General features: G+C 68.5%; 51 protein-coding genes and 5 pseudogenes (1 of these 56 running past the window's edge). 28 read left to right on the forward strand and 28 right to left on the reverse strand.

The genetic code is table 11. The features are described 5' to 3' along the window. Window positions 1-264: 264 nt before the first annotated feature. Window positions 265-579 (forward strand): transposase, encoded by a 315-nt coding sequence (locus SSPN_RS52420; RefSeq protein ID WP_237710830.1) that lies wholly within the window; start codon window positions 265-267, stop codon window positions 577-579. 173 nt (window positions 580-752) lie between these two features. Beyond that, window positions 753-1,202: pseudogene (locus SSPN_RS46760) on the forward strand (class I SAM-dependent methyltransferase); the annotation flags it as partial. Window positions 1,203-1,429: 227 nt separating this feature from the next. On the opposite strand, the gene SSPN_RS49485 reads toward SSPN_RS46760, so the two are convergent. After that, complete coding sequence (locus SSPN_RS49485; RefSeq protein WP_010312854.1) at window positions 1,430-1,672, reverse strand: hypothetical protein; 243 nt, start codon at window positions 1,670-1,672, stop codon at window positions 1,430-1,432. Window positions 1,673-2,242: 570 nt separating this feature from the next. Between SSPN_RS49485 and SSPN_RS0131455 the strand changes: the two genes are divergently transcribed. Both SSPN_RS0131455 and SSPN_RS0131460 read left to right on the forward strand, forming a co-directional pair. Then, window positions 2,243-2,932: a haloacid dehalogenase type II gene (locus SSPN_RS0131455; protein ID WP_010312856.1), complete on the forward strand. Its 690-nt coding sequence runs from the start codon at window positions 2,243-2,245 to the stop codon at window positions 2,930-2,932. Window positions 2,933-3,245: 313 nt separating this feature from the next. Continuing rightward, entirely contained in the window at window positions 3,246-4,055 is an 810-nt protein-coding gene (locus SSPN_RS0131460; RefSeq protein ID WP_029535914.1) for an alpha/beta hydrolase family protein, read from the forward strand. Window positions 4,056-4,306: 251 nt separating this feature from the next. Here the strand turns inward: SSPN_RS0131460 and SSPN_RS0131465 are convergent, their stop codons facing one another. The 10 genes and pseudogenes from SSPN_RS0131465 to SSPN_RS0131510 all read right to left on the reverse strand — a co-directional run bounded on the left by SSPN_RS0131465 (window position 4,307) and on the right by SSPN_RS0131510 (window position 14,059). Continuing rightward, window positions 4,307-4,843: a GrpB family protein gene (locus SSPN_RS0131465; protein WP_010312859.1), complete on the reverse strand. Its 537-nt coding sequence runs from the start codon at window positions 4,841-4,843 to the stop codon at window positions 4,307-4,309. A gap of 278 nt (window positions 4,844-5,121) precedes the next feature. Next, window positions 5,122-6,225, reverse strand: coding sequence for a mandelate racemase/muconate lactonizing enzyme family protein (locus SSPN_RS0131470; protein ID WP_010312866.1), 1,104 nt, complete (start codon window positions 6,223-6,225; stop codon window positions 5,122-5,124). Beyond that, complete coding sequence (locus SSPN_RS46770; protein WP_337466385.1) at window positions 6,222-6,818, reverse strand: zinc-binding dehydrogenase; 597 nt, start codon at window positions 6,816-6,818, stop codon at window positions 6,222-6,224. Before SSPN_RS46770 ends, SSPN_RS0131470 begins: the two co-directional genes overlap by 4 nt. 135 nt (window positions 6,819-6,953) lie before the next feature. Beyond that, complete coding sequence (locus tag SSPN_RS0131480; RefSeq protein WP_010312870.1) at window positions 6,954-7,358, reverse strand: VOC family protein; 405 nt, start codon at window positions 7,356-7,358, stop codon at window positions 6,954-6,956. 606 nt (window positions 7,359-7,964) lie between these two features. After that, a complete protein-coding gene (dnaB, locus tag SSPN_RS0131485; RefSeq protein WP_394378955.1) occupies window positions 7,965-10,847 on the reverse strand; it encodes a replicative DNA helicase in 2,883 nt (960 codons plus the stop codon). A 422-nt stretch (window positions 10,848-11,269) separates the two neighbouring features. After that, complete coding sequence (gene rplI / locus SSPN_RS0131490; RefSeq protein ID WP_010312873.1) at window positions 11,270-11,722, reverse strand: 50S ribosomal protein L9; 453 nt, start codon at window positions 11,720-11,722, stop codon at window positions 11,270-11,272. Between the two features lie 18 nt (window positions 11,723-11,740). Then, a pseudogene (rpsR, locus tag SSPN_RS46775) lies at window positions 11,741-11,951 on the reverse strand (30S ribosomal protein S18). Window positions 11,952-11,996: 45 nt separating this feature from the next. Continuing rightward, window positions 11,997-12,479: a single-stranded DNA-binding protein gene (locus SSPN_RS0131500; RefSeq protein WP_010312875.1), complete on the reverse strand. Its 483-nt coding sequence runs from the start codon at window positions 12,477-12,479 to the stop codon at window positions 11,997-11,999. Between the two features lie 41 nt (window positions 12,480-12,520). Then, complete coding sequence (rpsF, locus tag SSPN_RS0131505; protein ID WP_010312877.1) at window positions 12,521-12,871, reverse strand: 30S ribosomal protein S6; 351 nt, start codon at window positions 12,869-12,871, stop codon at window positions 12,521-12,523. A gap of 225 nt (window positions 12,872-13,096) precedes the next feature. Further along, the gene (locus SSPN_RS0131510) at window positions 13,097-14,059 is read right to left on the reverse strand and encodes a hypothetical protein (RefSeq protein ID WP_010312880.1); all 963 of its coding nucleotides are present in this window, start codon (window positions 14,057-14,059) and stop codon (window positions 13,097-13,099) included. Between the two features lie 182 nt (window positions 14,060-14,241). On the opposite strand from SSPN_RS0131510, the gene SSPN_RS0131515 reads away from it, so the two are divergent. The 3 genes and pseudogenes from SSPN_RS0131515 to SSPN_RS63065 all read left to right on the forward strand — a co-directional run. After that, window positions 14,242-15,009: a deoxyribonuclease IV gene (locus SSPN_RS0131515; RefSeq protein WP_029535918.1), complete on the forward strand. Its 768-nt coding sequence runs from the start codon at window positions 14,242-14,244 to the stop codon at window positions 15,007-15,009. Window positions 15,010-15,157: 148 nt separating this feature from the next. Then, window positions 15,158-16,519, forward strand: a complete 1,362-nt coding sequence (locus tag SSPN_RS46780; protein ID WP_049887705.1) for a glycosyltransferase family 87 protein — start codon at window positions 15,158-15,160, stop codon at window positions 16,517-16,519. A gap of 101 nt (window positions 16,520-16,620) precedes the next feature. Beyond that, a pseudogene (locus SSPN_RS63065) lies at window positions 16,621-16,698 on the forward strand (DUF3224 domain-containing protein); the annotation flags it as partial. Window positions 16,699-16,799: 101 nt separating this feature from the next. Here SSPN_RS63065 and SSPN_RS46790 read toward each other — a convergent pair. Together SSPN_RS46790 and SSPN_RS0131535 are read right to left on the reverse strand one after the other, a co-directional pair. Next, window positions 16,800-18,631, reverse strand: a pseudogene (locus tag SSPN_RS46790) (acyl-CoA dehydrogenase). Window positions 18,632-18,797: 166 nt separating this feature from the next. Beyond that, window positions 18,798-19,730 carry a nucleoside hydrolase gene (locus SSPN_RS0131535; RefSeq protein ID WP_010312896.1) on the reverse strand — a complete coding sequence of 311 codons (933 nt, stop codon included), beginning with the start codon at window positions 19,728-19,730 and terminating at the stop codon, window positions 18,798-18,800. A 284-nt stretch (window positions 19,731-20,014) separates the two neighbouring features. Between SSPN_RS0131535 and SSPN_RS0131540 the strand changes: the two genes are divergently transcribed. From SSPN_RS0131540 to SSPN_RS0131580, 9 genes are all read left to right on the forward strand, one after another. Then, window positions 20,015-20,770: a MerR family transcriptional regulator gene (locus SSPN_RS0131540; protein WP_010312899.1), complete on the forward strand. Its 756-nt coding sequence runs from the start codon at window positions 20,015-20,017 to the stop codon at window positions 20,768-20,770. 126 nt (window positions 20,771-20,896) lie between these two features. Further along, window positions 20,897-21,334, forward strand: a complete 438-nt coding sequence (locus tag SSPN_RS46795; RefSeq protein WP_010312902.1) for a fluoride efflux transporter FluC — start codon at window positions 20,897-20,899, stop codon at window positions 21,332-21,334. Next, window positions 21,334-21,675 carry a DUF190 domain-containing protein gene (locus SSPN_RS0131550; protein ID WP_010312905.1) on the forward strand — a complete coding sequence of 114 codons (342 nt, stop codon included), beginning with the start codon at window positions 21,334-21,336 and terminating at the stop codon, window positions 21,673-21,675. Before SSPN_RS46795 ends, SSPN_RS0131550 begins: the two co-directional genes overlap by 1 nt. Further along, a complete protein-coding gene (gene crcB, locus SSPN_RS0131555) occupies window positions 21,672-22,046 on the forward strand; it encodes a fluoride efflux transporter CrcB (protein WP_010312907.1) in 375 nt (124 codons plus the stop codon). Before SSPN_RS0131550 ends, crcB begins: the two co-directional genes overlap by 4 nt. A gap of 69 nt (window positions 22,047-22,115) precedes the next feature. After that, window positions 22,116-22,454: a cupin domain-containing protein gene (locus tag SSPN_RS0131560; protein ID WP_010312909.1), complete on the forward strand. Its 339-nt coding sequence runs from the start codon at window positions 22,116-22,118 to the stop codon at window positions 22,452-22,454. A gap of 6 nt (window positions 22,455-22,460) precedes the next feature. Next, window positions 22,461-23,816, forward strand: a complete 1,356-nt coding sequence (locus tag SSPN_RS0131565; RefSeq protein ID WP_010312912.1) for an MBL fold metallo-hydrolase — start codon at window positions 22,461-22,463, stop codon at window positions 23,814-23,816. Between the two features lie 58 nt (window positions 23,817-23,874). Beyond that, window positions 23,875-24,504: a LysE family translocator gene (locus SSPN_RS0131570; RefSeq protein ID WP_010312913.1), complete on the forward strand. Its 630-nt coding sequence runs from the start codon at window positions 23,875-23,877 to the stop codon at window positions 24,502-24,504. A 149-nt stretch (window positions 24,505-24,653) separates the two neighbouring features. Then, window positions 24,654-24,794, forward strand: a complete 141-nt coding sequence (locus SSPN_RS57185; RefSeq protein WP_010312915.1) for a hypothetical protein — start codon at window positions 24,654-24,656, stop codon at window positions 24,792-24,794. A gap of 71 nt (window positions 24,795-24,865) precedes the next feature. Then, a complete protein-coding gene (locus tag SSPN_RS0131580; RefSeq protein ID WP_237710853.1) occupies window positions 24,866-27,166 on the forward strand; it encodes a LuxR C-terminal-related transcriptional regulator in 2,301 nt (766 codons plus the stop codon). A gap of 288 nt (window positions 27,167-27,454) precedes the next feature. On the opposite strand, the gene SSPN_RS0131585 is transcribed toward SSPN_RS0131580, so the two are convergent. Next, complete coding sequence (locus SSPN_RS0131585; RefSeq protein ID WP_010312921.1) at window positions 27,455-27,862, reverse strand: hypothetical protein; 408 nt, start codon at window positions 27,860-27,862, stop codon at window positions 27,455-27,457. Between the two features lie 503 nt (window positions 27,863-28,365). Here SSPN_RS0131585 and SSPN_RS0131590 point away from each other — a divergent pair. The 4 genes from SSPN_RS0131590 to SSPN_RS52430 all read left to right on the forward strand — a co-directional run bounded on the left by SSPN_RS0131590 (window position 28,366) and on the right by SSPN_RS52430 (window position 34,954). Further along, a complete protein-coding gene (locus SSPN_RS0131590) occupies window positions 28,366-30,171 on the forward strand; it encodes a hypothetical protein (protein ID WP_010312924.1) in 1,806 nt (601 codons plus the stop codon). Between the two features lie 361 nt (window positions 30,172-30,532). Continuing rightward, complete coding sequence (locus tag SSPN_RS0131600) at window positions 30,533-31,756, forward strand: MFS transporter (protein WP_010312926.1); 1,224 nt, start codon at window positions 30,533-30,535, stop codon at window positions 31,754-31,756. A 142-nt stretch (window positions 31,757-31,898) separates the two neighbouring features. Continuing rightward, window positions 31,899-33,896, forward strand: coding sequence for a PhoX family protein (locus SSPN_RS0131605; protein ID WP_010312927.1), 1,998 nt, complete (start codon window positions 31,899-31,901; stop codon window positions 33,894-33,896). Between the two features lie 593 nt (window positions 33,897-34,489). Next, window positions 34,490-34,954, forward strand: coding sequence for an NmrA family NAD(P)-binding protein (locus SSPN_RS52430; RefSeq protein WP_158309677.1), 465 nt, complete (start codon window positions 34,490-34,492; stop codon window positions 34,952-34,954). A gap of 991 nt (window positions 34,955-35,945) precedes the next feature. Here SSPN_RS52430 and erm read toward each other — a convergent pair. Continuing rightward, window positions 35,946-36,716, reverse strand: a complete 771-nt coding sequence (gene erm / locus SSPN_RS46805) for a 23S ribosomal RNA methyltransferase Erm (protein WP_010312935.1) — start codon at window positions 36,714-36,716, stop codon at window positions 35,946-35,948. Between the two features lie 296 nt (window positions 36,717-37,012). Between erm and SSPN_RS63070 the strand changes: the two genes are divergently transcribed. Then, window positions 37,013-37,171: a MerR family DNA-binding transcriptional regulator gene (locus tag SSPN_RS63070; protein ID WP_394378956.1), complete on the forward strand. Its 159-nt coding sequence runs from the start codon at window positions 37,013-37,015 to the stop codon at window positions 37,169-37,171. Window positions 37,172-37,208: 37 nt separating this feature from the next. On the opposite strand, the gene SSPN_RS58780 is transcribed toward SSPN_RS63070, so the two are convergent. After that, window positions 37,209-37,835, reverse strand: coding sequence for a hypothetical protein (locus SSPN_RS58780; RefSeq protein WP_202798964.1), 627 nt, complete (start codon window positions 37,833-37,835; stop codon window positions 37,209-37,211). Between the two features lie 188 nt (window positions 37,836-38,023). Here SSPN_RS58780 and SSPN_RS0131645 point away from each other — a divergent pair, with 188 nt between their 5' ends. Continuing rightward, complete coding sequence (locus tag SSPN_RS0131645; RefSeq protein WP_010312943.1) at window positions 38,024-40,093, forward strand: PhoX family protein; 2,070 nt, start codon at window positions 38,024-38,026, stop codon at window positions 40,091-40,093. A 393-nt stretch (window positions 40,094-40,486) separates the two neighbouring features. Here SSPN_RS0131645 and SSPN_RS0131650 read toward each other — a convergent pair whose 3' ends face one another. Next, window positions 40,487-41,833 (reverse strand): MFS transporter, encoded by a 1,347-nt coding sequence (locus SSPN_RS0131650; RefSeq protein WP_010312945.1) that lies wholly within the window; start codon window positions 41,831-41,833, stop codon window positions 40,487-40,489. A 100-nt stretch (window positions 41,834-41,933) separates the two neighbouring features. On the opposite strand from SSPN_RS0131650, the gene SSPN_RS0131655 reads away from it, so the two are divergent. Next, the gene (locus tag SSPN_RS0131655; protein ID WP_010312946.1) at window positions 41,934-42,617 is read left to right on the forward strand and encodes an SDR family oxidoreductase; all 684 of its coding nucleotides are present in this window, start codon (window positions 41,934-41,936) and stop codon (window positions 42,615-42,617) included. A 164-nt stretch (window positions 42,618-42,781) separates the two neighbouring features. Here SSPN_RS0131655 and SSPN_RS0131660 read toward each other — a convergent pair whose 3' ends face one another. The 3 genes from SSPN_RS0131660 to SSPN_RS0131675 form a co-directional block, all read right to left on the reverse strand. Next, entirely contained in the window at window positions 42,782-44,122 is a 1,341-nt protein-coding gene (locus SSPN_RS0131660) for an amidohydrolase family protein (RefSeq protein ID WP_010312947.1), read from the reverse strand. 419 nt (window positions 44,123-44,541) lie between these two features. Continuing rightward, window positions 44,542-45,201, reverse strand: a complete 660-nt coding sequence (locus SSPN_RS0131670; protein ID WP_010312949.1) for a response regulator transcription factor — start codon at window positions 45,199-45,201, stop codon at window positions 44,542-44,544. Further along, window positions 45,198-47,000, reverse strand: a complete 1,803-nt coding sequence (locus SSPN_RS0131675) for a sensor histidine kinase (protein ID WP_010312951.1) — start codon at window positions 46,998-47,000, stop codon at window positions 45,198-45,200. Before SSPN_RS0131675 ends, SSPN_RS0131670 begins: the two co-directional genes overlap by 4 nt. Window positions 47,001-47,278: 278 nt before the next feature. Between SSPN_RS0131675 and SSPN_RS0131680 the strand changes: the two genes are divergently transcribed. Next, entirely contained in the window at window positions 47,279-47,986 is a 708-nt protein-coding gene (locus tag SSPN_RS0131680) for an ABC transporter ATP-binding protein (protein WP_010312952.1), read from the forward strand. Then, window positions 47,983-50,208, forward strand: coding sequence for an FtsX-like permease family protein (locus SSPN_RS0131685; protein WP_029535923.1), 2,226 nt, complete (start codon window positions 47,983-47,985; stop codon window positions 50,206-50,208). The genes SSPN_RS0131680 and SSPN_RS0131685 overlap by 4 nt, the downstream gene beginning before the upstream one ends. Window positions 50,209-50,516: 308 nt before the next feature. Here the strand turns inward: SSPN_RS0131685 and SSPN_RS60665 are convergent, their stop codons facing one another. Both SSPN_RS60665 and SSPN_RS60670 read right to left on the reverse strand, forming a co-directional pair. Next, complete coding sequence (locus SSPN_RS60665; RefSeq protein WP_010312954.1) at window positions 50,517-50,756, reverse strand: hypothetical protein; 240 nt, start codon at window positions 50,754-50,756, stop codon at window positions 50,517-50,519. Between the two features lie 3 nt (window positions 50,757-50,759). Then, window positions 50,760-50,900, reverse strand: a pseudogene (locus SSPN_RS60670) (hypothetical protein); the annotation flags it as partial. A 3-nt stretch (window positions 50,901-50,903) separates the two neighbouring features. Here SSPN_RS60670 and SSPN_RS60675 point away from each other — a divergent pair. After that, window positions 50,904-51,113, forward strand: coding sequence for a hypothetical protein (locus SSPN_RS60675; protein ID WP_010312955.1), 210 nt, complete (start codon window positions 50,904-50,906; stop codon window positions 51,111-51,113). A 23-nt stretch (window positions 51,114-51,136) separates the two neighbouring features. Continuing rightward, the gene (locus SSPN_RS55720) at window positions 51,137-51,367 is read left to right on the forward strand and encodes a nuclear transport factor 2-like protein (RefSeq protein WP_249028287.1); all 231 of its coding nucleotides are present in this window, start codon (window positions 51,137-51,139) and stop codon (window positions 51,365-51,367) included. A 492-nt stretch (window positions 51,368-51,859) separates the two neighbouring features. On the opposite strand, the gene SSPN_RS0131695 is transcribed toward SSPN_RS55720, so the two are convergent. The 3 genes from SSPN_RS0131695 to SSPN_RS0131705 all read right to left on the reverse strand — a co-directional run bounded on the left by SSPN_RS0131695 (window position 51,860) and on the right by SSPN_RS0131705 (window position 53,653). Then, window positions 51,860-52,210, reverse strand: coding sequence for a YybH family protein (locus SSPN_RS0131695; RefSeq protein WP_029535924.1), 351 nt, complete (start codon window positions 52,208-52,210; stop codon window positions 51,860-51,862). Window positions 52,211-52,291: 81 nt separating this feature from the next. Then, a complete protein-coding gene (gene trmB / locus SSPN_RS0131700) occupies window positions 52,292-52,936 on the reverse strand; it encodes a tRNA (guanosine(46)-N7)-methyltransferase TrmB (RefSeq protein WP_237710872.1) in 645 nt (214 codons plus the stop codon). A gap of 144 nt (window positions 52,937-53,080) precedes the next feature. Next, entirely contained in the window at window positions 53,081-53,653 is a 573-nt protein-coding gene (locus SSPN_RS0131705) for a hypothetical protein (RefSeq protein ID WP_010312969.1), read from the reverse strand. Between the two features lie 235 nt (window positions 53,654-53,888). Here SSPN_RS0131705 and SSPN_RS0131710 point away from each other — a divergent pair, with 235 nt between their 5' ends. After that, window positions 53,889-54,356, forward strand: coding sequence for a universal stress protein (locus SSPN_RS0131710; RefSeq protein WP_237710855.1), 468 nt, complete (start codon window positions 53,889-53,891; stop codon window positions 54,354-54,356). A gap of 257 nt (window positions 54,357-54,613) precedes the next feature. Here the strand turns inward: SSPN_RS0131710 and SSPN_RS57190 are convergent, their stop codons facing one another. The 3 genes from SSPN_RS57190 to SSPN_RS0131725 all read right to left on the reverse strand — a co-directional run. After that, window positions 54,614-54,784, reverse strand: coding sequence for a hypothetical protein (locus tag SSPN_RS57190; RefSeq protein WP_158309678.1), 171 nt, complete (start codon window positions 54,782-54,784; stop codon window positions 54,614-54,616). 436 nt (window positions 54,785-55,220) lie between these two features. After that, window positions 55,221-55,946, reverse strand: coding sequence for an ABC transporter permease (locus SSPN_RS0131720; RefSeq protein WP_010312974.1), 726 nt, complete (start codon window positions 55,944-55,946; stop codon window positions 55,221-55,223). Next, on the reverse strand, window positions 55,943-56,885 hold the 3' portion of the coding sequence (locus SSPN_RS0131725) for an ABC transporter ATP-binding protein (RefSeq protein ID WP_010312975.1). Its footprint extends 5 nt past the window's final position; the window shows 943 of its 948 coding nt (coding positions 6-948); its start codon lies beyond the right edge, outside the window; it ends in the stop codon at window positions 55,943-55,945. The genes SSPN_RS0131720 and SSPN_RS0131725 overlap by 4 nt, the downstream gene beginning before the upstream one ends.

The raw sequence follows: 56,885 nt of genomic DNA on the forward strand, positions 1-56,885 counted from the left end.
TAAGGATGAGGATCGGGCGGCGGTGTATGGGGATGCGGCCTACGGTGCGGGCGAGTTGCTGGAACGGCTGGACGAGACCGACATCCACAATGGACTGAAGGTGCAGCCGCCGGCGGCGGTGAAAGGTCATTTCCCGAAGGACCGCTTCGACATCGACCTCGATGCGCAGACCGTGACCTGCCCGCCGGGCACACCGCGCCCATCCGCGCCCGCGAGCGTCACGCCGGAGCGGCCAGCTTCGGCGCCGCCTGCGCGGCCTGCCCACTGGCCGCACAGTGCACCACCGCGAAGACCGGCCGCACGATCACCGTCAGTGCCCACGAGGCCGCGCTGCAAGCCGGGCGGGCGCGTCAAACCGACCCCGCCTGGCGGGCCGACTACCGCGCCACCCGCCCCAAAGTCGAACGCAAAATCGCTCATCTCATCCCCCCCCGCCACGGCGGGCGCCGGGCCCGCGTCCGAGGACTGCTGAAAACAGCCGCCGACTTTTCACTGCTGGCCGCCGCGGTCAACCTCGCACGCCTCGGCATCCTCGGGATCGCCCGCACGGCGACCGGATGCCCCCCCCCCCCCGCCTGACCAGGCCCCAGCGGGCCCGCCAAGACACGCACGAGCCCCCCGGTCAGGGCATACCGGCAACGATCACGCCCGAGTCCCGCCACACCGCCGAACCCGATCGATGAGAACCCGCGACCACACCGACCCGCTCAACAAACACAGAACAGATCAAGCCCCCACAAACCCCCGTTCGACACCAGCCACCTATAGGACTGGACGTCTTCGGTATCGACCTGTCACCGGTGCTGATCGACCTTGCCCGCAAGACATACCCCGATCTGCGATTCGACGTCGGTTCGATGGACGCACTGGACCTCCCCGACGACAAACTGGACGGGATCGTGTCCTGGTACTCCGTCATCCACGCCCCACCACAGGACCTGCCCTCCTACCTCACCGAGTTCCAGCGAGTACTCGCACCTGGCGGACACCTCTTGCTCGCCTTCTTCGAAGCAGAGGACGGACCGGTCACCGCGTTCGACCACAAGGTCACGACCGCCTACCGATGGCCGATCGACGACCTCGCAGGACTAGCAAGCGAAGCCGGATTCATCGAAACCGGCCGGATGCTACGCCAACCACGCGAGAACGAACGACACCGCCGAGGCCACCTCCTCATGCGCCTCGGCGAGCGACTCGGTTGATCGCCTTCCCGGTGAAGGATTGGGCGTACGGCCGCAACGGTCGCAGTGCCGTGGAAGATGCGCGCCCGTTTGTCGAAGCGCGCGGCCAAGCCCTCGACGACATTGACCGTTCGCTCGACTTCGTTGCAGCGCTGGTAAATCGCCCGCTCGAAGCCGGTCCGCCAGCCGCCCGCGCTGCCGCGGCGCTGGCGGTTGGCCTGCCTGAATCTTCAGTCCACACAGGACTGTTATCGCAGGCTCTTCGCCCGGAAGACCGTGTCGTGGGCGTGGTGAGTGCCGGGCAGCGGCGGGACGGTTCGCGGGCGGGTTTCGTCGACCAGGACGGCCCAGTCGTCGTCGAGGAGACCGGCGATCTCGTGCGGGTGGTAGTAGTCGCTCGGGTCGAAACCGTGGACGGTGCCCGGCCGGAGGTCGCCAGGATCGTGGCCGACAAACAGGAACGTGCCGCCCGGGGCGACGGCGGCCAGCAACCCGCGCGCAGCGGTGTGATCGGGCTCGTTCAGGAGTGGGGAAATACTGGGCCGACACCAGGTCGAACGCGGCGGCGGGCGGCGCAGTGACGCTCAGGCCCGCGCGCGTCCAGGCGTTTCCGACCGTCGGCGAGCGCATCGACGAGGCGGGCACGGAACTTTATTCGCTCGCGCTGGAGACCAACGACACCGAGTTGGCTGAGTCGATCGCGGCGTTGGCCAGCGTGCGGGACGAGATCGACCAGGCGTGGCAGATCTGCCGGAAGGTGCGGATGCGTGCGCGGACTATCCCAAAGCATTGGTGCGGCAGAGCTCAGCGCTCAAGCTCCCAGTGGAGGGCGTTCCGGTGGTCAGCCGTGGCATGTGGCAGCGAAGGACGGATCCCAGTACCCGCCGGAGGCCGGGCCTGTGGTCGATGTCCTGCCTCGACGGGTACGACGGGATGAAGAGGAAAGAACTGTCGGTTATGTAGATGGCCACTTTAGCCCTTACATGCACGGGCCGGTGCGATCCGGCTACGCGGGCGAGAAGTGGTTGACTGCCCGCCCACTTCAACCGGGAGACCTCGCCATGCCAGAGCTGGAGATCGATGCCCTCGTGTTCGACGTGCTCGGCACGCTCGTCGACGAACCCGCTGGCATCCGCGCCGGCCTCCGCGAACTCGACCCGTCGCTCGACGATCCCAGGATCGAGCAGCTCCTGTTGCTGTGGCAGCAGCACATCGACCGCGAGCAGCGTCGCATCCTAGGCGGTGCCCGGCCCTACGTCACCAGCGACGACCTCGACCGGGAAGCCGCCCGGATCGTCGCCGACACCGCCGGAGTCGACGACCCGACAGCGGTAGCGGCGCTGGCCACGTCAGCTCGCCAACTCCCGCCGTGGCCCGACACCGTGGCTGGGCTCGCCCGACTCGCGAAACGGTTCCCGCTGATCGGACTCTCCAACGCGAGCCGGACCGCGCTGCTGGGACTCAACGCCCACGCGGGACTGCGCTGGCACCAAGCCCTGTCCGCCGAAGACACCCGGACCTACAAGCCGGACCCGGCGGTCTACCAGCTGGCCGTCACCGTCTCCGGACGACCCCCGGAGCGGCTGCTGATGGTCGCCGCCCACGCCTGGGACCTGCGCGCTGCGCAAGCCCTCGGCCTGCGCACCGCCTACGTCGCCCGCCCCGTCGGCGACCCGCCCAACCGCTCGGACCGGTTCGACCTGCACGCCGACGGCCTGACCGACCTGACCGACCAACTCGACAAGGCCTAGCGAGCAACCGGCAACCCGATTCCCCGCCCACCAGGGCGGGTCGTGGCTGTCCGCGCGGAGCCCAGCTCGCACAAGCGCCGCTTGTCGTTCCGATGATCGTCAGATGCCTTGTCGTGCGCTGGACGCGCGATTGCTACCCGCTACCTGCGCGGAGAGCTCTTCAACCTGCTCGATTGAGCGTGCCCGGTTTCGGGTACCGCTTTGACAACGAGAACGGCACCGACCTGCACGAGAAGCGCGGGCGCCTGCCGTGCCGATTTCCCTCGTGGCGTAACCGATTCCCGGCACGCGGCGGTCGACCTACCGTGGCTGCATGCGCTCACCAATCACCGGCATGGCCGCTGGCGTGCCGTTCACCGCTCTACCACCGGTCGGCAACGGCCCCGCGCCGCTGATCGTCACCTGGCACATGCTGGACGCGCCGAGGTCGGACGCCGCGTTCGCTGCCGCGCTGCCGATGAACGACCTGCCCGCGTGGCGGGTGCACCTCGGCATGCCGATGTGCGGCGCGCGCATGGTCGACGGCAGCATGGCCGCCGGCTTGGAGCTGATCCGCAAGGACGTCCTGATGTCCGCTCTGCACCCGTTCGTCCAGCAGGCGTCGGAGGAGTTCCCGGCCGCACTGGCGTCGATCCGTGCACAGCTGCCGGTCGATGACGGCCCGATCGGCGTGCTCGGCGGCTCGCTGGGCGGGGCCGTCGCGCTGCGGATCCTCGCCGGCACCGAGATACCGGTCTTCGCCGGCGCCATCGTGAACGCCGCCATCCGGATGCGGTCCGTCGTGGACCTGTTCCCAGGCGACTACCCGTATGACGCCGAGTCCGAGAAAACCGTCGACAGCTTGGACTTCGTCGCCGCGGCGGGCACCATCGCCGGTCGGGCGCCGCTGCTGGTCGTCAGCGGCGAGCTGGATCACCCGGCGCTGCGGGCCGACGCGTTGGATCTCGTCGACGCGTTGGGCGAACGGTCCGAACTGCTGTCGATCCCCGGGCTGGCCCACCCGCTCGCCGACGAGCCCGGCATCGAGCCCGCACCACAGCTGCCACTGGCCCGCGAGGTGGACGCCGGCCTGACCACGTGGTTCCGACGCCACCTCGCGGATGCAGGTAGGCGGAGCCGGTGACCTGCTTGGTCGCGACGTCCAACCGTGAGCTGCGCCCGCGCAGCAAGTCGGGCTGAGCCCTCGCGGCGGCGCGGTGCGCATCAGCCGTGAAACCCGCAAAACGCCCTGTAAGGTCTCAAACCTCGCGACATCTTGATCTCGTTTGAACTGCGTGTTTGTTGTTTTCTCACCGGTCGACAGGTCAAGGTCAGTCTCAGTTTCGTGGCATTTCTTCGGAAGCGGGCCAAGCGGTGTCGACCGCTGCGTCGGGCTCACTCCTCCCAAACCGGCACGAGGGGCAGGCCGCGGGCGGCACGCTCGTGGTCGACTGCGCGTTGGATCAGCTCCGTCTTGCGCTTGGTGTAGGCGAGTCCGTTTTCTTCCTCGGCAGCGACGCGCCGCTTCAGCTCTCCGTACTCGGCCGCCACCTCCGGATGCATCCGCAGGTGGTCGCGGAACAGCCGCTCGTTACGAGTGCCCCAGGTGTTGGCGGTAACGATATGCAGGTGGTGGCTGCGCCGCCCGAGGTCAGTGTTCCGGTAGTAGAAAAGCCGCTCGGGCATCGCGGTCTCCTGTGGCCGGTAGCCCAGCCGCTCCAACACGGCTTCCCGGTCGGCAGTAACGTCGGCCAGCCGCGTAACCGACGCCATCAAATCGATCACCGGCTTGGCTGCCAGCCCCGGTACGGAGGTGCCGCCCACGTGCTCGACGTTCAGGAACAGCCCGGGCAGTGCGGCGATCAGCTCCGCACTAGCCCGGGCTCCCTGTTCGGGCCAGGAAGCGTCGTACTCCGCTATATCAATGGCCATCTGCGCATTTTAAGAGCCGCGCCGCAACTGCTGGTCAAGTTGTAGATGATCTTGCCCGGTTCGCCGCTCATGTGGGGGGCCGGGCCTTCTTTTCCGGGGCGGCTCATGCACGTGGTACAACGCCGAGTGCAGGCGCTCATTGTTGCACCACCCGCCCTCCAGACGGCCTCAGCTCGCTCGACCCCGGCGAAGTCACGTCAGGGACCTTGCGTTCGATCAACTCGGCCTTGAACATGCCGTTGAGGCCCCGGTCATAGCTGATACAACCCCCAGTTTCTTCAGAAAGACGCCACTGGGGTGCCGAAAAGGCCTTCATCGGGCGTGATGCCCAGGCCAGGACCTTGCGGTCGCTTGATATGGCCGCCTTCGATGCGGATCCCGTTTTCCTGATCGTAATGACCTTCGATGTGGGGGGCCGCCAACCAGACGCCTTCGAACAGCTCAGGTGCCACCGTCGCGCCGATATGGGTGCAGGCGGCGGCGATGATGTCTCCGCCCCAGGAATCGTCGCAGGTATGCGGCAGGTTCCGTGCCGCACAGATGTCGCGGAACGCGCGCATCGGATGCAGCCCGCCGATCCGGGTGACCTTCATGCTGAAGCCATCGACCAGTCCGGTGCCGGCGGCGGTGATCGCCGTATTCAGGCTGGTGCCGTTTTCGTCCATGTAGATGCCGTGGCTGACCTGCGAGCGGATCTTCTGCAGGTCCTCGATGGTGTTGCAGGGCTGTTCCATGACGAAGGGGACGTCAGGGCATTCCCGGCTGAGCCGCAGCGCATCGCGAGTGGTCAGGCTGCGGTTGCCATCCACCGCCAGACGCACCCCCGACCCGCGGGTGACCTCCCAGACCTTGCGGATGGTCTCGATGTCTTCCTCGACAGGCCGTCCGCCGATCTTGACTTGCAGGCGCGGGTATCCCTCGGCACGTTTTTCCGCTGCGACGCGGGCGGTTTCATCCGGCGGGCCGACAATGGTGGAGTAGTAGGACGGCACGCGATCGGTCATCGCGCCACCAAGTAGGTCGGACACGCTTACGCCGAGATGCTTGCCCAGAAGGTCATGGGCGGCGATGTCGATGGCGGCCTTGGCGTAGTTGTGGCCATTGAGCAGACCGTCCATGCGCCGGTGCAACGGTACCGGCAGCACCTCGGCGCCGCTCAGCCCCGGCGCCATTTCGCTCAGTGCCGCCACGGCCCCGGCGGGGTGGGATTCGGCATAGGTGGGGCCGACCGGGCAGGTCTCGCCCCAGCCGACAAGCCCGTTATCGGCCACCAGCTTGACCAGCGTCGTGGACAGAAACCGGACCTCTGAATGGGACATCTTGTAGGGGCCGTTATGGACCGGCAGACCGTGCCGATAGATGTGGATTTCAGCGATCCTCATTGTCCGACCTCCGGAATGGTGAGCACGAGCTTGCCCGTGAACGTCTTGCTGAGAAATTCTTCCAGTGCCCGGCCGATCGCCTTCGGCGGGAAGACCTTGGCGACGCAAGCCCGGATCTCTCCCGCCTCGACGTGCGAGACCAGGTTCCCGAAGACCTCGTCCTCCTGAAAGGTGCAATCCAGCAGAGTCAGGTCTTTGAGGTAGCGCGTCCGCAGTCGATCTGCGCGATCGGCCCGGCGATTCGCCCCGGCCTCACGTAGCGCCCGCCTCGGCGCAGGATGCCGAGGAAGGCGGGCCATTGCTCGCCCCCCACCCACACAAACGAGGTCAACCACGACGTCGTTCGAGGCTTCGCCGAGCGCCGCGACCAGTTCGGCACTGCGGTCGACAACGTGGTCGGCGCCCCTGAGTGTGCGCCTCTCATCGGCCTTGGCGGAGGAGGAGGAGAGCGTGATGACGGTCGCGCCGCGCCGGTTGGCAAGCTGGACGACGGCCGATCCCACGCCTCCCGAGGCGCCGGTGATTGCGTGTGGGCCAGGACGTGTTGCGTGATGGCAGCGTCCTTGTGGCCGGTCACACCGCAACACTGGCACCAAGGCTGTGGCTCGTGAACAGACAGCGATCGACGTTCACTCGATCTAGCGGTGAAATGTTGATCTTGTGCGACCTGCGGTGTTCTCCGCGGTCAGACCGCGGACGGACGTCACTGGTCTGGAACGTTGCTGTCGTCAGCGGGCGAGCCTTGCGCGGGCCTGTTCGGTAAGTGGTGCGAAGAAGTTGACCAGGTTGCCGTCGGGGTCGCGGAACAGCAGGGAGCGGTTTCCCCACGGCATCGTGGTCGGCTTCTGCACGATCTCGGGGACGACAGCTAGCCTCGTCAGCCGTTCGTACTCCCGGTCGACGTCCTCGACGAGGAACTCGAAGATCGCGGTCCGGTTCGACTCGGGTACGGCCGCCCCGGCGCTGAACAGCGCCATCGTCTCGGCACTGCCGATTGCCAAGGTGCACGACGAGCCCACGAGCTCAGCGAACTGCTCGGCGAGCCACCGCGACTCAAAGCCGGTCGCCTGTTCGTAGAACTTGACAAGGCGGGCGACGTCGCTGCTGATGACGCGGACAGAGACAAACTGCACGGTGGATCCCTTTCTGCACTGGAGGACGGCTCTGACTCGCCCTCCGAGGACACCGGACACGCTAGAGGCAATAGTCGACAGGATCCGCCCGGTATTGGGAGCATCTTGCGTGTGACTCGGCCGATCGCCCGTGTACTGGCCTTGCTGGAGATCCTCCAGAGCATGACCTGCGGGTTTCGAGTTGTCTCACTTCGACGTCACCCAAGCTCAGTCTCAGCTTTACCGCGCTTCTTCATCGGTAGCGCGCTTGGCCGCGACTGCGTTCCCGGCGAGCGTTCAGATCCGTACATCGAGCAAAGCTTGGAATAGCAGTCATTTCAGGAACGTCACTGTCTCGGCGAGGGGAGGTCGAGATTGGTAGCGGTGCGCCGGAGCAGAGTGTGCAATGCACGAATCGACGGTCTGCTCTGTACCGCGTCGTAGACATCCACGTGATCAGCTTCTCCTGAGCCGGTCGGCTTGATCCTCCAGCAGTGAACGCACGAACTCCAGGTGCGCAGGCAGCGCCCGATCCCATACGGTTCGCGCTCCTGAGTCGTGAAACTGGAACGAAAGTCGCCAACAGCACGCCACTTTGCACATCAGATTTGAGACCCTGCGCCCGGACTACTCCTGGGCCATGTCGACGAAGCGGCTGTAGTGCAACTGGTGGGCGACGGTGATCGTGGCCGTCGGACCGGCACGGTGCTTGGCCAGGATCAGGTCCGCCTCGCCCATCCGTGGGTCGTCCCGCTCGAACGCGTCCGGCCGGTGGATCAGGATCACCATGTCGGCGTCCTGTTCCAGCGAACCACTCTCACGCAGGTCCGACAGCTGCGGCCGCTTGTCCGTTCGCTGTTCCGGGCCTCGGTTCAGCTGGGAGATCGCGATCAGCGGGACTTCGAGTTCCTTCGCCAGCAGCTTGAGGTTTCGGGAGAACTCCGAGACCTCCTGCTGGCGGGACTCGACACGCTTGCCGGACGTCATCAGCTGCATGTAGTCCAGGACGATCAGCTGGATGTCGTGGCGCTGCTTCAGCCGCCGCGCCTTCGCGCGGATCTCCATCATCGTCAGGTTCGGCGAGTCGTCGACGAACAGCGGCGCCTCGCTGATCTCGCTCATCCGCCGCGCCAGCCGCGTCCAGTCGTCGTCGGTCATCCGACCGCCGCGCATGTCGCCAAGCCGGATCCGGGCCTCCGCGGAGAGCATGCGCATGACGATCTCCGTGCGCCCCATCTCCAGCGAGAAGATGACGCTCCCAAGCCCATGTTTCACCGACACTGACCTGGCAATATCCAGTCCCAGTGTGGAGTTGTGGGTGGGAATCATCGAGTGCCCGGCCAGGTAGAGGTGATCTGGTGCGTCGACCTCGACGCACCGTACTGGCACGCTCGATACGGGGCGCACGTCGATGATGTAGCGCACGCTGGTGCGCTGGGTATTGCTGGCGGTACGCCGCTGCTGGTGGGCCAGGTTCTTGCGGTCGAGCCGGAATACTTCGTCTTCGGTTGTGAAGTTCAGTCGGTAGAAGGTTGAGGTTTCCTCACTGCGGCCACGTACCCGCTTGGTGGTGAGGGAGCACCTGTAACCGAGGCTGACGATGAGCTCACGGACGTCCAGCGCGAGACGTTCGTTTGTCACGCCGAAGGAAACCGAACCGGCGTGTTCAACGGTTCCGTCAGCGTCGAGCAAACCCGCGAGCAAGGCACGTCGCTGTTGCTCGGAGGCACGCAAGTACTCGGTGGGGATGTGTTTTTTTCCCAACACGCCGAGCGTGCGCAAGCATGCGGCGAAAGTTCCGTGCCGGTCCTGGCAGTCCTGGCAACGTGGGCTGATGCCTCGTGCCGGATTGTCACAGTCAATGCAGGTCAGCGGCGGTGGCTCGGTGCCGCGAGATCGTGCTTTCCGCGCGCAGGTGTAGGAGCACGCCCGGACGCTGAAGTAGCGGGGGGAGAAGATCGTGCCACAAACGAAGCACTCTCGGATGCGGGGCGGTTCGGGCATCCTCATCGAGTAACTAGTTCGTCCACGTTGGTCTGCTTCGAGACCTTCGTTGCCGATGTTGGCCAGGACCTGCGGGTCTGCGGAGGTGACCGGCGTACCGTTCGCATGTCCGTCGCCAAGCCAAGCGCCCAACATGTACGGCGGCACTGGGAGATCGGCGTGAGGTAGATCCAGGGGGGCGGCGTTGGGGACCGCGTAGTTCAGGCGTCCGTCTGAGCAACGGAGGCGCTTGTGGATCTCCTCAGTAGTGGCGATCTCGCTGTGCTGGATCGTCGTCGACGCGTTCGAAGGCCGAGTGATCCACTGGTCCAGCCGGTCGGGGAACCTCTGTTTGGAGAACGCGGCGATGCACCGGGTTCCGCTGCGTTTCGGCCTGGAGAAGGGATGGAAGGCTTTCTCGCCGTCCCACACCTTGGTGACGATGCGGTGCATCGTGTTGGCAAACTCGTCGCCTGGGGCGTGTGCTTCCTGGGAACTGATGAACTGGTCTTGCTCCGTCATCGAGTGCTTGTAGGAGGCTTTTACTCGATCGATTGACTCCTGCGACCAGTACAGCGAAGTTTTCGTTTCCGTGATCTGGCGGCGGTGGGCTCGTGTTGTGACCTTCCACTGATGTTCTGCGTCCGCGACGACCACAGACCCGTCGGAAAACACCACTTCGTAGCAGGGCCGGTTTTGCATGACGTCGGTAGTCGCGACCACCTTCGTCGGGTTGCCGTCTGCGCCGATCAGGTAGTCGCCGACCCCGACCTGGCCCATCGTCGTCCAGCCGCCCGGGGTGGGCAGCGGCGTGTCCAGCCCCAACGCCTTTCCAACACCGGGACGCGCCGCAATGATGATCATCTGGCCGGGGTGGAGGCCGTTGGTCAGGGCGTCGAGGTCGGCGAATCCCGTCGGGATGCCCTGAGACTCCCCGCCGCGGGAGGCGATGGCGTCGATCTCGTCCATCGTCGGCTGGAGGAGCTCTTCGAGGACGTGGTAGTCCTCGCTGGCCCGGCGTTCCGTCACGTCGTAGATCGCGGACTGGGCCCGGTCGACGACCTCTTCGACCGCCGCACCCTCGGAGCCGTGGTAGCCGAGCTGCACGATCCGGGTGCCCGCCTCCACCAGGCGGCGCAGGATCGCCTTCTCCGAGACGATCTCCGCGTAGTAGCCGGCGTTCGCGGCCGTGGGTACCGTGGCGATCAGGGTGTGCAGGTACGGCGCGCCGCCGACCTTGAGCAGCTCCTGGCGGCGCTCCAGCTCGGCCGACACGGTGATGGCGTCCGCCGGTTCGCCGCGGCCGTAGAGATCGAGGACGCAGTCGTAGATCGCCTGGTGCGCCGGCCGGTAGAAGTCGTTGGGGCTGAGCACCTCGACGACGTCCGCGATGGCGTCCTTGCTCAGCATCATGCCGCCGAGCACGGACTGCTCCGCGGCGAGGTCCTGCGGGGGCTGCCGCTCGAAGGTTCCGCCGCTGGACCCGCCGTCGTCGGCGAAGTACGGATCCACCCGCTCGTCGGGCACCGCCACCGGACCCGTCACCTCCTCCGGCGCCAAGACGATCACACGTGGTCGGCGCGACCGCCCGCGCGCGAAGCTAGATCGCCCGCTCGGAGCAAGCAAATCAAGCTGTGGACAAAGCTCGGGACAACCTGTGGATAGATTGAATCGAGCTGGGGATAACTCGCGTCAGCCTTCCGCGCGGCTGGGGACAACTTGGGGACAAGTGGGCATGATCGACAACAAACCCCAGGTCAACCGCTGTGCGCAGGCTGTGGAAGAAATCCGTGGAAAAGTCCCGGTGTGTCGCGCTCGTCGGCGTGTCGGAAATGGCGTGACTCGGCCACCACCATGACCGCCGGGCACGCACCGGACGCAGCATCGTCCACCCGTCACACGAATGTCGGAGTGGACGATGCCGCGTTGTGGAAACCGGTACTACCGGGTCACTGCTCGCTAGCGACCTGGACGCTGACGTTGGCCGTCACGTCCGGGTGCAGCTGCACGTCGACGACGTGCTTGCCCAGCGACTTGATGTGGCCGCGCAGCGAGACCGAACGCTTGTCCAGGCTCGGGCCACCGGCCTTGCGCACCGCGGTGACGACGTCGCCGCTGGTGATCGAGCCGAACAGCTTGCCCTGCGAGGACACCTTCGCGGTCAGTGTGACCGAGCCCAGGTCCTTCAGCTGCTGCTTGAGCTCGTGGGCGTGCTCCAGGTTGCGCACCCGGCGGTTCTCCTGCACGCGGCGGATCGTTTCGATCTGCTTCTGCGCGCCCTTGGTGGCCACGATGGCCAGGCTGCGGGGCAGCAGGTAGTTGCGCGCGTAACCGTCCTTGACCTCGACGATGTCGCCAGACTCGCCGAGACCGGTCACGTCAGCGGTGAGGATGATCTTCACGACGTGTCTCCTTCCGGATCAGCGAGCGGTCGAGGTGTAGGGCAGCAGAGCCATCTCGCGGGCGTTCTTCACCGCAATGGCGACGTCGCGCTGGTGCTGGCTGCAGTTGCCGGTCACGCGACGGGCACGGATCTAGCAGCGTCGTGTCCTTGTAGTCGATCTGCGCCGCCTTGTCCTTGCAGAACACGCAGACCTTCTTCTTCGGCTTGCGCACGGGCGCCTTGGCCATCGGTCTTCCTCCTGAACGAAAACTTCGTAAGCGTTGCTGCGCCGTTTAGAACGGCGGCTCGTCGCTGAACCCACCACCGGAACCGGCGGGCGGCGCGGAACCCCACGGGTCGTCGGCCGGGGGACCGGACGGGCCCCCGCCACCGCTGAAGCCACTGCCGCCGCGGCTGACCTTGTTCACCTTGGCGGTCGCGTAGCGCAGGGACGGCCCGATCTCGTCGACCTCGAGTTCGACGACGGTGCGCTTCTCGCCTTCCTTCGTCTCGAAGGAACGCTGCCGCAGCCTGCCCTGCACGACGACCCGCATGCCGCGGGTCAGCGACTCGGCCACGTTCTCCGCGGCCTGCCGCCAGATGTTGCAGCGCAGGAACAGGGCCTCGCCGTCCTTCCACTCGCCGGTCTGGCGGTCGAAGGTCCGGGGCGTGGAGGCCACCGTGAAGTTCGCGACTGCGGCACCGGACGGGGTGAAGCGCAGCTCCGGATCAGCGGTCAGGTTGCCGACCACCGTGATTACCGTTTCACCAGCCATGACCTGGGACTCCAGTCTGGTCGTTAGCGGAATCTAGCCGGTCAGGCGGACGCCTGAGCGGCGCGGGCCTTGGCGGCGCGCGCGGCCTTGCGGGGCTCGACGATCTTGCGGATGACCTTCGTCCGCAGGATCGACTCGTTGAGGTTCAGCTGCCGGTCCAGTTCCTTGATGGTGGCCGGCTCGCTGTTGAGGTCCAGGACGACGTAGATGCCCTCGGCGTTCTTCTCGATCTCGAACGAGAGACGCCGGCGGCCCCAGACGTCGACCTTCTCGACGGTGCCACCGTCGTTGCGGACAACGTTGAGGAAGTTCTCCAAGGACGGAGCGACGGTGCGCTCGTCCAGGCTCGGGTCCAGGATGACCATGAGCTCGTAGTGACGCATGAAGACCATTCACCTCCTGTGGACTCACGGCCACGGGCTCTCCGTGGCAGGAGGGTCGTTCGCGTCGACGAACTGGACAAGGCTAGCAAGCGGCACCGACGGCACCGGCATCACCCCTGCTCCGGCACCCGCCGCTCGTGGTTCCGTATTTCCGCTGAAATCGAAGGTCCGATTTACATTCAAGTTGCGGGACCGGGACCGGGACCGGGTGGGATGGTCGCCGCAGCCAGGGGGTCAGTTGCGGCGGAGGACCCAGCTTCGGGCGAGGGCCGCCGTGACCACCGCCAGCGAGATCGCCGCGAGCAGCACCGGGGCCGCGACCCGCTCGGTCACCTCGGTCGGCAGCGCCTCCGCCTTGCCCGCGGCGCGGATCTCCTCCTGCTGCTCGCGGGTCTTCTGCTGATCCTGGGCCCGCTGCTTCGCCAGGTCGCCGACTTTCGGGGTCAGGCCGGGGACCTGACCGTAGCTGGTCTCGGCCCACGGCAGCGATCCTCCCTGGAGGTCCCACAGGCTGGGCGGCAGGACACTGATCGCGCCCGGCACCCCGCTGCTGGGGGTCAGGGTCGGTGCCGGCGTCGTGACGACCGGTGGCGTCGTGACGACCGGTGGCGGCGTGGTCGGGCTCGGCAGCTGCGTCGCGCTGGGTTTGGGCGTCGGTGTCGGCTTCGCCTTCTCGGGGGTCGGCTGCTCGGACGACAGTGGCGGCTGTTCCTCCGGGCGCTTCGCCTTGACCGTGAGGGCGTTGCCGAGGCTGACCAGGTTGGTGAAGTGCCAGGTCACCGCGTCGACCTGGTCGGCGGGCAGGCCGATCTCGGCGAGCCGCGGCGCGGCAGCCTTGGCGATGTCCTTGCCGGAATAGAAGGTGTGGCCCTCGGGCGCGGCGCCGAGCGAGATCGGCGCGAGCTCCTTGAAACGTTCCGCAGCGTCGGCGGCCTGGCCTAAGGCCAGCGGCATGGCGAGCAGCACGGCTTCGCGGACCTTGAAGTCCAGCGTCGATGGCGCGATGGTGATCTGCTGCCCTGGTTCCGCCTCGACCGTCGCCAGGGGCTGGTCGACGAGCAGCGGATCGGCGGCGTTCGCGATTCCCGCGCCGAGGAAGGTGCTGGCGGTGATGACGAGGCCCACGAGTCCGGCGGACACGGTCCGGCCGAGCACGTTCGACCGGTACTGCGGATTGGGTTTCCCCCGTGCGCCCATCTCTCGCCTCCCCAAGGCAGTGCGAATCCCGATCACTCTCTCAAGATTAATAACGCGCGCACACCGCCGTTGGTGACGTCCGGCCGGCGAAAGGAACGAGTTCTCGCGCTGCGGGATCGGGGTGGGCGATCCGCTGGTCAAGCCGACGGGAGGCGAACCCGCCCGCCGCCTAGACTTCGGGTATGCGTATCGGCGCCCACGTTCGCGATGATGACCCGTTGGCCGCCGCCGCCGAGCGCGGCGCGGAGGTCGTGCAGTTCTTCCTGTCGGACCCGCAGGGCTGGAAGGCCCCGAAGCCGCACCCGCAGGCCGAGCAGTTGCGAGACAGCGACGTGGCGGTGTTCATCCACGCGCCGTACGTCATCAACGTGGCTTCGCTGAACAACCGGATCCGGATTCCGTCCCGCAAGGCGGTGGGGCAGCAGGCCAAGGCGGCGGCCGCGGTGGGCGCGCAGGGCCTGATCGTGCACGGCGGGCACGTGACGAAGGACGACGAGCCGGCCGAGGGCGTGTCGAACTGGCGCAAACTGTTCGAGCGGCAGGCCACGGAGGGCGGCTTCGAGGTGCCGATCCTGATCGAGAACACCGCCGGCGGGGCGAATGCGATGGCTCGGCGGTTCGACGCGCTGGCGCGGCTGTGGGATGCGGTCGGCGAGTTCGGGGCGGGGTTCTGCCTGGACACCTGCCACGCGCACGCGGCGGGCGAGGAGCTGCTGGACGTCGTGGACCGGGTGAAGGCGATCACCGGGCGGATCGACCTGGTGCACCTCAACGATTCGCGGGACGAGTTCGGATCGTCGCGGGACCGGCACGCGAACATCGGCGCGGGCAACATCGACCCGGACCTGCTGGTCGCGGTGTGCGCGAACGCGGGGGCGCCGGTGGTGGTGGAGACCCCGGACGAGGGCCAGGCCGACGACATCGCGTTCCTCCGCAGCAAGGTCGCCTGAACACATTGACTTCTCCGGGTGAGGGGCACCCTTGGGCGGCTATGGCACTCAAGGGTGCCCCTCACCCCGGTATCGAACGGGTGGAGTGATCGGCATCAGCGCTAGGACGACCCGCGGGTTGACGATCTCCGGTTTGGTCGCGCTGTGCATGTTCACCGCGTTGGCGTTGGCGTTGGGCTACGCGAACAAGGCGCGCTGCACCGGCCCGCTCTACGACGAGTGGGGGCGTTCGGAGCCCGCCTACCAGGAGCGGGCCTACGGCGATGTGTGCTACTCGGACATCCAGAACCTGTGGATCGGCCGGGACATCGATCGGCACGTCTTCCCCTACGTGAACGGGGGGATCGCGGCCGACGGGACGTTGTACGGCGGGGTGGTCGAGTACCCGGTGCTGACCGGGGTGCTGATCTGGTTGGGCGCGATGTTCGCCCACACGGACGCGGGTTTCCTGGCCGCGTCGGCGTTGTTGATGACGCCGTTCGGGTTGGCCGTCGCGTGGTGGTTGGGCAGGTTGAGCGGCTGGCGGGCGTTGTTGTGGGCGCTCAGCCCGCCGCTGGTGCTTTATGCCTTCCACAACTGGGATTTGCCTGTCGTGGCGTGCGCGGCCGGCGCGGTGTTCGTCGTGCATCGGTGGACGTCGGCGTCGTTGCGCCGTCGCGCGACGGCGGCCGCGGTGTTGTTCGGCCTGGGTTTCGCGCTGAAGTTGTATCCGGCGCTTTTCGTGCTGCCGTTGGCGTTGTACGTGCTGACCGAGGGCCGGGGCGAGGCGCGGCGGTTCGACGTGCGCGGCGCGTTGCAGGTCGTGGGGGCGGCGGTCGGGACGGCGGTGCTGGCGAACCTGCCGTTCATGTTGGCCGGGTTCGGCGGTTGGCTGGCGTCGTTCGACTTCCAGTCGCGCCGGCAGGTGGACATCAGCACGAACTCGGTCTGGTACTGGGGCTTTCGGCACTGGACCGACTCCGAGGGCTTCCAGTCGGCGATGGGTGTGGTGTCGCCGCTGCTGATCTTGTTGTCGTTCGCGGTCGCCTGCGCGGTGGGTTGGTTGCGGTACGAGCGTGCCGGGACCTATCCGTGGATCCAGGTGTCGGCGGCGATGCTGTGCGGTTTCCTGCTGCTGCACAAGGTGCATTCGCCGCAGTACACGTTGTGGCTGCTGCCGTTCTTCGTGCTGGTGTCGGTGCGTTGGGGCTGGATCGTGGCGTACCTGGTGGCGGACGTGGCGATGGGCATCAGCATCTTCCGCTGGTTCTACCTGAACATGTCGGGTCTGCCCGGCGGCATCCACGACGGTTTCACCGCGCAGGCGTTGATGATCGGGGTTTGGGGTCGGGCGGCGCTGCTGGTCGGCCTGTTCGTGGCGTTCCTCGCCGCCCGTTCCACTGTGGACGATCTCGGCCCCGGTGGACCGAGCGGCGCAGCACGTGCGCTGCCGGACCTCGCCGACCACGACGTTCCAATCAGTACGCCCGGCAACGGTGATCAGCGAGGTCGAAGCCGGTGGGCTAGGTGACGGGTCGTTCACCGGGATGCAGCTGATCAACGGCGTTCTCGACGGACGCAAGGGCGCTTTCGCGATCGAGGAGCGCGGCTAACTTCGGCGACGACGGGTCGATCCACGCCACGTTCGAGGTGGTGCCGGGTTCGGCCACCGGCGAGCTGGCCGGGCTGCGCGGCAAGGGCCGCTACACGGCCAGCAGCGGCGAGCCGCGGTGCCCTACACCTTCGAGTACGACCTGGGCTGATGCGTGGGTGGCGGCGATTTCGGGCGCAATCGCCGCCACCCACGGACGTCAGAAGACGGACTCGTCGAGGTCCATCAGGGAGTTGTCCGCCGCCTCGACGATCTTGCGGCGACCGGTGAGCTCCGGCAGCACGTTCTTGGCGAAGAACCGGGCCGCCGCCACCTTGCCCCGGTAGAACGGCTGGTCCTTGGCCGACGCGCCCGCGTCCAGCGCAGCGAGGGCGACCTCGGCCTGCCGCAGCAGCAGCCAGCCGACCAGCTCAGCAGGAACGACACGGCGTGCTGGCCGACCTTGTAGATGTTCTCGACGTCCTCCTGCGAAGAGGTCAGGAACTCGATCAGCGTGCCGAGCATGCCCTGGGCGTCCTGCAGCGCGCGGGCCACCAGCGCGCGCTCCTCCTTGAGCCGCTCGTCGGCGCCCTCGGCCTCCAGCGTCGCCTGGATCTCCGCGGCGACGTGGCCGACGGCCGCGCCGTTGTTGCGGACGATCTTGCGGAAGAAGAAGTCCTGGGCCTGGATCGCGGTGGTGCCCTCGTACAGGCTGTCGATCTTGGAGTCCCGGATGTACTGCTCGATCGGGTAGTCCTGCAGGAAGCCGGAGCCGCCCAGGGTCTGCAGCGACAGGGTCAGCATCTCGTAGGCGCGCTCCGAACCGACGCCCTTGACGATGGGCAGCAGCAGGTCGTTGACCTGCTCGGCGGTGCTGAAGTCGGTGCCGTCCTGCTGGCCCTGCGCCACCTGGTCCTGGAAGCTCGCGGTGTACAGGTACACCGCGCGCAGCCCCTCCGCGTAGGCCTTCTGCAGCATCAGGATGCGGCGCACGTCCGGGTGGTGGGTGATGGTCACCCGCGGCGCGGCCTTGTCTGCTGCCTTGGTCAGATCGGCGCCCTGCACGCGCTCCTTGGCGTAGTCGAGCGCGTTGAGGTAGCCGGTGGAGAGGGTGCCGATGGCCTTGGTGCCGACCATCATCCGGGCGTACTCGATGACCTGGAACATCTGCGCGATGCCGTCGTGCACCTCGCCGAGCAGCCAGCCCTGGGCCGGGGTGCCGTGCTGGCCGAAGGTCAGCTCGCAGGTGGCCGAGGCGTTCAGGCCCATCTTGTGCTCGACGTTCGTGACGAAGGCACCGTTGCGCTCGCCGGGCTCACCGGTTTCGGGGTCGAAGTGGAACTTCGGCACCAGGAACAGGCTCAGGCCCTTGGTGCCGGGCTTGGACTCGATGCCGGGCCCCTCGGGGCGGGCCAGCACCAGGTGCATGATGTTCTCGGTCATGTCCTGGTCGGCGGAGGTGATGAACCGCTTCACGCCGTCCAGGTGCCAGGAGCCGTCCTCCTGTTTGATGGCCTTGGTGCGTCCGGCGCCGACGTCGGAGCCCGCGTCCGGCTCGGTGAGCACCATTGTGGAGCCCCAGTAGCGCTCGATCATCAACTGGGCCCAGCGGCGCTGCTCCTCGGTGCCGTTGCGCCAGAGGATCGTCGCGGAGCTAGGGCCCGACATGTACATGTAGATCGCCGGGTTCGCGCCGAGCATGAGTTCGGCGGCCGACCAGATGACGCTGGGCGGGGTGCCGTAGCCACCGAGCTCGTCCGGCAGGCTCAGCCGCCACCACTCGCCGTCCACCACCTGCTGGTACGACTTCTTGAAGGCCTCGGGCAGGGTTACCGAGTGGGTGGCCGGGTCGAACTTGGCGGGGGTGCGGTCGCCTTCGACGAAGGAGTCGGCCAGCGGGCCGGTCGCCAGCTCGTTGAGCTCGGCGAGTACGCCCCGCACGGTGTCCTCGTCGGACTGCTCGAAGGCACCCTTGCCCAGGCGCTCCTGCACCTTGAAGACCTCGAAGAGGTTGAATTCGAGGTCGCGGACGTTGCTCTTGTAGTGGCCCATCGAAAGGCTCCCTCTTGCGCGCTTCTGCGGGGCGGGCCCGACTCGGCTCTTACTCGTCGGTAACAAAAGGATATTACCTGACAGTAACTTCTGCCAAGGTGACATTTCCCGCGCCACCACCTACCCCGCTCGCGACCAGGTCGTTCACCGGGAAAATCCCGGCCCGCTACGCCCCCAGAAGGCCGGCGAGGAATTCGGCGACGAGCCCGTCCCGGTCGATCTCGGTAGCTACGTCGATCAGTGGGACATTGTGCTCCGCGAACTCGCGGCGGTCCACTACGAGCATGCCCCGGGTCTGCTCGCCGCGGAGCTCCACCCGCACCGGCACCTCCTCGCAGCTCGCCAGGTCCGGACGCACCGCCAGCACCGCGGCACTCGGGTCGTGCAGCGGGCAGCCGGGCCGGGCGTGCCTGCCCCGGTAGAACTTCAGGTAGTGCCGGAGGATCGAGTGCGCGAACTCGGCCTTCGGGCCGGGCGCCGCCGCGATCCGGTGCACGTCGGACTCGTCGAGCCAGGTGCGCATCGTGACGTCCAGGCCGACCAGGGTCAGCGGCCAGCCCGCACCGAGCACCAGCGCGGCGGCCTCCGGGTCGTGCCAGATGTTCGCCTCGGCGAACGGGCTGAAGTTGCCGGGCTCCCGCATCGTGCCGCCCATGACGACGACGTTCCGCACGAGCCCCGGCAGCCGGGGTTCGAGCAGCAGCGCCAGCGCCAGGTTCGTCAGCGGCCCGGTCGCGACGACGGTGCATTCGCCGGGCTGCTCCCGGGCGATCCGCACAAGCTGCTCGGCGGCCGACACCGGCTCCGGGTGCAGCCCGGGCACCGGTCGCGCCTGCCCACCGAGGCCGTCCTCGCCGTGCACGAGCGCGGAGATGTCCAACGGCTGGGCCAGCGGGCGTTGCGCGCCGACCGCCACCGGGATGTCACGCCGACCAGCGACGTCGAGCACCTGCAGGGCGTTGGCGGCGGCAGCGTCCGACGGCGCGTTGCCGTGCACCGTGCCGACCGCGACGAGTTCGACGTCCGCCCGGCCCAGGAGGAACAGCGTCGCGAGCGCGTCATCGATCCCGTAGTCGCCGTCGCAAATGATCCTGACCATTCGCCACCTCGTTCCGAACGCCGTACGACAACCGTTATCCGCACAATCAGATCTAGCTCTAACAGCTGTTTCAACAAAAGGCTGGCTGGTCTGCGCGGCGTTCGCCGGGCTCGGCATCGGCTACAACGGCCGGGTCGTGACCACGCTCAGCGGCCTCGGCGTAATGCTCTCGCCGAAGGAGAGCCCAGGGCACTGCCCACCGCTGTTGCCATGCTCACCGAGGAATTCCGGTTGACCCTCACGTGGCGTGAGGCCGCAAGCTCGGTTCCGAGGAGGTGAGGGCCATGAGCTACTCGGTCGGTGAAGCCGCCCGGCTCGCCGGGGTGACGGTGCGGACGCTGCACCACTACGACGAGGTGGGACTGCTGACCCCGAGCGGTCGGACGGCGGCGGGCTACCGCAACTACTCCGACGCGGACCTGGACCGGCTGCGCCGGATCCTGTTATACCGGGAGCTGGACCTCGGCCTCGACGACATCGCGAGCATCCTCGCCGACGGTGACGCCAACGCGCACCTGAAGCGGCAGCACGAACTGCTGCTGACCCGCATCGAGCGGTTGCAGCGGATGGTCGCGGCGGTGGAAAGCGAGCTGGAGGCGAACACGATGGGCATCGACCTGACGCAGGAGGAGAAGTTCGAGCTGTTCGGGGACTTCGACCCGGACGACTACGTCGCGGAGGCCGAGCAGCGTTGGGGCAGCACCGACGCGTACCGGCAGTCCCAGCAGAAGATGTCCTCGTTCACCAAGGAGGACTGGAAGCGATTCATGGCCTCACAGGAGGACATCGGCCGCCGCCTGGCCGAGGCGATGCGGGCCGGATGCGCCCCGGACGGCGAGCAGGCGATGGACCTCGCCGAGGAGCACCGCCAGCACATCACGCGCTGGTGCTACGACTGCACCTACGAGATCCACCGCGGTCTCGGCGAGATGTACGTGGCGGACGAACGCTTCGCGGCGAACTACGAGAAGCTGCTGCCCGGCCTCGCCGAGTACATCCGGACGGCGATCAACGCCAACGCCACCAGGGCTGGGGCGTAACGACTCGTGGGTGCGAACCCGGTGCGCACCGGGTTCGCACCCACGACACCTGGTTCGCACCCACGACACCTGGCTCGCGGCCGCGACCCGGCGGGGTAACGTGCTTCACCCGAGATGGGAGGGGTCATGGCATTCCCGGTGGAGCTGCAACCGCGGCGCAAGCCCCGGGCCGGCGCCGCGTGGGACGTTCTCGCGGTGGTCGCCGTAGGTGGCACGCTGGGGGCGCTGCTGCGCTACGGCGCATCTCTGGCGTGGCCGGGACCGTGGTCGACGCTGCTGGTCAACGTGGTCGGTTGCGTGGCCATCGGGGTGCTGATGCACGTGATCACCGAGCTCGTGGTCGCGCACCGGCTGGTCCGGCCGTTCCTCGGCGTGGGCGTACTGGGCGGGTTCACCACCTTCTCGACCTACGTCGCCGACGCGGTGCACCTGGTGTTCGACCGCCAGCCCGCGCTCGCCCTCGCTTACCTGGTAGCAACCGTCGTGTGCTGCTTACTCGCGGTCCTGGTCGGGGTTCTCGCGGCACGCTCGGCGGCGCGCCTGGCCCGGCGAGGTGATCGGTGATGCGGCTGAACGGCCAGGCGTACCGGCTCACCGCGATCGTCGGCGAGACCGCCACCTACCAGCACAAACCGCTGTACCACGAGATCGTGCTGCGGGCCCGGCGCGCCGGTTTGGCGGGCGCTTCGGTGTTCCGCGGCGTCGAGGGTTTCGGCGCGTCCTCCGCGATCCACACCGCTCGGCTGCTGTCGCTGAGCGAGGACCTGCCGGTGGCGGTGGTGATCGTCGACGACGAGCAGCGGCTGCGGGACTTCCTACCGGAGCTCGACGAACTGGTCACCAAGGGCTTGGTACTGCTCGACGAGGTCGAAGTGATCCGCTACGTCGGGCAGGAGCCGCGGTGACAATCGTCTTGGTCGCGGTCGGCGGGGCGCTGGGTGCGTGCATGCGGTTCCTCACCGACCGCTGGGTGCAGGCGCGGCACGACACCGGGTTTCCGTGGGGCACGGTGGTGGTCAACTCGATCGGCTCGCTGATCCTCGGGTTCATCACCGGCGCCGCGCTGTTCGGCGTACCCATGCCGGTGGTCCAGTCGCTGGTCGGCGTCGGGTTCTGCGGCGCGCTCACCACTTTCAGCACGTTCAGCTACGAAACCGTTCGCCTGCTGCTCGACGGCGCGCGGCTGTTCGCGGTGCTCAACGTCGTCGGCACGGTGCTCGCCGGGATCGGTTCGGGCGTGGTCGGCGTGGTGCTGGCCGCCTCGATCTGGGCCTGAGAAGTCGCGCTGCCCGACCGCCCGGGCGGCGGGAGAATCGAGGCGGAACGGGCACGAGGAGGGGATCCGATGAGTGACACCACGATCATCAAAGTGGACGGCGCGCACTCGCCGCGCGGTTCCCTCGGGCAGTACTACCTCGCCGAAGGAGTCGGCCTGGCGATGCGGCTGTGGCGCGAGGAGCCGCCGGGAATCGACAAGCAGACGGCGGCTCGGGACTACGAGACAGCCGGATACGTGATCAGCGGCCGCGCGGAGCTGCACAGCGAAGGCCAGACGGTGCTGCTCGAACCGGGCGATTCGTGGGTGATCCCCAAGGGCGCCGAGCACCGCTACAAGATCCTGGAAACGTTCACGGCCGTCGAGGCCACGCACCCGCCGGCCCAGGTCCACGGCCGCGACGAATGACCGGTCATGGTCGCGGTCGAAGTCGTCGAGACCTCGTCGCTTGGCGACCGCAGCTACCTGGTCACCGACGGCGCGGTGGCGGCCGTCGTGGATCCGCAGCGCGACGTCGACCGGGTGCTCGCGCTCGCCGGTCACCATGACGTCAGCATCACCCACGTGCTGGAGACGCACATCCACAACGACTACATCTCCGGCGGCGTGGAGCTGTGCCGGCTGACCGGCGCGCAGTACGGGGTGGCCGCGGCGGATGTGGTGTCGTTCGCGCGGCGTCCGCTGGCCGAGGGCGACGTGGTGGCGGTGTCGCCGGGGCTTCGGTTGCGCGTGCTGGCGACGCCCGGCCACACCTTCCACCACCTGTCCTACGTGCTCGAAGATCCCGACGGCGCGGTCGGCGTGTTCACCGGCGGATCGCTGCTGTTCGGTTCGACCGGGCGCACCGACCTGCTCGGCCAGCAGCACAGCGAGGAGCTCGCCCGGCATCAGCACGCGTCGGTCCGCAAGCTCGCCGATGTGCTGCCGGACGGCGCGGCGATCTGGCCGACGCACGGCTTCGGCAGCTACTGCTCGACCGGTGGCGTGTCCGGCAGCTCCGCGACCGTCGGCCAGCAGAAGAAGGTCAACGCCGCGTTCCGGCTCGGCGAGGACGAATTCGTCGAGCACACCCTCTTCGCGTTGGACGCGTTCCCGGCCTACTACGCACAGATGGGTCCGCGAAACTTGGCCGGGCCGGAGCCGGTCGACCTGCGGGGACCGGCCCGGGTCCGGCCGGCGGAGCTGGCCCGGCGGTTGCGCGTCGGGGACTGGGTGGTCGACCTTCGGTCCCGCCAGGCGTTCTCGCAGGCCCACCTCGCGGGCACGATCAGCCTCGGTCTGGACGGCCCGCTGGCCACCTGGCTCGGCTGGCTGATCGAGTGGGGCTCCCCGCTGACGCTGATCGGCGAGGCACCGGAGCAGGTGGCGGCGGCGCAGCGCGAGCTGGCGCGCATCGGGGTCGACCGCCCGACGGCTGCGGTCGGTCGCCCGCAGGAACTCGCCATTGACGTGAACCTGGTGCGCCGCTTGCCGTCCGCGACGTTCGGCGACCTCGCCGAAGTGGGCCCGGGAACCGTCGTGCTGGACGTGCGGATGCGCAGCGAATGGCGGGCCTGCCACCTGAAGAACGCCGTGCACATCCCGCTCTTCGAGCTGCGGTACCGGACCCACGAGCTGCCCGACGGGGTGGTGTGGGTGCACTGCAGCGCCGGGTACCGCGCGGCCGCGGCTGCCTCGCTGCTGGCGCGGGAGGGCCGCGAAGTCGTGTTCGTCGACGAGGAGTTCGCCGCCGCGCACCGGGCCGGGCTGCCGCTGGTTTCCGACCGTTGAGCCGGAAACGGGCCACCATGTGGGAAAACACCTTGCCCGGCGGAAGTATCGTCGAAGCATGTCGTTGACGCTGCTGGGTTTCCTGACCGTGCTGGTCCTCACCTACGTCGTTCCCGGTCCGGATTTCGCGGTGGTGCTCCGCAATGCGACCCGCAGCACGAAAGCCGGGTACCTGGCGTCGGCCGGGGTGTTGAGCGGGCTGTGCGTGCACATCACCGCCGCAGCGCTCGGGTTGTCCGCGCTGCTGGCGCAGTCCGCGGTTGCGTTCATGGTGGTGAAGGTCATCGGCGCGGGCTACCTGGTGTTCCTCGGTGTCCAGGCGCTTTGGGCGTCGCGGCACAAGACCGTCACCGAGGCTCCCGCCGAGCCCGCCCGGACGTCCCGGTTGGCGTTCGTGCAGGGCTTCCTGAGCAACGTCTCGAACCCGAAGGCCGTGCTGTTCTTCGTCAGCCTCATGCCGCAGTTCATCGACCGCACGGCCCCGTTGCTGCCGCAGACCCTGCTGCTCGGTCTGCTCACCCTCGGATTCGGGGTGGTGTGGTGGCCGCTGCTGGTCAGCGTCGCCAACCGGATTCGCGGGGTCTTCGCGAGGCCGCGCGTGCGGCGGGTCCTGGACCGCGTGACCGGTGTGGTCTTCATCGGCCTGGGCGTCCGCCTGCTCCGCACCCCCATCGCCGCGGCCACCTGACGTGATCGGCGAGACCACCAGCCGGGCCCGCAGGGCATGACCCGGCACCACGCGGTGGTCCGCTGGACGGCGCCCACCGGCGAGGTGCTGGAGGCGCCCAGCGGCCGGGGCCGGCTGCTCCGCCGCATCCCGGTGGGCACCGAGATTACGTGCGCCAACACCCCCACGACCCGTACCGGATCCTGCTGGCCGGCGACCGGCCGGAGATGGTCAACTTCGCGCTCCTGCTGTTCGGCGCGCTCTTCAGCACCGTCGAAACGCTCGTGACCTGGGCCGCCCTGAGCAACTGATGCGACGGTTCGGGTGAATCCGGGCATACACTCGGGTGCAACGAGGCGTTCGGAGAGTGCGGGTGGTCGGAATGACAACCCGGCGGGTGGGCAAGCTCCCCGACGACCTGACGAGCTTCGTTGGCCGCCGCGGAGCGATTACGCAGGTCAAACGGCTGCTGTCCACCTCTCGACTGGTGACCCTGACCGGTGTGGCCGGGGTCGGCAAGTCGCGGCTGGCCGTCCGCGTCGCGCGCGATCTCCGACGCGCCTTCCCGGACGGCGTCTGGCTGGTGGAGCTGGCCCGCGTCCCGCCCCGCGACGACGTCGCCCGGGTCCTGCTGACCAACCTCGGCCTCGGCGACCGGGGTGCGCTGCCGGCTGCGCGACAGCTCGCCGAGCAGCTCGCCGACAAGCGGATGCTGATCGTGCTCGACGGCTGCGAGCACCTGCTGGAGGAGTGCGGACCGCTGGTCGGCGACCTGCTCGCCGCCGCCCCCGAGCTGCGCATCCTGGTCACGTCCCGCGCTCCGCTGGCAATCGCCGCCGAGCAGGTGTGGCCGGTGCCGCCGATGGTCATGCCCCGGCTAGACCGGCAGGGCCGCGTGGTGCAGAAGGCCATCGGTTACGAGGCGCTGGAGCTGTTCGCCGACCGGGCCGCCGCGGTGCTACCGGGATTCGCCATCGGACCGGGCAACGAGGCGCTGGTGGTCCGGGTGTGCCAGCAGCTGGACGGCCTGCCGCTGGCGATCGAGCTGGCCGCGGTATGGATGCGGTCGCTTTCGGTGGAGGAGATCCTGGACCGGCTCGCCGACCGGTACCGGCTGCTGACCCTGGGCGATCGCAGCGGCCTGCCGCACCACCGCACGCTGCGGGCGGCGATCGAGCGGAGCTTCGACCTGTGCTCGCCGACCGAGCAGGTGGTTTGGGCGCGGCTGTCGGTGTTCTCCGGCGGTTTCGAGCTCGACGCCGCGGAGGAAGTCTGCGTCGGCGACGGCGTGACCTTGGAGGACGTGTTCGTCGGAGTCGCGGGCCTGGTGGAGCAATCGGTGCTGTTCAAGGAAGATCAGCGCGACACCCGCACCCGCTACCGGCTGCTGAAGACGATCCAGGAGTTCGGGCGGGAGCGGCTCGGCGGCGGCACGCGGCAGTTCGCGCTGCGGCGGCGGCACCGCGATCACTTCCTGCTGCTCGCCGAGCACGTCGACGCGGAATGGCTCGGCCCGGAGCAGGTGGACTGGCTGACCCGGCTCCGGCACGACCGGGCGAACCTGCGCGCCGCGCTGGACTTCTGTCGCACCGAGCCCGGCGAGGGGCCCGAGGGCCTGCGGATGTCGACCGCCCTGCGGTACTACTGGGTGGCCGACGGCGCGCTGCGGGAGGGCCGGTACTGGCTGGACGAAATGCTCCGCGTGGTGTCGGATCCCGACGAGCAGCGCGCCCGGGCGCTGGCTGTCAACGGCCTGATCAGCTGCTTGCTGGGGGACGTCGACGCCGCCCGGTCGCTGCTGGCCGAGGCGCGGGATGTGGCGCGGCGGATCGGGGCCGACACGGCGCTGGCGCTGACCTGGCACATCACCGGGACCCTCGACCTGCTGCGCAACGAACACGAGACGGCGGCGGCCCGGTTCGCCGAAGCGTTAGAGCGCAAGGAGATGCTGCGGCACGACGGGATCGCGCTGATGAGCCTGCCGAGCCTGGCGTTGCTGGCGACCTTCCGGGGCGACTTCGAGCGAGCCGTCGAGCTGTGCGAGCAGTGCCAGGAGATCTGCGAGGAGCACGGCGAGTTGTGGAACCGCTCGTGGTGCGAGCTGACGCTCGGGCTGGTGCGCTGGCGGCAGGGCGACTACCCGGCTGCGCAGGAGCACCTGCACGAAGGCCTGCGGATCAAGCAGCTCTTCAACGACTTCACCGGGATCCTGCTGGCGGTCGAGATGGAGGCATGGGTGTCCGCGGCGCAGGGGCACGTGGACCGGGCAGCCCGGCTGAGCTCGGCGGTGGCGCACCTGTGGCGGCCGCTGGGCCGCTACCTGTTCGGCATCGACCGTTACCTCGGCTGGCACACCGAGACCGATGCGCGGATCCGGAACGCCCTGCCGACGTCGGAACTCCGCGCGGAGCGGCGCCGCGGCTCGGAGTACACGGTGGACGAACTGGTCCAGTTCACGCTCGGGGTGCGCCGCCCGGAGCCGTCGGCCGACGCGCCGGTGCGGCTGACGCCGCGGGAGCGCGAGGTGGCGAAGCTGGTCGCGCAGGGCATGTCGAACCGGCAGATCGCGGAGCAGCTGGTGATCTCGAAACGGACCTCGGACAGCCACATCGAGCACATACTCGCCAAGCTCGGAGCCACCTCGCGCGCACAAATAGCGGTCTGGGTGGCCGAGCAGCGTTGAAGCCCACTTCCAGACCCACCCCGAGTCGCGGTGCGGGTAGCGGAACCTCAGGCGCCGTCTGGACTGCGGGATCTCCGACTCATGAATGCCAATTCACCACGCCGGGGACTGGCCTCGCCAAGAACCCCGACGGGGTGGGCACAGTCTGAGAACCCGCGGCGGTGCTTGCTGCAAACGTGAGCTGAGCAGCTGACGCCGCTTCAAAGGAGACAAACCCGTGAGTACTTTTGGGGGTTGTAGCAGGGGGGTTGTAACTCCCAAAAGTACTCACGGCCCCTGGGGAGCGGGTCAGGCGGTGACGAGCGGTCGTGCTTCGGCTCTGGCGCGGCGGACGGCCGAGAAGATGACCTGGCGGGACGGCACCGGGCGGTCCGCGCGGGGCGGGGTGATCCAGCCCGGGTCGTCCAGCGGCGGCAGGTCCATCCGGCTGCCGGTCGGCACGGCGGTGACCTCGTCGAGGTCTTCCGGGAGGTCGCCGCGGCCGTCGGGCTGGGTGAACAGCACCCAGTCATCGCCGTCGACCAGAGCGGGTCCGGCTTGGAGGTGGATCGCGAGCACCCGGTGCACGCGGGCGGCGATCGGGGCTGGCATTCGCAGCACGCTGATGCGGCCGCCGATGATGAGCGTGGTGTGGTCGGAGTTCGGGTCGTTCTGGACCCACCAACCATAGGATCGGTATTCGGACGTGCTGTTCATGTCGGGTGTTCGCGAGCCTTCGCGGAATCGGGAGCATGGGTCGGCGAGGTGGGCGCGGCGGCCCCTTTGCCGCCTTGTCGGACGGGTGGCACCCACCTCGCCGAATGGGAGGGCCGAACAACAGGCAGCTGGGGAAAGTAGCTGCTGTCCGGTCACGCAGTACCTCCTCCCTGTTGGGAACGCCGCTGACGAATCCGGGGGTCGACCCAAGACCGGAACGACCGGGTGGGCCGCGGTCACCCCGGCGGGTTGTCGCCGTTCGACCACCGGGTTCGCCAGGCGGTCGTTGATCCGTCCAAATCAGGACGTGTGGAAAGCATGTGACCAAAGCCCCTGGTGGCGAAGCGGGACAAGTACCGAGAGCCATACCGAGATGTCCGCATTTCCGGGTTCGAGCACCCGTTCGAGGGATCACGACACGCGGGCCTTGATCGCCTCGCTGCCCGGGACTTCCCGACGTGCTACCTACGCTGATCCGCACACCTTAGCGAAAGGAGCACGTGATGCGAACTGCCTTCATCCACGGCGAGGTCGACCGGTTCGAAGCGGCGCGCGAAGAGTTGATCGACGCGTTCGCACGCAGCCACCCGGAGCTGGATGCCGGGTGGCTGGCGGGGTGCCTGCTCGACCACAAGTTCACCAGGGACGGCCTGCTGGCCTGCTGGACCGAAGAGGACCTGGTGCGGTTCCTGGTCGAAGTGGTGCCCCGCAAGCTGATCGTGGCGCGGTGGTCGCTGGTGCCGGATTTCCTGCACCAGTGGCTCGGTTTCCTCTCCGAGGAGGGGCTGCTGACCTCGCCGAGCCCGCTCGACGAGCTGCACGAGGCGGTCGAGCGGGCCGTGCCGGACTACCTGGCGGCGATGGCCGAGCCGACCGAGTGGGGTGTGGAGAAGTTCTGGGGCACGACGATGCGCGAGCTCGGCGTGGACGCCGAAGATCCGCAGGCAGTGGCCGGGTTCTTCGACGCGGTGGACGCCGAGGAGATCGACTTCGACAGCGAGGTGTTCGAGGAGATCGAGCGCCGGGACGCGCTGGAGTCGCCATCCCAGCCCGCGCTCTGGTTGCCGCCGATCGATCTCGTCCACGTCGAGCCGCACCGGGCCATCGCGGCGGGATCGCCGATCATGCAGCGTATCCGCACGGTCCTGGAGTGGGTCGGCGACGGCCGGGGTCCGTCCGATGTGGACGAGCTCGTCGCGGCCCTCGCGGAACCTTCCGGCGGTGACGCCGGGGACGCCGACCTGCTGCTGGAGTGGGCCGAGCGGGCGGGTCTGGTCCGGTGGGCCGGGGACCTGCTGGCGCCGACCCTGATCGCGGTACCCCTGCTGGCGGAACCGGAACTGCTGTGGACCCGGCTCTGGCAGCGGTTCGTGCTCATCGAAGACGTCTTCCACGCCGAGCTCGACGGGCTCTCCGACGACGAGGACGCGCTGCTGGAGATCGTCCAGGCCGCGTTGAGCGTGCTGTACTCGCGGACCGAGGCGGTGCCGCTGGAACTGATCGTCATGATGGCCTGCGACCTCCTGGACGCGGATGAGCCGGACGATCGCGAGGCGGTGCGCGGCATCGTCCGCCGGATGCTCGCCCAGTGGGAGGCGATGCAGGCGGTCCGCTGCCACGTGACCACCGCGCCGGAGGAGATCGAGGCGCTGGAAGAGATCGTGCCCGACGGCGTCGATGCCGATCACACCGTGGCCGAGCTGCTGCCACCGGGTCTCTGGGCCGCGCGGGAGTCGTTGCGCGCCTTCGGCTTCCAGGTGCCCGCTGTGGACGATCTGGTTGCGTGCCCGGCGGAGCTGCTGACACTGGTGGTGGCGGATGCCCCGGCGGAGGTGCAGCAGGTGTTGATCCCGCAGTGGATCGAGCGGCGCGGCGCGGCGCAGGCCAGCGCCGAGCTGGCGGCCTTGCTGCGACGGGTGGACGACCCGACGATCCGGCTGGCGGCGCTGGGCTTGCTGGAGCACACCCGCGACGACGGTGTGTCGGCGGTGCGCGAGCTGACCGAGGATGCGGTCGCCGGGCCGGCGGCGCGGATGTGGCTGCAGGCCCGGCCGACCAGCACCGAGAACACGGCCCGCCCCGGCGATGAGTTGCTGTTCTCGCTCGACGGCATGGCGGCGGCCCTGGACGAGGACGTCGATTTGTTCCTCGCGGAGTTCGCCCAGCAGCCGGAGCCGGAGCAGGTCGAGTTGGTCAAGGAGATCGCCGCGACCGCGCACCGCAGCGCCGGCGAGATCCTCGCGGTTCTCGCCGAGCACCACGCGGAGGAGGTGGTCGCGGCAGCCGCCCAAGCCGCACTTAGCCGCTGAAAGGCTCTTTCCAGGCTCGTTCTGCGTGGCGGTGCGAGTTGCGGAACCTCAGACGCCGCCTGAACTCCGGGATCCCCGATTGTGCATAAGCCCACGCGGCATCGGGGCTGTCCTCGCCAGACGACGCCTGAGAACCCGCGGCGGTGCGAGGGTGGGCTACGCGTGGCGCCGCTTAGCAACGAAACCCGCCCTTGCACACCGTGACGCAACCCTTCCACACCAACCTCAAGGCGGCATTGATCGCCACCTTCTCCGCCGGTCGGAGCAAATCCGCGTGAGTTCTCTCATGTCCGTTTGGTTGCTGACCAAAATTTGTTAGCCTTGCAAACGACTTGCTTCCGTCCATGAGGGGTGGCGACCGATGAGCGCCGCGCACGACGTTCGGTTTCTCGACGTTTTCAAGGGACAACCGAAGGCGGTGTGGATCACCGCGTTCGCGGCCGTGATCGCCTTCATGGGCATCGGCTTGGTCGACCCGATCCTGCTCTCCATCGCCGAAGCGCTGCGCGCCGGCCCCGAACAGGTCACCCTGCTGTTCTCGTCCTACCTGGGCGTGCAGGTCGTGGCGATGCTCATCACCGGCGCGTTCAGCGCCCGCTTCGGCGCGAAGCGGACCGTGGTCACCGGCCTGGTGCTGATCGTGGTGGCGACCCTGGTGTGCGCGATGGCCAGCTCGATCGGCCAGCTCGTCGCGCTGCGCGCGGTGTGGGGCCTCGGCAACGCCTTCTTCATCGCCACCGCGCTGGCGGTGATCGTCGGCGCCGCCAGCGGCGGCCAGCAGGCCGCCATCCTGCTCTACGAGGCGGCGCTGGGCATCGGTCTGTCCACCGGCCCGCTGCTGGGCGCCCTGCTGGGCAACATCTCCTGGCGCGGACCGTTCGCCGGCACCGCGGCGCTGATGGCGATCGCGCTGATCCTCTCCGCCGGCTTCCTGCCCAAGGACGGCAACCGCGCCGACCGGCCCAAGGTCCGGCTGCTCGACCCGATCCGCGCGCTCGGCCACAGCGGCCTGCTGCGGACCGCGCTCGGCTCCGCCTTCTACACCGCCGCGTTCTTCATCGTGCTGGCCTGGTCGCCGTTCGTCCTGGAGTTCGGCGCGATCGCGGTCGGTCTGGTGTTCTTCGGCTGGGGCCTGTGCGTCGCCCTTGCCGGCGTGTTCCTGGCCCCCAAGCTCGCGGCCCGGTTCGGCGAGGTCGGCGGCACCATCATCGCGGTGCTGTTCTTCGCGGTCCTGCTCGCCGTCATGGCGATCGGCTCCAAGCCCGTCGTGGTCGTCGCAGTGATCGTCAGCGGCGTCGCCTCCGGCCTGCTCAACACCCTGTTCACCGGTACCGCGATGAGCATCAGCGCCGCGCCACGCCCGGTCGCGAGCGCCGGTTACAACTTCTGCCGCTGGCTCGGCGGCGCGGTCGCGGCCACCCTGGTCGGGCACGTGGCCACCTGGTTCGGTTCGCAGCACGCTCCGTTCGCGGTCGGTGCGGTGCTGTGCGTGATCGCGGCGGGCCTGCTGTCTCTGGAACTGCGCACCAAGGCCGACGCCCATCAGGTTCCCGCCGAGGCCGTCCTGGTCGGCGAGGAGTTCTGAGACCAGCAGCCCCCAACTGGACGAACCCGATCGAGCAAACGCTCTGCGAGAATTCGCCGAATTCTCGCAGAGCGTTTGCCATTTTTTCGGTTTGCCATACGCTCCAAGCCATTTCTCGATCAATTGATCAGCATGGGAGGTCGTGGTGGCACAGCCGGGCGAACGTCGATTCCTACCGCTGTTGTCGACCGGTCGGGCGCGGGTGACCTGCCGGTACCGCTGCGGTGACCAGTGCGCCGAGCACCCACCGAACCCCACCGCGAACCAGTACTTCGGCGACCTGGTGCAGAACGTGCTGTCCCGGCGGGGTTTGCTGCGCGCGGGTGCCGTGGTGGTGGCCTCCGCGGCGGCGCTGCCTACCGCGTTGTCCGTCAGTCGACCCGCGGCCGCCGCAGCCGGCCGGCCGCCGGGCCTGGACTTCACCCCGGTGCAGCCCAACAGCGAAGACGCCGTGGTCGTGCCGGAGGGCTTCCAGCAGCAGGTCGTGCTCCGGTGGGGCGACCCGATCCTGCCCGGCGCCCCGGAATTCGACTTCGACAACCAGACGCCGGAAGCCCAGGAACGGCAGTTCGGCTACAACAACGACTTCTGCGCACTGCTGGAGCTGGACGGCGACCGGCGGCTGATGGTGAACAACCACGAGTACACCTCCGAGGAGTTCCTGTTCCGCGGCTACGACCCGGAAAACCCCACCGAGCAGCAGGTTCGGGTCGCGTGGGCGGCGCACGGGCTGTCGGTCGTGGTGCTCGAAACCGGCGACGGCGCGCCGAAACCGGTGCTCGACCCGCTGAACCGGCGGATCACCCTGAACACCCCGTTCGAGCTGCGCGGCCCGGCGGCGGGCAGCGAACTGCTGAAGACACCGGCCGACCCGACCGGCACACGCTCTTTCGGCACGATGAACAACTGCTCCGGCGGGGTGACGCCGTGGGGCACGATCCTCTCCGGCGAGGAGAACATCCACTTCTACTTCGGCAACGCCGACTCGATCACCGACCCGGCCACCCAGGAGCGGCTGGCGCGCTACGGGATCAAGGGCGCCGCCAGCGAACGCAAGTGGGAGCGCTTCGACTCCCGCTGGGACCTCGCTGAGCAGGTCAACGAGCCGAACCGGTTCGGCTGGATCATCGAGATCGACCCGCACGACCCCAACTCGACGCCGGTCAAGCACACCGCGCTCGGCCGCTTCAAGCACGAGGGTGCCAACATCCGCGTCGCCGACGACGGCCGGGTCGTGGCGTACATGGGCGACGACGAGAAGTTCGAGTACATCTACCGCTTCGTCTCCGACGGCAAGATGAAGCGCGGCAACAGCGGCCACGCGCGGCGGCACAACATGTCGCTGCTGGATTCCGGCACGCTCTACGTCGCGAAGTTCACCGGCGACAGCCCCGGTGAGATCGACGGAACCGGGAAGCTGCCGGCGGACGGCGAGTTCGACGGTGTCGGCGAGTGGATTCCGTTGGCGCACAACGACACCAGCTTCGTGCCCGGCATTAGCGCCGAAGAGGTATACGTCTTCGCCCGCTTGGCCGCCGACGAGGCGGGCGCGACGAAAATGGACCGCCCGGAAGACGTCCAGCCGCACCCGCATACCGGCCGCGTCTACGCCGCGCTGACCAACAACTCGGACCGCGGCACCGAAGGCAACGCGGGCGCCGACGAGCCCAACCCGCGCAACATCAACAAGCACGGCCAGGTCCTGGAACTCGACGACGACCCGGCGGGCACTCGCTTCGCCTGGCGTCTGCTTCTGGTCTGCGGCGACCCCGCCGACCCGAGCACCTACTTCGCTGGCTTCGACAAGTCCCAGGTCAGCCCGATCGCCTGCCCGGACAACGTGGCCTTCGACAGCCGCGGAAACCTCTGGATCACCACGGATTCCTCAAAGGCTCTCGGAGCCAACGACGGCCTCTACTCGGTGCCGCTGAAAGGCCCGGAACGGGGCCACGTCATGCAGTTCCTCTCCGTCCCGCGCGGCGCGGAAGCCTGCGGCCCGATCATCGAAGACGACCTGATCCTGGTCTCGGCCCAACATCCGGGAGAGGTCGACGGTGCCAGCGCCGACAACCCGATCTCCCACTGGCCCGACGGCGGCAACTCCCAACCCCGCCCATCGGTGGTGGCCGTATGGCGCTGATTTTCCCGGGTGGAGGGCACCTCTGGTGTCCTCCACCCTGATCTCGCGTCCTACGACTAGGCCCATCCGGAGCGAGTGTGCCGCAATTTCCATAGAGCGTTTTCCAACCTCTTCTTGGGTTGCGGTGCGGGTGGCGGAACCTCAGCGGCCTTCTCGACTCCGGAGCCCGGACTTGTGTATGGCCAAGACGCGGCGTCCGGGCTGTCCTCGTGAGAAGGCCGCTGACAACCCGCGGCGGTGCAAGCTACGAGGGTGGGCCATGCGCCTTCGGCGCATACGACGACCTCGCGTCGTAGGACGTCAGGCGTCGCGGCTGCGGATCGACCAGCGGGGCCAACAGAGCCCGAACCGGTCAGAGTCAGGCTGGGAAGCCAGGGCGGAGCACCGCGCTACAGCAGCACGAATGGCATGAACATCAAAATTGCCAGATAGCCGAAGGCGAATGCGGTACCCGCCACCGTCAGCTTCACCAGAAGCGCCGGGGTGCCAACGCGCAGTCCAGGTAGCGGCCGTCTGTGAAGTCTTCGACGTAGACGAACTCAAGCGGTCCAGCCTTACCTGGCGACGGCACCCTGAACAGGTTGAAGTCATGGGTGGTACGCGGCGCAGTAGCTGAGTCGAAGAGCAGGATCTGGATCTGCACTTCGCGCAGTCTGAAAGCACGAGTTACACGCGCAGAGCGCCTGCGCTCTAGGAGCACAGCTTGGCGTTCCAGCCGTGCCTCAAGCGCGCTCGCCGCCGAAGTCTGCCAGGGCACGACGGTCGCCGACATCGCCGAGGAGACCGGCATCGGCCAACTCGTCCACAGCTCCGTCGGCGGCGCCGAACGCAACTCCGGCGTCGCCCATTTCGAGAGCAAGACCGCCATCGAGGCGTACACCCATCGCATCGGCGTGCCCGCCACCGTGCTGCGACCGGTGTTCTTCATGACCAACCTGCTCTTCCTCGCCAACATCTCCGATTCGGGCGAGCGCGTGCTCTCCATGCCGCTGGACCCAGCGACACCGGTGCAGATGGTCTCCGCGAACAACATCGGCCTCTTCGCCGCGACCGCGTAGGACGCGCCGCAGGAATTCATCGGCGAGCAGATCGAGATCGCCGGCGACGAGCTAAGCAGGCAGCAGGTCGCGGAGAACTTCCAGCGCGTCAAGGGCACCCCGACCCGCTACGAAGTCGCCCGGATCGAAGGCCGGGACCGGATGTTCGAGTGGTTCGAGGAAGGCGGCCACCAGGCCGACATTCCGGCCCTCCGCCGCCTGCACCCGGCGCTGCTAGACGACGAGGAATTCCCGCAGCGCCAGCCCTGACAGATGCCCGTTGGGAACTCGCTGTGCGGCGTTGCTTTACCTGCGCATCGCAGGTACGAAGCGAACGGACCGTCCAGACGGCACAAACGGTCCGTTCACCCCACCCATCACCGGCAGCGCTCCGGACAGCTCAAGGCTCCCCGCTCCCCGACCCCGCGAGAGCGCGTTACGAACCTCGGCGCCTCGACGAGCGACACCACCACATCAGCGCATTGGGTTGTAATGGCGACGAGGAATTCCCGCAGCGCCAGCCCTGACAGACGCCCGTTGGGAACTCGCTGTGCGGCGTTGCTTTACCTGCGCATCGCAGGTACGAAGCGAACGGACCGTCCACCCCAATAGACGGCACAAACGGTCCGTTCACCCCACCCATCACCGGCAGCGCTCCGGACAGCTCAAGGCTCCCCGCTCCCCGACCCCGCGAGAGCGCGTTACGAACCTCGGCGCCTCGACGAGCGACACCACCACATCAGCGCATTGGGTTGTAATGGCGACGAGGAATTCCCGCAGCGCCAGCCCTGACAGACGCCCGTTGGGAACTCGCTGTGCGGCGTTGCTTTACCTGCGCATCGCAGGTACGAAGCGAACGGACCGTCCACCCCAATAGACGGCACAAACGGTCCGTTCACCCCACCTATCACCGGCAGTGCTCCGGACGGCTCGGGGCTCCCCGGCCCCGCGAGGGCGCGTTACGGGCCTCGGCGCTTCGGCGAGCGGCACCACCACATCAGCGCATTGGTTGTTATGGCCGCCCAAAGCGCTCGCGAGTCTTGGGGCAGGTGGTTTCGGCGTAGAGGTGGGTCCAGGCCTCTGCGGTCAGATCCCGGGGGAGCGCGGGCAGGTTCCGGATCCGGCAGCCCGTCACGTTGCGGACGGTTTCGGCCAGGCCTCGGCCGCGCCCCGTGAACACCGCCTCGACGAACCGCTGGTAACGCCGCAGGTCGCCGAGCGGCATCAGCGGGTGCGGTCTGCGCTGCACCTTCAGGATGCCGCCGTCGACCGCGGGAACCGGGCGGAACGATCGTGCGGAAACCCTGCCGTGGAGCCGGAATTCGTACCACGGCGCCCACTGGGCATTCAGCAGGCTGCCGCCCGAAGCGCGTTTCCGGGCCACGTCCCACTGCACCAGGAGCATCGCCTCCGACCAGCTCCGCTCGCCCAGCAGCCGGCGGGTCATCGCCGTCGTGATGCCGAACGGGAGGTTGCCGACCACCGCGTACGGCGCGGTAGGGAAACGGAAATCGAGCATGTCGCACCTGATCACGCTCACTCGTGGACAGCTGTCGCGGAGCTCGTCCGACCAGTGGCGGTCCAGTTCCACGGCGGTGACCGTTCGTCCAGCGTGGACGAGTTCGCGGGTGAGGGCACCGCGCCCTGCCCCGAGTTCGACCACCGGAAGCGGTGATGGATCGAGGAGATCGACCAGGTGCCGGGCGACGCTCCGGTCGATCAAGAAGTTCTGGCCGAGTTCGCGGCGCGCACGATCGCGCGCCGAATTCCGGCGGGTAGACATATCGGCTGCTCCTGTGTTCGCGGACCGGTCGGAACCGGGCTCTCGCGAGCGCAGGTAAGCGTGGTGTTTCAGGGCACGACGAACCGCGCGTCAGGAAACGGGAGCCCGGACGCGTACGGCGGCGCGAATTCGGATCCTGCGCCGCCTAGGCGGAACGCAGCCGCATGAAAAAGGCAACAGCAAAACACGACATGCTGGGAAGGTACAACGCGGGCCACGCCGAGGACACCGATTTTTCCGCTCGGGTTGACCCTGCACCCGGGGGCAGGGTTTAGCGTTTGTCGAGTTTGACGGGAATGCTGATCGGCGAACTGGCCCGGCGGGCAGGAACGACGACCAAAGCGGTGCGCAACTACGAATCGCTGGGGTTGATCACGCCCGGGCGGCTGCCCAAACGGCTAGCGGGACTACGACGAGGACGGCCTGCGGCTCGTGCGGGAGATCAGGACGCTTAGCAATCTGGGCATCCCCGTCGAGCGCACCCAGCCGTTCCTAGATTGCCTCGCGGACGGTCGGCACCACGCGGACCACTGCCCGGCCTCGCTCGCCGGGTACCGGGCGGCCATCGACGAGCTCACCGAGCGGATCGACGCGCTCACCTCCCGCCGCCCCGGTGTTTATCGCGCACCTGCGCGAAGCTGCCCATCGCAACAGTCGCGCCGCCCGTGAAGAGGACCAGTGAACGACTACCTGAACCTGCCAGCCGACCTGCCCGTGTCCGAGGACGACGGCGCAGCGAACCACCTGCCCGGGAGGCGGATGCCGCACCTGGAACTCCCGAGCACAGCAGGTGAAGCGGTCCACGTCGAGTAGCTCGGCCGGGGCCACGCAGTGCTCTACAGCTACCTGCTCACCGGTCGTCCCGGCACCGACCGCCCGGAGGGCTGGGACTCGATCCCCGGAGCGCGCACCCACCGCAAGCCTGATCGGGGAACTCCCGAGCCCCGGGACCGCGCCGGACACCACCGCGCTCGCCGTGCGCTGGCAGCCGGCTTCGGTGGCCGACACCCTGCGGAAACTCCCGGCGTCACCTCCCGCGACGACCGCACCGTCGCGAACAGCGGCCGCATGCCCGACGTCTACGAGCAATTCCGCGTCTGGCTGACCGACCGCGCTCACCAACCAGCCGCCCTACTGCTGATTCGGTGTTCGGTCGGACACGCAGCGTCGGTCAATTCGGGTCTCTCGCCTGCGGTTTCGATAACTCTGCGTCGCACGTTTAGCCCCCGTTCACATTTACGTCCAGGAACCATCGCCTGATCGACCTAACTTCCAGTTGTTCCCCTGACGAGCATCTGGAGGTCCGCTTGTCTTCCCGACCGGACAGCGGGCGGGTCATCCCGCTCCCCCTGCTTCCCCACCACTCGGCCAACCGCTCCTCGGTGACCTGCAAGTACCGCTGCGGCAACGCCTGCGCGCATGAAGCCCCCAACACCTCCGACAACGCCTACTTCGGCGACATCGTCGAGAGCGTGCTCAGCCGACGCGGCGCGCTCAAGGCCAGCGGCGTGCTCGCGCTGACCGTCGGCGGCGCGACGGCCCTCGCGGGCACCGCGACGGCGGCGACCCCCGCACCCGCTCCGCTCGCCCGCCCGCGCCAGGGCAACGTGCCGGGAACCGACTACACCCCGGTCGCCCCGAACACCGAAGACCGGGTCGTCATCCCCGAAGGCTACGAGCAGGGCATCGTGATCCGCTGGGGCGACCCGGTGCTGCCCGGCGCGCCCGAGTTCGACTTCAACAACCAGACCGCGGCCGCGCAGGAGAAGCAGTTCGGCTACAACAACGACTTCGCCGAGCTGGTCCCGCTGGACGGCAGCGGCAAGCGCAGCCTGCTGGTGGTGAACCACGAGTACACCACCGAGACGCACATGTTCGTCGGCTACGACGAGAACAACCCGACCGAAGAGCAGGTCCGCATCGCCTGGGCCGCGCACGGCCTCTCGGTGGTGTACGTCGAGCAGCAGGGCGGCCGGCTCAAGCCGCTGCCGAGCAAGTACAACCGGCGCATCACCCTGAGCACGCCGTTCGAGCTGCGTGGGCCGGCCGCGGGTAGCGACTACCTCAAGACCTCCGCCGACCCAACCGGCACGAAGGTCCTCGGCACGCAGAACAACTGTGCGGGCAGCATGACGCCGTGGGGAACGATCCTCTCGGGCGAGGAGAACTTCAACCAGTACTTCGCCAACGCCGACTCGGTCACCGAGCCGACGGCCAAGAAGCGCCTCGCCCGCTACGGCCTCAAGGGCACCGCGAGCACCCGCAAGTGGGAGCGGTTCGACAAGCGCTGGGACCTCGCCAAGGAGTCCAACGAGGCGAACCGCTTCGGCTGGATCGTCGAGATCGACCCGCACGACCCGAACTCGACGCCGGTCAAGCACACCGGGCTCGGCCGCTTCAAGCACGAGACCGCGACCATCAAGATCGCCGAGGATGGCCGGGTCGTGGCCTACTCCGGTGACGACGAGCGCTTCGACTACATCTACAAGTTCGTCTCCAACGGCAAGGTGAAGCAGGGCAACAGCGCCCACGCCCGCCGGCACAACATGTCGCTGCTCGACGACGGCACCCTGTACGTCGCGAAGTTCAGCGGCAACAGCCCGGCCAGCGAGATCGACGGCACCGGCAAGCTGCCGTCGGACGGCCACTTCGACGGCACCGGCGAGTGGATTCCGCTGGCCAGCGGCAAGAAGTCGTTCGTGCCCGGGTACACCGCCGAAGAGGTCTACATCTTCACCCGCCTCGCCGCCGACGAGGTCGGGGCGACCAAGATGGACCGGCCGGAGGACATCGAGCCGAACCCGGTCAACGGGCGCATCTACTGCGCGCTGACCAACAACAGCAACCGCGGCTCGACCGGCAATGCCGCGCCGGACGAGGCCAACCCGCGGGTCGGCAACAAGCACGGCCACATCCTGGAGATCGACGACGACGCGGTCGGCACCAAGCTCCGCTGGAACCTGCTGCTGGTGTGTGGCGACCCGAACGACGCGGGAACCTACTTCGGCGGGTTCGACAAGTCGCAGGTTAGCCCGATCTCTTGCCCGGACAACGTGGCCTTCGACCGGCACGGCAACCTGTGGATCTCCACCGACGGCAACGCGCTGAAGAGCAACGACGGCCTGTTCTCGGTGCCGGTGGACGGCCCGGAGCGCGGTCACGTCAAGCAGTTCCTGACGGTGCCGCACGGCGCGGAGACCTGCGGCCCGGTGATCCGGGACAAGTTCGTGACCGTGTGCGTGCAGCACCCGGGCGAGCTCGACGGGGCGAGCGCGGACAAGCCGGCCTCGCACTGGCCCGACGGCGGCAACTCGCAGCCGCGCCCGTCGGTCGTGGCGGTCTGGCGCAAGGACGGCGGTGAGATCGGCGCAAGCTGATCCACCTTGCGAGCGCGGGGGTCTTCGGCTTTTTCCGGAGGCCCTCGTTGCGCTTCCCGGGTAGTTTCGGCTGGTGGCGTTTGCGGATCAAGCAACGTTCGCGCGGGCCCGGCGAGCGCTTTGAGCGGCGCTGCGCCGGGATCGCGGGTGTCTGATCGGTTCGCTGCGAGCCGGAACCGCTGACGAGTACAGCGATATCGACCTGGCCTGGGTGGTGCCGGACGGCGCGGTGCCGCGGTGCGCCGAGCGGTTGGGGAGTGCTCGGCGCGGTGGCCGAAATCGCGTCCGTGCGGTCGGTGCGGCGGGCGGAACCCGTCCTGCTCGACGAGGTAACCGCTGCACGCCTGCCCCGCACCCGGCCATGCCCGCAGCCTCCGAGGACCGCGAGGCGCATCAGGTTGCTTGCTCCGTGCTCACTACTTGCTTCTCCGCCCGCGGTGCCGCGCGGAGGGCGATCACCGTGATCGCAGCCGCGACCATCACGAAGCCGACCACCCACAGGCCGGTCTTCTGGGAACCGGTCGCGTCCTTGAGCGCACCAGTGATGTACGGCGCTGCGAAGCCGCTGATGTTGCCCAGCGAGTTGATCAGCGCGATGCCACCCGCCGCCGCGGCACCGGACAAGAAGTTGCTCGGCAGCGCCCAGAAGGTCGGCAGCGCGGCGCAGACGCCGACCGCGCAGACCGTCACGGCGGCCATCGCGCTGAGCGGATTACCCAGGTACAGCGCGATCGGGATGCACACGCCGCCGAGCAGCATCGGCAGTGCGACGTGCCACACCCGCTCCCGCTTCCGGTCGCCGTGCACGGCCCAGAACACCATAGCCACCGCGCCGACCACGTACGGCACCGCGGTGACCAGTCCGGTTTCCATAGTGGACAGATCAGTGCCGTACTGCTGCTCGAAGCCCTTGATGATGGTGGGCAGGAAGAAGCCCAGCGCGTACAGGCCGTACGCGATGCCGAAGTACACGAACGCCAGCGCCAGGATCCGGGGGTGGGTCAGCGCCTTCCGCAGCGGCCAGCCGTGCGCCGTCTCGGTCTGCGCGCGCTCGGCCTCCAGCCGGTCGCTCAGCCAGGCCCTTTCTTCCGCCGACAGCCACTTCGCCTCCGACGGCCGGTCGGTCAGGTAGAACCAGGTCGCCACCGCGAGCAGCATCGCCGGAATGCCCTCGACGAGGAACATGAACCGCCACCCGGACAGCCCGAAGATCCCGTGCCCGGCGCTGATCAGTGCGCTCGAAACCGTCGCTCCGATGGCGCTGGACACCGGGATCGCGGTCATGAACAGCGCGACCGCCTTCGCCCGCTGCGCCGCCTGGAACCAGTAGGTCAGGTACAGGATGATGCCCGGGAAGAACCCGGCCTCGGCCACGCCGAGCAGGAACCGCAGCACGACCAGGGCGGTGGGGCTCGGCACGAACGCCATCACCGTGGCCACCACGCCCCAGCTGATCATGATTCGGGCGAGCCACTTCCGCGCCCCGAAGCGGTGCAGGGCGAGGTTGCTCGGCACCTCCAGCACCAGGTAGCCGATGAAGAAGATGCCCGACGCGAAGCCGAAGGCCGTCGCGGTCAGCCCCAGCTCGTCGTTCATCCCGTTCGGGCCGGCGAAACCGATGTTGACCCTATCCAGGTAGTTCACGAAATAGAGCAAGATCAGGAACGGCATCAGCCGGACCGCGACCTTACGCAGGATCCGGTTCTGGACTTCGGCAGGGGCTGCGTCGGCACTGCTCACTGGAGTGACCTAAGCCCCAACACCCCAACGGGTCAAGAGACAGCCGCTCGTTGGGACGGCCGGTAGCCGCCCCGGAACCGCCCGACGATACCGTTGTGGCATGCTCGAACGCCCAATTGCCCTGGTCACCGGCGCCTCAAGAGGCATCGGGGCCGCCGTCGCTCGCTCGCTTTCCGATACGCACGATCTGCTGTTGGGCGGGCGCGACGCCACCGCGCTACAAACCCTCGTCGACGAACTCCCCGGTGCCAAAGCGTGGCCCGTGGAACTCACCGACCACAATGCCGTCGCCGCCGCGGTCGCCGACATCGATCGGCTCGACGTTGTGGTGCACAGCGCCGGTCTCGTCGAGCTGGCCCCCGTCGCCGAGGCCGCCAGCGACTCCTGGCGGCGCACCTTCGAGCTGAACCTCTTCGCCGTCACCGAGCTGACGCGGCTGCTGCTGCCCGCGCTGCGCGCCGCGAAGGGCCACGTCGTGCTCGTCAACTCCGGCGCCGGCCTGTCCGCGAAGCCGAACTGGGGTTCCTACGCCGCGAGCAAGTTCGCGCTGCGCGCCTTCGCCGACGTGCTCCGCGCCGAAGAAGCGACCAACGGCGTTCGAGTCACCTCGGTGTTCCCGGGTCGCACCGTCACCGACATGCAGCGCAGCGTCCGCGAGCAGGAAGGCCAGGCGTTCGACCCGGACCATTACCTGCGCCCCGAATCGGTGGCGGCGCCGATCGTGTCGGCGGTGCGCGCCAGCGCCGACGCACACCTCACCGAGATCGTCATCCGGCCGTCCTGACCTGGGGCCTGTCCGGGCATCGCGATTCGGGCAGGCAGTCCGGACGACCGGCGGCCGGTGCGGTCGGGTCCATCGCCGATTCAGCGCCGGTTGGCAGCGGTGGCGTGCCGGGCGATACGCACGCCGCCGCACGTCTCGGTGCGCTCCGTCAGGCCATCCGGCCGTCAGCCCCGGATGTGCTGCGACGCTGTGCGGGCTGCGGCCTGCACGTTGCCCCGGTCCACGCGCGTGGGCTCGCGGTCGTGCAGCACCGCTTCACCCGCGACCCAGACGTCCCGGACGCACCGGGATCCGGCCGCCCACACCACGTTCGCCAGCACCTGATCGTCCGGCGCGTCCAGGCCCGTGGCGAACGCAGGGTCGTCGACGTCCAGGTGCACGATGTCGGCCCAGCGCCCCGGCTCCAGGGTGCCGATGTCGTCCCGGTGCAGCGCCTCCGCGCCGCCCCGCGTCGCGGCGAGCAGCGCCGCACCCGCGCTCAGCGCCGTCGCATCGCCCGTCACGGTCCGCGCGAACAGCCCCGCCAACTGCACCTCCTCCCACAGATCCAGATCGTCATTGCTGGACGGCCCGTCGGTGCCCAGCCCCACCGGAATCCCCGCGGCGAGCAGGTCGACCAACCGCGCGGTCCCCGAGGCGAGCTTCGCGTTGGACCCCGGGCAGTGCGCCACGCCCACCCCGCGACGCACGAACAGCTCGATGTCGTCGTCCGACAGGTGCACGCCGTGCGCGGCGAGCACACGGCCGTCGAGCACACCGAGCTTCTCCAACAACGCGGGCACCGAACCGAACTGCGCGCGCTGTTCGGTGTCCTCGGCGAGGGTCTCCGCCACATGCGTGTGGACCAGCGCGGCACGCTGCTGCGCGGACTCGCCGATCGCCTGCAACGCCTCCGGCGGCAGGGTGTACGCCGAGTGCGGCCCGTAGGCCAGCTCCACCCGATCACCGGGCCCGAACCGCAGGCCGTCGGCGTCGATCCACCGGTTGATCCCGTCGACCATGCCCTGCCAGCCGCCGAGCTTGTCCAGCGCCGGGGTGGAGATGACCGCCGAGGCGAACACCACCCTCGACCCGACCGCCAGCGTGGCGTCGACCACCGCCTCGCCCATGAAGTACATCTCGGCGCTCGTCGTGACCCCGGCCCGGAGCATCTCGACGCACCCGAGCTCCATCCCGGCACGGACGTCTGCCGGCCGCAGCCGCGCCTCGGCCGGCCAGATCACCTCGTGCAGCCAACGCAGCAACGGCAGGTCTCCGCCCATCCCCCGCAGCAGCGTCATCGGGCTGTGCGCATGCGCGTTGATCAACCCAGGCAGCAGGATTCCGCTGCATTCCCGGACATTCGCGCCGTGCGGACGTTCCGGCGCCCCGGCGCGCGGCCCGCAGTACACGATGCGCCCCTTGCCGTCGACGTCCACCACGGCGTCCCGGATCACCGAACAACCGGGATCGCATGGCAGGACTACGGGCGCGTGCAGGCGTAGCGCGATCGACATGCCCCGCATTCTGCCCGACGCTTATCCGCCGCCACCTGTGCTTATGACGAGCAACATGATCACCCCCGCCAACCCCGCGATCCCGGCCAGCACTGCCACGAGAACGATGTCCTGCATCCGCTGTGTCATGACTCCAGCATCGCCGGGTCCGAGGCCCCGGACCTCGGCTGATCGGTCAGTCGACCTCGTTCGATCGGCCAGTCCCAACCAGCCTGTCGGCCGACCCCGAACGGGTAGGACAACGGTTGCCGACACCTTGGGCAACGCCTCGATCGGCAGCACGCCAACAGCATCCGCCACGGACACCACGCTGCGCTCCACCGAACTCCTTGCGAAACAAGGGAGACCACGACTCGATGCGCATAGGGACTCTGTGGCGCGGACCGTCCCGCAGCGCTACTCCCGAACCACTGGTGCAGGGCGAGGAATCACGCGTCGTCCATCAACCCGCTGCGCCACGCCCACGCCGCAGTCTCCACTCGGTTGCGGGCCTTGATCTTGCCCTGCGCGGCGGCGAGATGGGTCTTCACCGTGGACAGCGACATGTACAGCTCCTGGCCGATCTCGCCGTTGGTCAGACCGCGCGCGGTCGCCCGCACGACATCGAGTTCGCGCTCAGTCAGCTCCACGGTCGGCTTCGGCACAGCGCGGCGTTGCACCTGCGGCTGCGCGAAGTGCTTGAGCGGGCGCACCGTGATCTGCGGCGAGACCAGCGCGTCGCCGCGCTCCGCCGCCCGGATCGCCTCCAGCAGCAGCGTCGGACCGGCGTCCTTGAGCAGGAAGCCGCTCGCCCCGTTGCGCAACGCGCGGTCGACGTACTCGTCCAGGTCGAAGGTGGTCACGACGACCACCTTGATCGGGTCGGCGACGTCGGGACCGGCCAGCTGCTTGGTCGCCTCCAGCCCGTCGATCCCGGGCATCCGGATGTCCATCAGGCACACGTCCGGCCGCTTCTCCCGCGCGACCCGGACCGCATCCAACCCGGTCGCCACGTCGGCCACCACTTCGATGTCGTCCTGGGACTCCAGGATCATCCGGAAACCGGCGCGCACCAGCTCCTGGTCGTCGGCGATCAACACCCGGATCATCGTCGTCCCACTTCCCCGTTCTGCTCCGCCAACGGCAGCACTGCCTCGACGCACCAACCAACGTGCTCTCCCGGACCGGCCTGGAACCGGCCGCCCAGCAGCTCGATCCGCTCCCGCATCCCCACCAGACCGTATCCGCCCGACCCGCCGACCGGTTTGTGACGCACCGCCGTGCCGTCGTCGGTGATCCGCGCGTACACGTTTATCGGGTCGGCGCGGACGTCGATCTGCACGTAACTCGCGTTGAGCGCGTGCTTCTCGGCGTTGGTCAGGGATTCCTGCACCACGCGGAGTGTGGATCGGGCGACCTCCGGCGGGATCTCCCGACCGAGGTCCACTCGGAGGTCCACAGTGGTCGCTGCGTGGTAGCCGACCGGGACGCGTCGAGTGGCTTCCACGAGAGCTTCCAGATCCGCTTCGAGGTCGGTCGTGGCCTGCTCGGTTGCCGCCGAAGCGCCAGCCGGCTCCGCACCTCGCATGCTCGCGACCAGCCGCCGCATCGCGGTCAGCGCTTCGGTGCCGCTGTCGGCGATGCGCGCCAACGCGTCAGTCGCCGCCTTCGGGTTCTTCTCCGCGACCATCTGGGCGGCCTGGGCCTGCACCACGATGCCGGTGACGTGGTGCGCCACCACGTCGTGCAGCTCCCGCGCCAGCGCCATCCGCTCGGCCTGCTGCGCATCCGACACCGCGCTGTGCACGGTCTTCGCGCGTTCCGAGTCCCGGGCGCGGAAGTACATCCCGGTACCGACGGAGATGACCAGCAACAAGCCACCCGTGAACACCGGTTGCAGGAAGCCGTCCCAGTCGTCGAGCGACGACGAGTCGACCGGCATCACGAACAGGGCGAACAGCGCCGAACCAACCAGCGCGGCACCCGCCCACACCGCGCGCTGCGGCTCCGCGTGCCGCGTCGCGTAGGTCACCAGCAGCATCCCCGCCCCGGTGGAGGCCAAGGGCACCCCGCCAATCATGCTCACCGAGGCTTCCAGTCCCCAGAAGCGCATCACCAGCGCGGTCAGCACCAGCGCCGTCGACCCAAGCACCGCCGCCTCGAACGGCCGGATCGGCCCGAAGACGGCCAGCACCGACAGCACGACACCGCACAGCAGCAAGATCAGGCCGGCCAGCAGCGAGTTGTCCCCCTTCTTCGTGAACTCCAGGAAGACCAGCACACTCAGCACCGCGATCACCGGCCACTGCCGGCGCACCAGCGCGCGCAACGGGGTGTCCCGGACCTCTTCCTGCGCGGGCTGCCAGCTGCGCAGGTACATTCCGGTGCCCACGGTGAGCATCAGCTGAAGGAAGCCGAAGCTGAGCGTCTGGCCGATCTCGTTCGACGGGAAGACGACCGACGAGCCGGTGCGCACCAGCACCGATGCGACGCAGGCCACCACGAGCACGGCGGTGACCGGAACGGCCTTGCGCAGCGGGTGGTAGCGGAACAGGTAGAGCACCAGCAGCAGACCCGCCAGGTTCTCGGTCGGGGTGATATTCGCCAGCCCCAGCGAGAGGAAGTACGCGCCGGTCAACCGGCCGACCATCGTTGTGCCGCACAGCACGACGGCGGCCGCGAGTCCACACCGGAGCGGAGCACGTCGGCCCGCGATCGCCAGCAGCGCCATCGCGGTGACGCCCGGGATCAGCGCAGCGCTCCGGTTGGAGAGCAGCCCGAGCGTGTCGCCGCACCAGAGCAACCCGAGCAGCCCGGCGAAGATCCACTGCTCGCGCAGAAACTCGCCGAGCCGACGCCACCACGGGGCGACCGGCTCGGCTGCGGGGCTTGTCGCGAAACTGCTCACGGTCCGACCGTAGCCGGTGCTCCGATTCGAACACCTTGGCCGAATGGTTCGAAAGCCCTGTCCGATCGGCCGACCTTCGCCCGTCGATCAACGGCCCCGCGGCCGATCCGAAATCCGCCGCCGCACGCCAATCTCGAATCGAGCGAGCCCCGCACCAGGCGGGGCACCGAGATCTTGACCGCAGCAGCCCGAACGCGAGCAACCGCGGGCACGGCGAGCACGGGCCCGCACCGGCGACGAACGGCGTTAGCGGCGCGAAACGAGCAGGAGGAAGGAAGATGTCGGCTTCAACCGTCGATCGGCGGCCCGGGGGACCGTTCCTGGTGGGGCGCGGGTTGCTCAAGAACTACGGCCCGTACCAGGCGCTGGCCGGGGTGGACCTGGCGATCCACACCGGCGAGGTGATGGCGATCGTCGGTCCGTCGGGCTCCGGCAAGACGACGCTGCTGCACGTGCTGGCCGGGATCCTGCGCCCGGACGGTGGCGAGGTGCTGCTGGACGGGCACCGCATAGACCAGCTCGGGGAGGCCAAGCGCAGCGCGCTGCGGCGGCACGAGTTCGGCTTCGTCTTCCAGCAGGGCATGCTGGTCGGCGAGTTGACGGCGGAGGAGAACACGGCGCTGCCGCTGCTGCTGGCCGGGGCGAACCGCAAGCAGGCGCTGGCGGGCGCGCGGGACTGGTTGGCCCGGCTCGGCCTGGGCGGGCTGGAGAAGCGCCTGCCCGGCGAGCTCTCCGGCGGCCAAGCGCAGCGGGTTGCGATCGCGCGGGCCCTCGCACACAGCCCGAAGGTGATCTTCGCCGACGAGCCGACCGGCGCGCTGGACACCCGCACCGGGGAGGAGACCACGCAGGCGTTGTTCGCCGCCGCAGCAGCCACCCAAGCGGCGGTGGTCATCGTGACGCACGACCGGGAGCTGGCCGCCAAGGCCGGGCGGATCGTGGAGATCCGCGACGGGCTGATCACCGGCGGGGTGATGGTCGGATGAATCCCGTGCAGCTGGCGCTGCGGGTGTTGCGGGTGGACTCCCGCAGTCGCCTGTCGGCGGTGCTCACCGCGGCCGGGGTCGCGGTCGCCACCGCGCTGATCCTGTTCCTGGCGACCCTGCCGAACGCGACGGATGCCCGGATGGAACGGGCGTCGTGGCAACGCGGCGCCGTGGATCCCTCCGGCGCGATCTCGGTGGCGAGCCAGGATTTCTTCCAGAACGAGCGGATCATCCGGCTCGACGTCTCGGGCGATCGGGCTCCGGTGGGCAGCGCGCCGCACTTCCCCAGGCCGGGCGAGGTGCTGCTGTCGCCGCGGCTGGCCGAGCTGACCGAGAAGTATCCGCGTGAAGAGCTCGCCAACCGGTTCGCCGGCCAGGTGGTCGGCGTGCTGGACGAGACGTCGCTGAAGTTCCCGGAGCAGCTCGTCGCGCTGGTCGGGCACCCGCCGGGCACGTTGGACGCAGCGAAGGCTGAAGAATCGGGCTGGGTCGCGGCCGGCACCGACGACCTGCTGAAGTTCTTGGCCGGGGTGGGGATCGTGCTGCTGGCCATTCCCAGCCTCGTGCTCGTCGCGTCGGCCGCCAGGCTGACCGCCGCACGTCGGGAACGCCGGCTCGCGGCGCTGCGGTTGGCCGGCGCAACGCCGGGGCAGGTGGTCGGCACGGTCACCGCGGAGACCACGGTCGCCGCGGTGGCGGGCACCGTCGTCGGGCTCGTGCTTAGCTGGCCGCTGCGGTACCTGGGGGCGCAGATCCCGTGGGGTGGCGGCACCTGGTTACCCGGCGACTTCACGCCGTCGTTGCCGACGCTCGTCGCGGTGGCGGTCGTGATCCCGCTGCTGGTGGTGCTGGCGGCGGTGCTGGGCCTGCGCCGAGTGGTGCGGGCGCCCGTCGGCGCGGCGATGAGCCAGTCGAGAAAGGCGCCCAAGGCGTGGCGGCTGCTTGCACTGCCCGCGGCAGCGGGGTTCTTCGCGTTCGGGCTCTACACGGCCGATGAAACCGGCGGCTTGACGTTCCTGCTCGCGGCGCTCGCGGCGGTGCTGGTGTCCGCCTCGGTGGTCGGGCCGTGGTTCACCGGGGCGCTCGGCAAGTTGTTCGCCACCGTCTGGCGACGCCCGGCGATGCTGCTCGCGGGTCGGCGGTTACGCAGCGATCCGAAGGCCGCCTACCGGTCCGTGTCCGGCATCGTCCTCGCGGTTTTCGTCGGGTCGATGGCGCTGACCCTGCTGCCCAGCTTCGAGACCTTCGCGGGCGGCGGCCGGTCCTTCAAGGACTCCGTGCTGTACCTCGACGTACCGGCCGCGCAGGCAGCTGACCAGCAGAATCGCATCGTCGACGAGTTGGACCGCAGCGGCGCGAAGGCCACCGTCGTCCGAGCGGAACCGGTCGCGCTCGACACCTCCGAAGGCGCCACGTACGCCGGTCTGGTCATCAGCTGCCCGGATGCCGCGGCGGTGACCCGGATGGCGGTTGGCTGGTGCGCGGGGCCACCGGCCATCCGCGTCGACCCGGGCACGCAGCTGCCCCCTTCGGGTCTGCGGGTCTCGCCCATCCCGGAGTCGGGTACCGCGGAGGTGCCACCGGAGTTCGGACTGCCCGCGAACGTCGTGACGCGCCCGCTCGGCGGCCAGGACCCCGAGCTGAGCGATTCGGTGCTGATCGATCCCGCGCTGGTGCCCGGCGAGATCGGCAACACCGGGGAATCGACGCTGGCCGTGAACCCAGCGACCGACGCCGACCGGGAGAAGGTTCGGACCGCGCTAGGCATGGCGCTTCCCGGCGCCAGCTTCAACAGCCACGAGCTGCGGCTGGAGGGGCAGCAGACGATGCTCAGCGATCTCAAGCGGGTGACCGCCATCGGGCTCTCGCTCACGGCCCTGCTCGCAGGCAGCAGCGCCGCGATCACCGCCGCGTCGTCGGTGGTCGACCGCCGACGCACCTTCGGCGCGTTGATCGCGGCGGGGACCCCGGTGCGCATGTTGGGCCGTGCGCTGCGGACCGAGGCGGCGCTGCCCGCACTGGTCGCGACGCTGGGCGCCGGCGCGGGTGGCATCGCGGTCGGCATGTCGATGCTGACCTTGTTCGGCTCGGACACGCCGGTGGTGATCAGTGGCTGGCTCTTCACCCCCGTCGCGATCGGGGTGGCCGTCGCGGTGCTCGCCGCCTCCACCAGCGGCCCGATGCTGCGCCGGATCAGCACCGAACCCATCACCGACGAGTAGTGGGCGAGTAGCCCCGCCAGTCGCAAGTGACCATCCGGCCAGTTCCGCAGCGCGCGGGACTGGCCGGTCGGCCATCCCGGGCCGACCACATGACCGATCCGAAACACCCGGCCGGAAGTGATGATCGAGGTGTCAGAAGGAAGATCCTGGGAGGTCAGAAATGTTCGTCACCCTCGTTTCCGCCATCGGCGCGATCATCGCTCTCGCGCTGCTGGTGCTCATGTCGCTCAGCTCGGTTCTCCCCGAAGTCGTGGACCGCTTCGCGACAGCCCGTCGTTCGACGAGCGACCGTGCGCAGCAGTCGCAGGTCAGTCCTCGGACGAGCCCGTACCCAAGCAGCGGCGGTTCATCCGCGACAGCACGTCGTACCGGAGTTGCGGCGGTTCGGGGGACTGGGAGCCGGGCGGTTTTCCAGGCCGGATCCGCTGGGCCGCTTCCTTGGTGACGGTGAAGGCAGGTAGTCGAAGCGGCTGCGCTGGCTCGGTGGCTCCCACCCCCGGGCGCTGGAGCGCGGCGGTGAATCGCTGGTACCGGGGTTTGCCGAGCACGCCACCGCCGGAGGGCGCATACCCCGCGTACCGGACGACCTGTTCGTTCCAGATGCGCAGGCAAGCGATCCGGTGCGTCCGGGGCGGGCGAAACTCGACGTCCGATCGCCGCCAGCAACCGGCCGGCCCCTCGACAAAGCTGATGCCGTGACTGCAACGAACGCGACCAAGTCCGTGTTGGAAGGCATGTACGCGGCGGAGGCCGGGTACGTGGCGGCGGGCGGCCCCGGCGAAGCGAGTTTCGCACCGCTCGCCGAGTTCTTCTCTCCCGACGTCGTCCTGCACCAAGCCGAGGCGATGCCCTACGGCGGCACCTGGCACGGCCACCAGGCATGGAACGGTTCTTCCTCGCGATGAGCCGGACCTGGGAATCCTGCGAAATGCTGGAGCAAGACTTCCTCGCGTCGGACGACGCCACGGGCACGATCGTGGTACTCACGCACGTCCGGGTCCGAGCCCGCGCAACCGGACGAGAACTCGAATTCCCCATCGTGCAGACGATCGCGATCCGCAACGAGCTGATCACCGAGATCCACCCGTTCTACTGGGACACCGCGGCGATCGCCGACATCTGCGCGAACCCAGCGCCAACGCAACACCAATCGCACTGACAGCCGCGACTCTGACGAGCCGCCCGGTGCGCATGCCCTGCAATGGCCCGGAAATCGTTGGACTCGGCGACGAAGTGCTTGCGTGATAGCGGTATGAGCTCCTTCTGGACAGGCCGGCTCGTACGGCGAGGCATCGAAGGCGAGGACTGGCAAGCGTTCATGCGGGAGCGCTGTGTCGGCGCGTACGCCCAACCGAACCAGTTGATCTCGCGGCAACCGCATCCCGCAGGCAGTCGCGGAAGCCCAGCAGTGTCGTCTTCTCATCGGCGTTGAGGCTCGGCGGGCGGAGATCACCACGCGGCCCGGTATCCGTCACACCGCGACATCGCACAGCCGATCACCGAATCACGGACGCGCAAGAACCGTTTTCAGCCAAGCAGATCGGGCATCAGAGCGCGCTTCACGGCACGGGTGCTGTCAGCCGCTTCCTCTTCCCGCACAGACAACTCGCACGATCCGACGTTGGCGGCCGCAAGCCCGATCCGCCTGAACTCACCGCAGGCTGGGCTGGTCGATGCCCCACAGCCAGGTGTCGTCGGGCTGTCGGCGTGCCACCTCGACGGTGACGCCACCACCGGCCAACCGAACCGAGGTGAGCGCCAGATCGCCGTTGCGGATCGCGGGCTGCGTCTCACCCGCCGCGAACTCGGGCTTGGCCGCGACGAACTGCTCGTACGCCGCACGGATCTCGCGGTGCCCGACGGCCCTGATGGTCGGCACGATCAGGACCTCATCGGGCCCGTACAACGCCACCAGCCCATCGACGTCACCGGCGTTGAGCCGTTCCAGCACGAACCGGTTGAGGTCCGCCGGCTGCGTCGCGCGCTGGCACCCATTCCGCATCGCCTTCATCTCGCATCTGCTCGGGCAGATCCCGTTCAGACGATGGAGACGGCAGTGACAGGCCGTCCCGATCGAACCGGGCTAGATGCGTTCGAAGATCAGGTCGTGAATCTCGCGGCCCTCTTCGTGCGCCCGGTTCTCGAACTTCGTGACCGGCCGCCACTCCGGCCGCGGCGCCCAACCACCCGGCTCGTCGGCGTACCGGTTGCGCAGCTGCGGTTCCGCCTGGCAGACCTCCAGCATCTGCTCGGCGTAGTTCTCCCAGTCCGTCGCGAGGTGCAGCACACCGCCCGGCGCGAGCCGGGAAGCGATCAGCGCCACCGAGCCGGGCTGCACGAGACGGCGCTTGTGGTGGCGCTTCTTCGGCCACGGGTCCGGGAAGTAGATGCGCACCTCGGCCAGCGACGCGGGCTCGATGTGGTCGCGCAGCAGCACGATCGCGTCGCCGCGGAGCAGCCGGAGGTTGGTGACCTCCAGCTTCTCCGCCCGCAGCATCAACTGGGCCAGGCCCGGCTTGTAGACCTCGACCGCCAGGTAGTTGGCGTCGGGTCGGGCGGCCACGAGCTGGGAGGTCGTCTCACCCATACCGGAACCGATCTCCAGCACGACCGGGGCGGAGCGGCCGAACCAGGTCGCGAGGCCCAACCGGCCTTCGGGCAGCGCGGTCACATCGGAACCCAACTCGGGCCAATGCCGGTCCCAGGCGCGCTGCTGACCCACCGTCATCCGCTCGCCGCGTTGGACGTAGCTGACGACGGTACGACGGAACGGAACCTGCTGGTCAGAGGCATTCACGGGAACCCAGTATCGCAAACGGGCGGCAAGCCCCGGCGACCGAACCCCGCCCCGCCCGAAGGCGGGGCCGGCGGGTCACCAGGCTTCGATCTGCGGGAACATCGCCACCAGGCCGGTGGCCCGCTTGACCTGCACCGGAACCGGCTCGTTGTCGCCGTGCACCGGCACCACGTTCAGCCATCCCCGGTGCCTGTCGGTCATCACCACGGTGGTGGGCTCCCGCATCGACGCGCGGTCCGACGGCGCGTACTCCCAGTACCCGGCCTCGCCGACCCCGGCCCAGGGCACGAAAACCCAACCTGGTCGGGAACCGAGCACCGCATGCGTCTCGTCCTCGATCTCGAACGCGGCGCCCCGCGACTCGATCTCGCCGCGGTCCAAGGCCCGCAGCCACCACGGGGCGGGCAGTCGGCGCTTGGCGCCGTGCAACTTGCGAAACAGTCCGAGCACCTGGTGTTCGGGTGCGGTGTGGATCCAGCTCCGACGCAGCGATGCGGGTGTCGCGGCCTCCAGCGCGGGCGGGTGCGCTTCCGTTGCCAGCGACCATTCCAGCCTGGGCACCGGCTCCAGCTGGACGTCGTTCACAGACCGCCACGCTGGCGCACCGCCCTCCTGCGCCTGGACTACCGACCGTTCCTTCGGCTGCATGATTCGGCCCCACCCTTCTGCTGTTGAGAAAGTTGCGAGCCCAAACTCGCCCTCGACCAGCGCATGTCCCCAAGCGACGCTGGTTCGGGACATCCCTACTCATGCCTTACCACAGCAAATATCCAGAATGAAACAGGCATGTTAATTGTGCCTAAAATCACATATATACAACGTCTTGGGCTGATGCAACGCTGATCGGCTCGACAACTCGACCTCGTGCGGATGGAGTGAACAGGTGCCAGATCAGACGATCCAACAGGTGGAGATCGACGGCGGCGTCGTCGTCGGCGTGGACAGTTCCGCATCGTCACTGCGTGCCCTGCTCGTGGCGGCCGAAGAAGCCAGACGCCGCAACACCGCTCTGCACGTGGTGCGAGCCTGGAGCTTCCGGACAGCGCCGCGACCGGCGGACTGCCCGCCGAATGTCGTGCCGAGCCTGGACCAGTTCCAGCAGACGGTGGTGGAGGACACGGAACGGATCGTGTCCAAGAAGCTCGGCGACCACGCCGACCTCCCGGTCCAGATCCACGTGGTCCATTCACCGTCGCCGCAGGCGCTGCTGTCGGCGTCGAAGGGAGCGGACCTGCTCGTCGTCGGCCATCGGGGCCGCGGTGGGTTCGCGGGCCTGATGCTGGGGTCGGTGGCCGAGCAGTGCGTTCGCCACGCGGCCTGCCCGGTGCTGGTGGTCCGCCCCAACGTCTAACGGGAACAGGCAGCCCGCCCGTTCTTCTGCCCGCACCGGATGGGCGATTTCGCGCAGTGATGAATCGCTGCGGCACCTCGGGGCGTGCGGGCTCTCGTGCGGAGGCGTCGCCAGTGCGGAGGAAGGACTGCAGTTGCGAAGCGTCAGCGCAGCCTGCGCGATAAGGCATGTGAGCAGCCGGAAACCCGCTGCCGCTCAGTCGCCCATGCGCCCGGTGTGGGACAGCGCCCTGCGCAACGGTTCCCTCGCACCAGGCGTCAACGAGCACCCGCACCGCGCAGGTCGATAAGCGGCACGAATCCGAAGGCTTTAGCCATCTCGTCGAGGAACGAGACCACGGTCCCATCCGCCTCCGTCACCACGTGCCGGTCCTCGTCGAGAAGAGCATTCAGAAACTGCACTGGACCGGAGAGGATGCCTCCGCTCATAAGGCGCAACTCGCCCTCGACTTCGGGATCGTCCTGCCATCGCCGCGCCGGGTTGAGGCATTCGCACTCGCGTCGCCGCGAAGATCACCTGGAAGTTCAGAAAGCACAGGGCCCGGGCCATCCCCCGAATGACAGCCCGGGCCCTCCCCCGTCCCGACCGCCGGCGCCCCCGAGCGCTGTTGCAGTCGGTCGAATTTGGTCGTGCCTGCCGGCCCCGACGTCAGCCCTCGCACGATGTCCAATGCGGACACTGCGTGCTGTAATGGGCGCGGCGCACCGAGTAGGCGACGTCTGCGGCTCGATCTTTCCCCACCGATCTTATCCTTTGACGTGATCAGACTCTCGGCCGGGCCGGGTAACGTTTTGCTTTCCCTCGCCCAACTGGGCCTTCGTTCAGTTGATCATGAAAGGTTAACTCAAGATCAGTTCTCGCAGGTCATGCGTCTCGTCGCTGGACGATGATCAAAGCGATCACCCACACCGCCACCGCGACGGCCGCGAAGTAGGCGAGCGCGCCCCACGGACCGAACGGCATCTCGCCGACCCCGGCGGTGCCCGAGAGGAAGTGCTCGGCCGCGTTGAACGGCATCCACTTCCGCACGTCGTCGCCGACCTTCGGGACCAGGCCGACCAGGCTCTCCACCAGCAGCGGCCAGAGCAGCAGCAGGGCGACCGCGCCGGCCGTCTGCCGCAGCAGGGCGCCGACCGCGACCGCCAGCACCGCGCTGACGGCGAACACCAGGCCGACCCCGGCGACGTTGCGCCAGTCGTCAGCGGTGGCGAACGAGAGGTCGGAGCCCGGTGCCAGCAGCTTCGCGACGCCCCAGGAACCGAACGCGGCCAACTCGCCGATGATCAGGGAAACCACCGCGACGACCACCGTTTTGGCCAGCAGGGCGGCGGTCCGGTTCGGCACCGCCTGGAAGGTCGCCCGGATCGTGCCGAACCGGTACTCGGTGGTGATCGACAGCGCGGCGAGCACCAGCACCACCATCAGCCCGAACCTATAGCCGGCCTGCGTCATCGCCACCGACATCTGGCCGTCGGACACGGCCGCGAACAGCATCGCGAACCCGATGGTCATCGCCAGCGCGAGGAATGTGCACCACCAAGGGGACTTGGTGGAGAAGAGCTTGATCCGTTCAACGGCGAGCAGGGTCATCGGGCCACCTCCGAGGCCGTCGGCTCGGACGAGGCGGCGCCGAGACCGGTCTGGTATTCGACTGCGTTGCTGGTCATCTGGATGAAAGCGTCTTCCAACGAGCTCCGTTGCGCGGTGAGCTCGTGCAGCACGATCCCGTGCTGCGCGGCGAGTTCGCCGATCTGCTCGGTGCCGACCTCGTCGACCAAGAGCGTGTCCGCGGCCGTCGACCGCGCGCTCAGCCCCTGCGCGCTCAGCAGCTGTTGCAACTGCGCCGAGCTAGGCGAGCGCACCAGTACACCCTGTGTGCCGGCGTTGTCCACGAACTGCTGGGTGCTGCACTGCGCGATGAGCTCGCCGCGGCCGATCACCACCAGTTCCTCGGCGGTAAGTGCCATTTCGGACAGCAGGTGGCTGGAGACGAAGACGGTGCGCCCCTCCGCGGCCAGGCCCTGCATAAACCGCCGGATCCAGTGGATGCCCTCCGGGTCGAGCCCGTTCACCGGCTCGTCGAACAGCAGGATCTTGGGGTCGCCGAGCAGCGCGGTGGCGATCCCGAGCCGCTGCGACATGCCCAGCGAGAACCCGCCCGCCTTGCGGCGCGCGACGTCCTCCAAGCCGACCATGCCGAGCACCTCGTCGACCCGCTTCGCGGGGATGCTGTTGGACTTCGCCATCCACTGCAGGTGGGTGCGCGCGGACCGGTTGGGGTGCACCCACTTCGCGTCGAGCAGCGCCCCCACGGTGCGCAGCGGGTGCTTCAGCTCGCGGTAGGGCTTGCCGTCGATGCGCACCTCACCCGCGGTCGGCCGGTCCAGGCCGAGCATCATGCGCATGGTGGTGGACTTGCCGGCTCCGTTGGGACCGAGAAAACCCGTTACCCGGCCGGGTTTCACGGTGAACGACAGATCGTTCACCGCGACTTTCGAGCCGTAGCGCTTGGTGAGGCCGATCGCCTCG

The organism is Saccharopolyspora spinosa NRRL 18395, assembly GCF_000194155.1.
GTDB lineage: Bacteria > Actinomycetota > Actinomycetes > Mycobacteriales > Pseudonocardiaceae > Saccharopolyspora > Saccharopolyspora spinosa.

Bases quoted from the DNA above. Each gene is read 5' to 3' on its own strand.
- SSPN_RS0131580 (WP_237710853.1), top strand. From the start codon at position 24,866: ATGACAACCCGGCGGGTGGGCAAGCTCCCCGACGACCTGACGAGCTTC.
- SSPN_RS0131510 (WP_010312880.1), bottom strand. From the start codon at position 14,059: ATGGGCGCACGGGGGAAACCCAATCCGCAGTACCGGTCGAACGTGCTC.
- trmB (WP_237710872.1), bottom strand. From the start codon at position 52,936: ATGACGGTGGGTCAGCAGCGCGCCTGGGACCGGCATTGGCCCGAGTTG.
- SSPN_RS0131560 (WP_010312909.1), top strand. From the start codon at position 22,116: ATGAGTGACACCACGATCATCAAAGTGGACGGCGCGCACTCGCCGCGC.
- SSPN_RS0131535 (WP_010312896.1), bottom strand. From the start codon at position 19,730: ATGGTCAGGATCATTTGCGACGGCGACTACGGGATCGATGACGCGCTC.
- SSPN_RS0131680 (WP_010312952.1), top strand. From the start codon at position 47,279: ATGTCGGCTTCAACCGTCGATCGGCGGCCCGGGGGACCGTTCCTGGTG.
- SSPN_RS57190 (WP_158309678.1), bottom strand. From the start codon at position 54,784: ATGAGCGGAGGCATCCTCTCCGGTCCAGTGCAGTTTCTGAATGCTCTT.
- SSPN_RS46780 (WP_049887705.1), top strand. From the start codon at position 15,158: ATGTTCACCGCGTTGGCGTTGGCGTTGGGCTACGCGAACAAGGCGCGC.
- SSPN_RS0131565 (WP_010312912.1), top strand. From the start codon at position 22,461: ATGGTCGCGGTCGAAGTCGTCGAGACCTCGTCGCTTGGCGACCGCAGC.
- SSPN_RS0131550 (WP_010312905.1), top strand. From the start codon at position 21,334: ATGCGGCTGAACGGCCAGGCGTACCGGCTCACCGCGATCGTCGGCGAG.
- SSPN_RS0131540 (WP_010312899.1), top strand. From the start codon at position 20,015: ATGAGCTACTCGGTCGGTGAAGCCGCCCGGCTCGCCGGGGTGACGGTG.
- SSPN_RS0131670 (WP_010312949.1), bottom strand. From the start codon at position 45,201: ATGATCCGGGTGTTGATCGCCGACGACCAGGAGCTGGTGCGCGCCGGT.
- SSPN_RS0131465 (WP_010312859.1), bottom strand. From the start codon at position 4,843: ATGGCCATTGATATAGCGGAGTACGACGCTTCCTGGCCCGAACAGGGA.
- SSPN_RS0131705 (WP_010312969.1), bottom strand. From the start codon at position 53,653: ATGCAGCCGAAGGAACGGTCGGTAGTCCAGGCGCAGGAGGGCGGTGCG.
- SSPN_RS0131570 (WP_010312913.1), top strand. From the start codon at position 23,875: ATGTCGTTGACGCTGCTGGGTTTCCTGACCGTGCTGGTCCTCACCTAC.
- SSPN_RS0131660 (WP_010312947.1), bottom strand. From the start codon at position 44,122: ATGCGGGGCATGTCGATCGCGCTACGCCTGCACGCGCCCGTAGTCCTG.
- SSPN_RS0131455 (WP_010312856.1), top strand. From the start codon at position 2,243: ATGCCAGAGCTGGAGATCGATGCCCTCGTGTTCGACGTGCTCGGCACG.
- SSPN_RS0131585 (WP_010312921.1), bottom strand. From the start codon at position 27,862: ATGAACAGCACGTCCGAATACCGATCCTATGGTTGGTGGGTCCAGAAC.
- SSPN_RS0131695 (WP_029535924.1), bottom strand. From the start codon at position 52,210: ATGCGGAATGGGTGCCAGCGCGCGACGCAGCCGGCGGACCTCAACCGG.
- SSPN_RS55720 (WP_249028287.1), top strand. From the start codon at position 51,137: ATGCTGGAGCAAGACTTCCTCGCGTCGGACGACGCCACGGGCACGATC.
- SSPN_RS0131500 (WP_010312875.1), bottom strand. From the start codon at position 12,479: ATGGCTGGTGAAACGGTAATCACGGTGGTCGGCAACCTGACCGCTGAT.
- SSPN_RS46795 (WP_010312902.1), top strand. From the start codon at position 20,897: ATGGCATTCCCGGTGGAGCTGCAACCGCGGCGCAAGCCCCGGGCCGGC.
- SSPN_RS0131590 (WP_010312924.1), top strand. From the start codon at position 28,366: ATGCGAACTGCCTTCATCCACGGCGAGGTCGACCGGTTCGAAGCGGCG.
- SSPN_RS0131720 (WP_010312974.1), bottom strand. From the start codon at position 55,946: ATGACCCTGCTCGCCGTTGAACGGATCAAGCTCTTCTCCACCAAGTCC.
- SSPN_RS0131600 (WP_010312926.1), top strand. From the start codon at position 30,533: ATGAGCGCCGCGCACGACGTTCGGTTTCTCGACGTTTTCAAGGGACAA.
- SSPN_RS0131515 (WP_029535918.1), top strand. From the start codon at position 14,242: ATGCGTATCGGCGCCCACGTTCGCGATGATGACCCGTTGGCCGCCGCC.
- erm (WP_010312935.1), bottom strand. From the start codon at position 36,716: ATGTCTACCCGCCGGAATTCGGCGCGCGATCGTGCGCGCCGCGAACTC.
- SSPN_RS0131655 (WP_010312946.1), top strand. From the start codon at position 41,934: ATGCTCGAACGCCCAATTGCCCTGGTCACCGGCGCCTCAAGAGGCATC.
- rpsF (WP_010312877.1), bottom strand. From the start codon at position 12,871: ATGGTCTTCATGCGTCACTACGAGCTCATGGTCATCCTGGACCCGAGC.
- SSPN_RS0131460 (WP_029535914.1), top strand. From the start codon at position 3,246: ATGCGCTCACCAATCACCGGCATGGCCGCTGGCGTGCCGTTCACCGCT.
- SSPN_RS0131685 (WP_029535923.1), top strand. From the start codon at position 47,983: ATGAATCCCGTGCAGCTGGCGCTGCGGGTGTTGCGGGTGGACTCCCGC.
- SSPN_RS0131470 (WP_010312866.1), bottom strand. From the start codon at position 6,225: ATGAGGATCGCTGAAATCCACATCTATCGGCACGGTCTGCCGGTCCAT.
- SSPN_RS63070 (WP_394378956.1), top strand. From the start codon at position 37,013: ATGCTGATCGGCGAACTGGCCCGGCGGGCAGGAACGACGACCAAAGCG.